General features: G+C 34.6%; 51 protein-coding genes and 1 pseudogene (1 of these 52 running past the window's edge). 27 read left to right on the forward strand and 25 right to left on the reverse strand.

Annotation, left to right across the window (positions count from 1 at the left end; translation table 11 throughout):
• Positions 1-554: 554 nt before the first annotated feature.
• Both OA86_RS00005 and OA86_RS00010 read left to right on the forward strand, forming a co-directional pair.
• Positions 555-902, forward strand: coding sequence for a hypothetical protein (locus tag OA86_RS00005; RefSeq protein ID WP_052257309.1), 348 nt, complete (start codon positions 555-557; stop codon positions 900-902).
• 119 nt (positions 903-1,021) lie between these two features.
• Positions 1,022-1,870 (forward strand): RES domain-containing protein, encoded by an 849-nt coding sequence (locus OA86_RS00010; protein WP_039346985.1) that lies wholly within the window; start codon positions 1,022-1,024, stop codon positions 1,868-1,870.
• Positions 1,871-2,118: 248 nt separating this feature from the next.
• Here the strand turns inward: OA86_RS00010 and OA86_RS00015 are convergent, their stop codons facing one another.
• From OA86_RS00015 to OA86_RS00020, 3 genes are read right to left on the reverse strand one after another with little or no spacing between them, the layout of a single operon-like run.
• Positions 2,119-3,228 carry an IS91 family transposase gene (locus tag OA86_RS00015; protein ID WP_039346995.1) on the reverse strand — a complete coding sequence of 370 codons (1,110 nt, stop codon included), beginning with the start codon at positions 3,226-3,228 and terminating at the stop codon, positions 2,119-2,121.
• Positions 3,212-3,454 (reverse strand): tyrosine-type recombinase/integrase, encoded by a 243-nt coding sequence (locus OA86_RS15910; RefSeq protein ID WP_260241443.1) that lies wholly within the window; start codon positions 3,452-3,454, stop codon positions 3,212-3,214. Before OA86_RS15910 ends, OA86_RS00015 begins: the two co-directional genes overlap by 17 nt.
• Positions 3,451-4,158, reverse strand: a complete 708-nt coding sequence (locus OA86_RS00020; protein WP_260241445.1) for a tyrosine-type recombinase/integrase — start codon at positions 4,156-4,158, stop codon at positions 3,451-3,453. Before OA86_RS00020 ends, OA86_RS15910 begins: the two co-directional genes overlap by 4 nt.
• A gap of 65 nt (positions 4,159-4,223) precedes the next feature.
• Here OA86_RS00020 and OA86_RS00025 point away from each other — a divergent pair, with 65 nt between their 5' ends.
• The 3 genes from OA86_RS00025 (at position 4,224) to OA86_RS00035 (ending at position 6,324) form a co-directional block, all read left to right on the forward strand.
• The gene (locus OA86_RS00025; protein ID WP_126340432.1) at positions 4,224-4,859 is read left to right on the forward strand and encodes a hypothetical protein; all 636 of its coding nucleotides are present in this window, start codon (positions 4,224-4,226) and stop codon (positions 4,857-4,859) included.
• Positions 4,860-5,044: 185 nt separating this feature from the next.
• Positions 5,045-5,605 (forward strand): hypothetical protein, encoded by a 561-nt coding sequence (locus OA86_RS00030; protein ID WP_039347000.1) that lies wholly within the window; start codon positions 5,045-5,047, stop codon positions 5,603-5,605.
• A 176-nt stretch (positions 5,606-5,781) separates the two neighbouring features.
• Complete coding sequence (locus OA86_RS00035; RefSeq protein ID WP_126340431.1) at positions 5,782-6,324, forward strand: hypothetical protein; 543 nt, start codon at positions 5,782-5,784, stop codon at positions 6,322-6,324.
• A 166-nt stretch (positions 6,325-6,490) separates the two neighbouring features.
• Here OA86_RS00035 and OA86_RS00040 read toward each other — a convergent pair whose 3' ends face one another.
• Positions 6,491-8,716, reverse strand: coding sequence for a M20/M25/M40 family metallo-hydrolase (locus OA86_RS00040; RefSeq protein WP_039347007.1), 2,226 nt, complete (start codon positions 8,714-8,716; stop codon positions 6,491-6,493).
• A 71-nt stretch (positions 8,717-8,787) separates the two neighbouring features.
• A complete protein-coding gene (gene tamL / locus OA86_RS00045) occupies positions 8,788-11,355 on the reverse strand; it encodes a translocation and assembly module lipoprotein TamL (RefSeq protein WP_039347010.1) in 2,568 nt (855 codons plus the stop codon).
• On the opposite strand from tamL, the gene OA86_RS00050 reads away from it, so the two are divergent.
• A complete protein-coding gene (locus OA86_RS00050; protein ID WP_039347012.1) occupies positions 11,341-12,069 on the forward strand; it encodes an RNA methyltransferase in 729 nt (242 codons plus the stop codon). The two genes, tamL and OA86_RS00050, sit on opposite strands and share 15 nt — an antisense overlap.
• Before the next feature lie 33 nt (positions 12,070-12,102).
• On the opposite strand, the gene OA86_RS00055 is transcribed toward OA86_RS00050, so the two are convergent.
• The 5 genes from OA86_RS00055 to porQ form a co-directional block, all read right to left on the reverse strand.
• Positions 12,103-12,600, reverse strand: a complete 498-nt coding sequence (locus tag OA86_RS00055; RefSeq protein WP_039347014.1) for a hypothetical protein — start codon at positions 12,598-12,600, stop codon at positions 12,103-12,105.
• Positions 12,601-12,604: 4 nt separating this feature from the next.
• Positions 12,605-12,913: a phage holin family protein gene (locus tag OA86_RS00060; RefSeq protein ID WP_039347016.1), complete on the reverse strand. Its 309-nt coding sequence runs from the start codon at positions 12,911-12,913 to the stop codon at positions 12,605-12,607.
• Positions 12,914-12,995: 82 nt separating this feature from the next.
• On the reverse strand, positions 12,996-13,382 hold the full coding sequence (locus tag OA86_RS00065; RefSeq protein WP_039347018.1) for a YtxH domain-containing protein: 387 nt from the start codon (positions 13,380-13,382) through the stop codon (positions 12,996-12,998).
• A gap of 102 nt (positions 13,383-13,484) precedes the next feature.
• Positions 13,485-14,159, reverse strand: a complete 675-nt coding sequence (cmk, locus tag OA86_RS00070; RefSeq protein WP_039347020.1) for a (d)CMP kinase — start codon at positions 14,157-14,159, stop codon at positions 13,485-13,487.
• A 60-nt stretch (positions 14,160-14,219) separates the two neighbouring features.
• On the reverse strand, positions 14,220-15,218 hold the full coding sequence (gene porQ, locus OA86_RS00075) for a type IX secretion system protein PorQ (RefSeq protein ID WP_039347022.1): 999 nt from the start codon (positions 15,216-15,218) through the stop codon (positions 14,220-14,222).
• A gap of 133 nt (positions 15,219-15,351) precedes the next feature.
• Between porQ and pyrH the strand changes: the two genes are divergently transcribed.
• Both pyrH and frr read left to right on the forward strand, forming a co-directional pair.
• Complete coding sequence (gene pyrH / locus OA86_RS00080) at positions 15,352-16,062, forward strand: UMP kinase (protein WP_039347025.1); 711 nt, start codon at positions 15,352-15,354, stop codon at positions 16,060-16,062.
• 50 nt (positions 16,063-16,112) lie between these two features.
• Positions 16,113-16,667, forward strand: a complete 555-nt coding sequence (gene frr / locus OA86_RS00085; protein ID WP_039347028.1) for a ribosome recycling factor — start codon at positions 16,113-16,115, stop codon at positions 16,665-16,667.
• Positions 16,668-16,814: 147 nt separating this feature from the next.
• Here the strand turns inward: frr and OA86_RS00090 are convergent, their stop codons facing one another.
• Positions 16,815-17,471, reverse strand: a complete 657-nt coding sequence (locus tag OA86_RS00090) for an NAD(P)H-binding protein (protein WP_039347031.1) — start codon at positions 17,469-17,471, stop codon at positions 16,815-16,817.
• Positions 17,472-17,589: 118 nt separating this feature from the next.
• Here OA86_RS00090 and OA86_RS00095 point away from each other — a divergent pair, with 118 nt between their 5' ends.
• On the forward strand, positions 17,590-17,943 hold the full coding sequence (locus OA86_RS00095; protein ID WP_039347034.1) for an MmcQ/YjbR family DNA-binding protein: 354 nt from the start codon (positions 17,590-17,592) through the stop codon (positions 17,941-17,943).
• 253 nt (positions 17,944-18,196) lie between these two features.
• On the opposite strand, the gene OA86_RS00100 is transcribed toward OA86_RS00095, so the two are convergent.
• Positions 18,197-19,117 (reverse strand): bifunctional riboflavin kinase/FAD synthetase, encoded by a 921-nt coding sequence (locus OA86_RS00100; protein ID WP_039348243.1) that lies wholly within the window; start codon positions 19,115-19,117, stop codon positions 18,197-18,199.
• Between the two features lie 102 nt (positions 19,118-19,219).
• Here OA86_RS00100 and atpD point away from each other — a divergent pair, with 102 nt between their 5' ends.
• From atpD to OA86_RS00120, 4 genes are all read left to right on the forward strand, one after another.
• Positions 19,220-20,728, forward strand: coding sequence for a F0F1 ATP synthase subunit beta (gene atpD / locus OA86_RS00105; RefSeq protein ID WP_039347037.1), 1,509 nt, complete (start codon positions 19,220-19,222; stop codon positions 20,726-20,728).
• A gap of 94 nt (positions 20,729-20,822) precedes the next feature.
• Complete coding sequence (locus tag OA86_RS00110) at positions 20,823-21,104, forward strand: FoF1 ATP synthase subunit delta/epsilon (protein WP_039347040.1); 282 nt, start codon at positions 20,823-20,825, stop codon at positions 21,102-21,104.
• 236 nt (positions 21,105-21,340) lie between these two features.
• Entirely contained in the window at positions 21,341-22,150 is an 810-nt protein-coding gene (locus OA86_RS00115) for a glucose 1-dehydrogenase (protein WP_039347043.1), read from the forward strand.
• Between the two features lie 184 nt (positions 22,151-22,334).
• Positions 22,335-24,983 (forward strand): MGH1-like glycoside hydrolase domain-containing protein, encoded by a 2,649-nt coding sequence (locus OA86_RS00120; RefSeq protein WP_039347045.1) that lies wholly within the window; start codon positions 22,335-22,337, stop codon positions 24,981-24,983.
• A gap of 92 nt (positions 24,984-25,075) precedes the next feature.
• On the opposite strand, the gene OA86_RS00125 is transcribed toward OA86_RS00120, so the two are convergent.
• From OA86_RS00125 to OA86_RS00140, 4 genes are all read right to left on the reverse strand, one after another.
• Complete coding sequence (locus tag OA86_RS00125) at positions 25,076-27,271, reverse strand: B12-binding domain-containing radical SAM protein (RefSeq protein WP_039347048.1); 2,196 nt, start codon at positions 27,269-27,271, stop codon at positions 25,076-25,078.
• Between the two features lie 165 nt (positions 27,272-27,436).
• Positions 27,437-27,847 (reverse strand): nucleoside diphosphate kinase regulator, encoded by a 411-nt coding sequence (rnk, locus tag OA86_RS00130; protein ID WP_052257310.1) that lies wholly within the window; start codon positions 27,845-27,847, stop codon positions 27,437-27,439.
• Positions 27,848-27,925: 78 nt separating this feature from the next.
• The gene (locus OA86_RS00135) at positions 27,926-29,200 is read right to left on the reverse strand and encodes an aminotransferase class I/II-fold pyridoxal phosphate-dependent enzyme (RefSeq protein WP_039347051.1); all 1,275 of its coding nucleotides are present in this window, start codon (positions 29,198-29,200) and stop codon (positions 27,926-27,928) included.
• Between the two features lie 111 nt (positions 29,201-29,311).
• Positions 29,312-30,349 (reverse strand): PLP-dependent cysteine synthase family protein, encoded by a 1,038-nt coding sequence (locus OA86_RS00140; RefSeq protein WP_039347054.1) that lies wholly within the window; start codon positions 30,347-30,349, stop codon positions 29,312-29,314.
• 224 nt (positions 30,350-30,573) lie between these two features.
• Here OA86_RS00140 and OA86_RS00145 point away from each other — a divergent pair, with 224 nt between their 5' ends.
• The 7 genes and pseudogenes from OA86_RS00145 (at position 30,574) to OA86_RS16130 (ending at position 40,033) form a co-directional block, all read left to right on the forward strand.
• A complete protein-coding gene (locus tag OA86_RS00145; RefSeq protein ID WP_039347058.1) occupies positions 30,574-34,059 on the forward strand; it encodes a glycosyltransferase family 117 protein in 3,486 nt (1,161 codons plus the stop codon).
• Between the two features lie 36 nt (positions 34,060-34,095).
• Positions 34,096-35,085 carry an adenosine deaminase gene (locus OA86_RS00150; protein ID WP_039347060.1) on the forward strand — a complete coding sequence of 330 codons (990 nt, stop codon included), beginning with the start codon at positions 34,096-34,098 and terminating at the stop codon, positions 35,083-35,085.
• Positions 35,086-35,095: 10 nt separating this feature from the next.
• The gene (locus tag OA86_RS00155; protein WP_052257311.1) at positions 35,096-35,458 is read left to right on the forward strand and encodes a DUF1697 domain-containing protein; all 363 of its coding nucleotides are present in this window, start codon (positions 35,096-35,098) and stop codon (positions 35,456-35,458) included.
• 23 nt (positions 35,459-35,481) lie between these two features.
• Positions 35,482-36,192, forward strand: a complete 711-nt coding sequence (locus OA86_RS00160) for an endonuclease/exonuclease/phosphatase family protein (RefSeq protein WP_039347062.1) — start codon at positions 35,482-35,484, stop codon at positions 36,190-36,192.
• Positions 36,193-36,406: 214 nt separating this feature from the next.
• A complete protein-coding gene (kdsA, locus tag OA86_RS00165) occupies positions 36,407-37,216 on the forward strand; it encodes a 3-deoxy-8-phosphooctulonate synthase (RefSeq protein ID WP_039347065.1) in 810 nt (269 codons plus the stop codon).
• A 34-nt stretch (positions 37,217-37,250) separates the two neighbouring features.
• Positions 37,251-39,680: a TonB-dependent receptor plug domain-containing protein gene (locus OA86_RS00170; protein WP_039347068.1), complete on the forward strand. Its 2,430-nt coding sequence runs from the start codon at positions 37,251-37,253 to the stop codon at positions 39,678-39,680.
• Between the two features lie 32 nt (positions 39,681-39,712).
• Positions 39,713-40,033 (forward strand): annotated as a pseudogene (locus OA86_RS16130) (Imm53 family immunity protein).
• Positions 40,034-40,129: 96 nt separating this feature from the next.
• Here OA86_RS16130 and OA86_RS00175 read toward each other — a convergent pair.
• From OA86_RS00175 to bamG, 6 genes are all read right to left on the reverse strand, one after another.
• The gene (locus OA86_RS00175; protein WP_039347070.1) at positions 40,130-40,423 is read right to left on the reverse strand and encodes a type II toxin-antitoxin system RelE/ParE family toxin; all 294 of its coding nucleotides are present in this window, start codon (positions 40,421-40,423) and stop codon (positions 40,130-40,132) included.
• Positions 40,420-40,677, reverse strand: coding sequence for a hypothetical protein (locus OA86_RS00180; protein WP_039347073.1), 258 nt, complete (start codon positions 40,675-40,677; stop codon positions 40,420-40,422). The genes OA86_RS00175 and OA86_RS00180 overlap by 4 nt, the downstream gene beginning before the upstream one ends.
• Before the next feature lie 120 nt (positions 40,678-40,797).
• Complete coding sequence (locus tag OA86_RS00185; protein ID WP_039347076.1) at positions 40,798-42,315, reverse strand: carbon-nitrogen hydrolase family protein; 1,518 nt, start codon at positions 42,313-42,315, stop codon at positions 40,798-40,800.
• 28 nt (positions 42,316-42,343) lie between these two features.
• Positions 42,344-43,390, reverse strand: a complete 1,047-nt coding sequence (locus OA86_RS00190) for an anhydro-N-acetylmuramic acid kinase (protein ID WP_039347079.1) — start codon at positions 43,388-43,390, stop codon at positions 42,344-42,346.
• A gap of 31 nt (positions 43,391-43,421) precedes the next feature.
• Positions 43,422-44,012 carry an LPS export ABC transporter periplasmic protein LptC gene (lptC, locus tag OA86_RS00195; RefSeq protein ID WP_039347082.1) on the reverse strand — a complete coding sequence of 197 codons (591 nt, stop codon included), beginning with the start codon at positions 44,010-44,012 and terminating at the stop codon, positions 43,422-43,424.
• A gap of 3 nt (positions 44,013-44,015) precedes the next feature.
• Positions 44,016-45,287: a BamG family beta-barrel-assembly machinery protein gene (gene bamG / locus OA86_RS00200; protein WP_039347085.1), complete on the reverse strand. Its 1,272-nt coding sequence runs from the start codon at positions 45,285-45,287 to the stop codon at positions 44,016-44,018.
• Between the two features lie 255 nt (positions 45,288-45,542).
• Between bamG and OA86_RS00205 the strand changes: the two genes are divergently transcribed.
• The 5 genes from OA86_RS00205 to OA86_RS00225 all read left to right on the forward strand — a co-directional run bounded on the left by OA86_RS00205 (position 45,543) and on the right by OA86_RS00225 (position 53,225).
• A complete protein-coding gene (locus tag OA86_RS00205) occupies positions 45,543-46,667 on the forward strand; it encodes a DNA polymerase III subunit (protein ID WP_039347088.1) in 1,125 nt (374 codons plus the stop codon).
• Positions 46,668-46,838: 171 nt separating this feature from the next.
• Entirely contained in the window at positions 46,839-47,450 is a 612-nt protein-coding gene (locus OA86_RS00210) for a TetR/AcrR family transcriptional regulator (RefSeq protein WP_039347091.1), read from the forward strand.
• Positions 47,451-47,528: 78 nt separating this feature from the next.
• Entirely contained in the window at positions 47,529-48,875 is a 1,347-nt protein-coding gene (locus OA86_RS00215) for a TolC family protein (protein ID WP_039347094.1), read from the forward strand.
• Positions 48,876-48,895: 20 nt separating this feature from the next.
• Positions 48,896-49,969: an efflux RND transporter periplasmic adaptor subunit gene (locus OA86_RS00220; protein WP_039347097.1), complete on the forward strand. Its 1,074-nt coding sequence runs from the start codon at positions 48,896-48,898 to the stop codon at positions 49,967-49,969.
• Positions 49,970-50,045: 76 nt separating this feature from the next.
• A complete protein-coding gene (locus tag OA86_RS00225; RefSeq protein WP_039347099.1) occupies positions 50,046-53,225 on the forward strand; it encodes an efflux RND transporter permease subunit in 3,180 nt (1,059 codons plus the stop codon).
• A gap of 80 nt (positions 53,226-53,305) precedes the next feature.
• Here the strand turns inward: OA86_RS00225 and OA86_RS00230 are convergent, their stop codons facing one another.
• The 3 genes from OA86_RS00230 to OA86_RS00240 all read right to left on the reverse strand — a co-directional run bounded on the left by OA86_RS00230 (position 53,306) and on the right by OA86_RS00240 (position 56,695).
• Positions 53,306-54,679, reverse strand: coding sequence for an MATE family efflux transporter (locus OA86_RS00230; RefSeq protein WP_039347102.1), 1,374 nt, complete (start codon positions 54,677-54,679; stop codon positions 53,306-53,308).
• A gap of 67 nt (positions 54,680-54,746) precedes the next feature.
• Positions 54,747-55,931 (reverse strand): sigma-54-dependent transcriptional regulator, encoded by a 1,185-nt coding sequence (locus OA86_RS00235; RefSeq protein WP_039347104.1) that lies wholly within the window; start codon positions 55,929-55,931, stop codon positions 54,747-54,749.
• 77 nt (positions 55,932-56,008) lie between these two features.
• Positions 56,009-56,695 carry a YggS family pyridoxal phosphate-dependent enzyme gene (locus tag OA86_RS00240; RefSeq protein WP_246008066.1) on the reverse strand — a complete coding sequence of 229 codons (687 nt, stop codon included), beginning with the start codon at positions 56,693-56,695 and terminating at the stop codon, positions 56,009-56,011.
• Between the two features lie 173 nt (positions 56,696-56,868).
• Here OA86_RS00240 and OA86_RS00245 point away from each other — a divergent pair, with 173 nt between their 5' ends.
• Both OA86_RS00245 and OA86_RS00250 read left to right on the forward strand, forming a co-directional pair.
• The gene (locus OA86_RS00245; protein ID WP_126340429.1) at positions 56,869-57,288 is read left to right on the forward strand and encodes a hypothetical protein; all 420 of its coding nucleotides are present in this window, start codon (positions 56,869-56,871) and stop codon (positions 57,286-57,288) included.
• A gap of 265 nt (positions 57,289-57,553) precedes the next feature.
• A protein-coding gene (locus OA86_RS00250; RefSeq protein ID WP_126340428.1) for a hypothetical protein crosses the window boundary here: on the forward strand, positions 57,554-57,671 show its start. 278 nt of this gene lie beyond the right edge of the window; 118 of the gene's 396 nt are visible here — the first part of the coding sequence; its start codon is at positions 57,554-57,556; the stop codon falls past the right edge of the window.

Consider the following 57,671-nt stretch of genomic DNA (forward strand, 5'->3'; position numbering starts at 1 on the left):
GGCTATAAACTGTTTGCTTGGTCTCATTCCCAGAGAGATAATCTTCGATAATCAACTTTTTCTCATGATCTGTGAAATACAGCTTGTTGTTACGCCACTGTCCTAAAATGGCTATACTTTCTTGATTCATTTTTACACTTTTTTGTGTAAACCTATTTTAGGACAAGTCATTCCGAACCTCATGGATGGGGATGGAAACCTTTAATCAGGGGTAAAGAAGTGGAATTGATGATTTTTTATAGAATGATATACGCTCTTTGAGCTTTTTGTTACGTCTTCTTTTTTAAAATATTCTGGCAAGCAGAGAGGAGGATTATGCTTAAAGTTTACAACACCTGAAAAGTTCATCTGATGATTTATAAAGAAAAAATAGATATATTAGTGATTAGAAATAAATCTTACGAATATCAGACATATACCTACCAAAGATGTTGTATTTGTCTGATGAAGTAAGACATATAAACAAGTTGGCAGTAATTTTATGAAAATATTACTTAAATTGAAAAATTAAATATAATCTAGTAATAAAAATCATCAAATAAATTCGTTAAACTATGAGAAAACTACTGTACATTATTGCTCTTACATTACCAACGCTTTTTTTCGCTCAAGAATCTGAAAAAGAAAATAAGTGTGATTTACCAGCAAATTACCAAGAACCAAAACCTGATAAAAAAATACAAGGATGGTTAAAACGTGGAGACGCTACAATTGAAGATTTACGAAAACACATTGCAATAGATAATGATATCGAAATATCTGATGTTGTGTTTTTAAGAATTTCAGAACAGAAAGGTAATGGGATTTATTCCGCTTGTGCTAAAGGAAAAGAAATCAAATATAAAAGAATGGGAACGGTTTTCATGAGAAATAGTGAAAATCCTTTCGATGTTGCTAAATAAAAATTTGATTGTATAAAAAAACTACTGCCAACACGGTATTTGCAAAAAAAGCCCCGAAATCACTTTGTGCATAGGGGCTTTCTTCGCAAATACCCAACCGTTAGCTGTAATCATAAAAAATGACCGTAGAAGAAATAAACCAAATAGTTGCTTCCATAGAAAACATATCTGAAGATGATGAAAATGCCTATGAGAAAATAATTTTTCAATTATTAAAAATCAAAAGATTTCCAGTTCTAATCTATGAGTTTCCACAAGGTCATTTCTTTTTTAGAAGTAGAACTCACGGTGAAGAAGAATTTTTTACATCTTTAAATGATATTTCAATAACACCAAGTAATTTCATACATTCTTTTGGAAGATGCAACCGTCCACACCAATCAAAATTTTATGTGTCTGAAAATAGACCAACATCATTTATGGAACTTGTCGAATATTGGTCTGAAAACAAAAAAGTGGGAGACAAAATAAATGTTACTATCGGTCGGTGGCAATTACTTAAGCCTCTCAATTGTATTATAATAACTACTCCCGATGTGGAAAAGAGAGTTTCAGTTTATGATATTGAAAATGGAAAAATTTTAGATGCGTTTATAGAGAATTCAGATGAAAAAATTAGAGAGGCTACAAAACACTTGTATAGATACTTTTTCGAAAAATTCAGGAAACCATCGAAAAATGATTTGAAGAATTATTTAATAACATCTGCCATTACAAACGTCTGTTTAACCATTTCTAATAATCAAGCAGACTGTATTCAATATCCTAGCGTACCATTTGATGGAGAAGGCGATAATTTTGCTATTAATAAAGATTTTATTACAGACGAAAATATAAAACTAGTTGGAGCATTAAATAATGAATTAACTATTGTATCAGAAAATGAAAATGGAACTTTTAACTTTGAAGAAACAAATAATATCTCAACAGAAGATATTGACTACAAAAATCGTAGAATTATATGGTAGCAATGACTACAGCTAATAACTAAGCTTTCGTTTTGTCTGAAAGACAAGAAATGAAAGCCTGTTGAACGGAACCTCTGGTGGCTTTTCCTCCCCAGTTGGTAACCTTATGGAGTTATCGTTTCTAGAATTTAGGATAGTAGAGCAGTTTTTTAGAAGGACTGCTTTTTTTTGGAACTGAGATGAAGTTTTTTGAAGTATTCACAGGCTTTTTTTTACATTCAGAATACAAAATCCCTTACCCACAAAATTTATTTTGCAGACGAGGCATTGAAAACGGCAAGAAAATCCTCAGGCGGTCCTCGTTGTCCGAAAAGTGCGATGGTGATTAAGTTTCCTTCCTTACAACACCGACATTTTTTAAGCAAAGTTTTCGGTTTTACTTCTGTAATCTGGATTTTTAAATCTGATTGTAAATCCTGTAGTTTTCCACGTTTCCAGGAGCTGCTCAAAATTCCGTAATGCCTTATTCTCACAAATCTTCGAGGCAAAATATGAAGACTAAATCTGCGTATAAATTCAGTATTCGATAAAGTCATTTCCTTTTTCTGACCTTCTTTGCGATAATCTTTGTACCCAAAACGAACTTCTTTATCCGTAACTTCTTTGATGCGGTGATTGCTGATCGCGACTTTGTGAGTGTATCTTCCTAAATATTCAATAACAGATTTCGGTCCACCAAAAGGTCTTTTGCCATAAACGACCCATTTTTTGGAGAAGAGTTGATCTATTAAATCCTGGTCTTTAATTCCGGAAGCCCTTAATGAAGCCACAAACTTTGCCCGAAAAACCACACTCATCGCTTTTACACAGAAAAGGTATTTGTTAGATTTTATCTTCGCCCGCCATTTTCCTTGTTTATTAATGCCGCCGCCTGGAACAATGCAGTGTAAATGTGGATGAAGACTCAAATTCTGTCCCCAGGTGTGCAAAATCGCAATCATTCCCAGTTGGATTCCCTTATTTTTACCAAACTTATTTAAAGTCGCCCAAGCTGCTTCAAATAAGGTTTTGTACAACAATGCCGATTGAGAGATCGCCAAAACATTCAGTTCTTCGGGTAAAGTAAAAACCACATGATAATAACTGCAGGGTAATAATTCCTGCTCTCGTTTCTGAATCCATTCTTCTCTTTTATGACCTTGACATTGTGGACAATGCCGATTACGACAGGAGTTGTAACTGATGGAAAGATTTCCGCAACCATCACACGCATCAATATGACCACCCAATGCAGAAGTTCTGCAATACGATAAAGCGCGAAGGGTTTTCTCTTGATGAACCGTAAAGTTCTGAGCCGATAAATTGATTTTGCGAATAACTTCAGCAACGCTTCCGCCTGATTTATTCCGCTTTTCCATCCTGCTTTCTGCTACATAATTCAAAAACGGTATCTAAAGGACTGTGCGGTTTTTGGTCAGATAATTGGCAAACATGAAGATATTCCATGGTCGATTCAATTCTTTCGTGACCCAAAAGTTTTTGAACCATAATGATGGAAACTCCATCTTCCAATAAATGAGTGGCAAAGCTGTGTCGCAAAGTGTGGGTATGAACAATTTTGGTAATTCCTGCTTTTTTGCTCACCGTTTTGATGACCCATTGAACGCCTCTTTGGCTGTATCTGGAATCGAAATCTTATTTTCTGGAGCCAAAATGTCGATCTCTTCAATATTTCTATTTTGATTTCCATTGAATAAATATTGATCTGGATTTTCCACTGAAATAAAGGTTTTCAGTCCTCGAATTAAATGCTCGGATAAAGGAACATAACGGTATTTTTGACCTTTACCCTGAACAACATGCAGCATTTGTCGGTCAAAATCAAGGTGATGAAGTTCGATATTTCTAACTTCCATACATCGAAGTCCACACCCGTAAATCAGACCGATGAGCAGTTTGTGTTTCAGTAATTGGGCAGTTTGAAGCATGCGCCAAACTTCCTGACGACTTAAAATAGTCGGCAGTTTTTTGACTTTTGGAATGGCTGGAAGATGTAGAAAATCGTAGGGTAAACCTTCCGTTTTCAATAAAAACCGAAGTCCAAAAACCGTGTGTTTAAAGTAAGTTTGGGAAGGTGTTTTTGATCGCTGTTGAAGTTCGAAGAGATAATCTTTGACTTGCTCGGGATCCAGTTCGGTGGGTAAAGTTTTAAAATGCAGCGCAATTGCTGCTACATGCCTGGAATAATTATCAAAGGTTCTGGGACTTTTTCCTTGGATTGAAATATTTCTTTCGAAACGTTGTATCAGTTCCGAAAAACCTTTAACTTCGCTTGAAGCGCGATTCAAAATTTTGTTCGTTCTTAAATCCTCCGGAGATTTTTTTTTGTAGCCATTTTAGAGATTTTTTTTTGTTGAATAAAAACAAAGTTAATAAAACAGCCTCAGGAAAAGCTACCGGAGGTTTAGTTCAACACGGTATTTCTATTAGCGGGGCGGAAGTTCCTATCATCAAGATTTTTGCTAATTGTTCATTTTGTTATATTTACAAAGACTATTTATTAAAAGTCCCCGCCAACAGAAATACCCAACCGTTATCGGCAACCTCAAAAGACAATTTTCAAATGAAAAACATAATTAAAATTAAAAAGGTAAAACTTATTTTTTTGAGTTTCTTATTAATCGCTTTACTTGTAATTGGTTTTAAAATTTTTGGAACAAATTCGGATGTGGTTAAAGGAGTAAATTCGGAAAAAATAAAAATCATAAAACTTGGTATGAAATCCGAAAAAGTTATTTTAATTTTGGGGAAACCTTTCAAAAGTGAAAAGGAGATATTAGGCGAAGGTTTTATATACAGCTATACAAATCCGGTTAAATATTCAATAATTTATCCAATGTTATGGATACATTTTGATAAAAAACTAAAAGTTAGAGAGGTTTATGCAAAGAGATATATTTTGTTTGGTGCTGATGATGAATGTATTTATCTTCTAAATTCTAATAATAATTATGTTGAGCAGAAAAAATTCATGTTTTGTTTTAGATAGAGGCAATCTCTAACAAGATATTTCTATTAGCGGGGTGAAAGTTTATATCATAAAGATTTTCGTTAATTTTTCAATTTGTTATATTTACAAAGACTTGTTATTAAAAGTCCCCGCCAACAGAAATACCCAACCGTTCGCGGTAATTTTAAAAAAAATGAGAAGAATTTGATAACCTAGCGCAACTAATGAAGAAAATATTTATAGTTTACATTTCAGTTTGCCTTCTTTCATTGACTAATATAATTCTAAATATAAAGTTTAATGTAACTTTTGAAGGCTTTTGGAGTGACAGAATTTTATTTTGGATATGGCTTGGTTTTACACTTGTAATTATCATTTTATTTTGGAAAAAAAAAATAGCAAAAGTATACTTTGGAATACTCATTTTTGCTATCATATTGAGCATGATACCAATGGGAATTGCTTTTTGGGGAATGTATCTTTCGGTTACAGGAGAAGGGCTTCTATTTGAAAAGGAAATAACACCCAAATATCGTGTCCAAGTTGCAACTTACAGCATAATGACAAAATATTCACCTATACAAATAATAGAAAATCACGGTATATTTGAAAAAGAAATCATTGCAGATAATTCAGACCTAAAAATTAACGACAGTTTAAGTATTTCAAACTGGGATATTAAAAATGTATGGTATATTTCAGAAAATGATAAAGAAATTATTTTAAAAATTACAGATGGAGAGAATACTATAATAAAAAATTTCGAAAAAAAAGGAAAAAAATAACGCTAAGAACAGTTACAAGAGATGGGAAAAAGTTTTGATAAATACCTATTTATCTTTAGGAAAATATTTTTTTTTAGCAGAAAAGACCTTGGTTAAAAAGTTCCCAGCCTAGGAAATTCAACATCAGTTAGCGCTAATACGAAAAAATTCACAATTCAAATAAAAAAAAGACAAAATTGAAAATAGCCAAATTAATCCTCGTAATTTTTATGTTTTCTTTATCAAGTTGTCATTCAACTAAACAATTGATTCGTAAAAACAATTTTAAAATTGCTGTTTTTGATAAGGAAAAATTGAATGGTACTTACAGTAATGGTTTGAAAGATAGCTTGCCAAAAAATTTGTGGACAACATTAAAATCAAGTTATAGCGATATACCAACTACAACAAATAAAGAAAATTATAACGTTAAACTAACTTTATTGGACAATGAGAATATCAACATAAAATTATGGAATGAAACAGATGAATATGTTATTGAAGAATTTAATTTGAAAGGAAAAATTAAAGATAATTTTTTTTCAATCAATAGAAAACAAGCTTTATATCCATTTTTTCCCATATTTTATTTTAATGATGAAACGAAAACAATTATTGGGAATGATTGGAATGGAAATTTAATTTTGGTTAGTGGCAAAATAAACGAAGCGATGATTTTATTTATTTCAGGTGGCAATAGAAGTGTAAATAACGAACAATTCAAAAGGATAAAAAATTAAGGATAACAAGTCAATTCTCAACTTAACCCCCTCGCTGCGCAAAGTCTCCGACTTTGAGCTAAATAATCCTAGTTAGTAAAGAACTCTTTCGGTACAGTTATAAAAATTAACCTTGGCAAGGTTCAGAACCTTGACAAGGTTTTTCAAAAGAAGAAGAATCAATTTTTTAAAACTTCACGTTCATCGTCATTTCTTTGCCATCACGTAAAATCGTAACCGGAAGTTCATCGCCTGAATTTATTTTCGCCAGACAATCCATATAACTGTAAACTTCTTTCACCACACATTTCCCAATCCTTAATAAAATATCTGCAGACTGAATTCCAGCATTTGAAGCGGGGCGGTTTTCGGTAACACCATCGATGTGAAGTCCGTCTTTCGTATCGGCATAACTTGGCATAATTCCGAGAGTTACTTTGTATTTCGGAACGGCTTTGCTCGCAGAAATTTTGGTTTTCGTAAAAGGAATATTTTGTTCCGAAGCTAAACCATTGGCAAGATTGAAAACATAACTTGTAATGTTTTTCAAACCGGTGAAATTAATTTTGTCGGTGTCATCGGTTGGTTTGTGGTAATCGCTGTGCGTGCCGGTAAACAGGAATAAAACAGGAATATTTTTCAGATAAAAACTCGTGTGATCAGAAGGTCCAACTCCAGAACTGTCAACTGCTAAATTAAATCCGGCAGGTTTATATTTCTTAATGATTTCCCCGAAAACAGGAGAGGTTCCGACGCCACCAACGGTTAAATCTTTGTTTTTATTTAATCTTCCAACCATATCCAGATTGATCATTGCAACCACGCTTGGATATTTTGATTTGATGCTTTCAGCAAAAACTTTCGAACCCATCAAACCATCTTCTTCGCCGGAAAAAAGGGCGAAAACATAATTGGCATTTTCTTTTGCTTTATTTTGAGAAAATATTCGCGCCAGTTCTAAAACGGCAGAAACTCCGGAAGCATTATCATCTGCGCCGTTGTGAATTTGACCTTCTGAATTCATGAGCGTAGAATTGTGGTGTTCATTCAAACCCAAATGATCATAATGGGCGCCAATAACAATAGTTTTAGCCGCTTTGTTATCCAAGTAACCAATTACGTTTCTGGTATTGACTTTCACCGAAGATTGGTCTTCGTGTGGATTTAGCTTTACATCATAAGAAAAAGTCTGGGTATAATTTTTTCCATCTAAAGGTTTCAACTTTAAATTTTGAAATTCTTTTGAAATATATTCTGAAGCTTTATCTTCGCCTTCACTTCCCGCAAGTCTTCCTTTCAATTCATCGGACGCTAAATAAGAAACGGTATTCAAAAGATTTTTTTCTGAAACTAGTTCAGCAGGATCGCTCTCCACCCAGTCTGCCATAAAAACATTCGTTTCATGGGGCGTTTCACCGTGTCTGTTACTGGAGAAAACAAATTTCTTCCCATCCGGAGAAAACATTGGGAAAGCGTTGAATTCACTTTCGTAGGTAATTTGATGAAGGTTCTTTCCATCAAGATCAATTGAATAAATTTGGAAATCATATCCTTTAGTTGAATGATGATTGGAGGAAAATACAATTGATTTATCGGAAGGATGAAAATAAGGAGACCAGTTTGCTTTTCCTAAATGCGTGATCTGTTTTAAATCGGATCCGTCGATATTCATGGTGTAAATTTCCATTTCAGTTGGCGCAACCAGATTTTCTGCGAGTAAGTCTTTATAATCTTTTATGCCTTCAGGTGTTTTCGGGCGGGAAGAACGGAAAACTAATTTTTTAGAATCGTGAGAGAAAAAAGCGCCACCATCATAACCCAATCCAAAAGTGAGTTGTTTTAAATTTTTTCCGTCGATATCCATTCGCCACAATTCCAGATCACCACTTCTTGAAGACGTGAAAACAATATATTTTCCATCGGGAGAAACTACAGCTTCTGCATCATATCCTGGAGAATCGGTTAACTTTTTGGTAATCTTGCCGTTTAGATCGGCGATATAAATATCAAACTCTGCGTAAACCGGCCAAAGATATTTTCCATCCGTCCGAGGTTTTGGTTTTGCCGGACATTCTTTATTAGACTCAAAAGTGGAGGCGTAGAGAATATGTTTTCCATCGGGCATAAAAAACGAACAGGTTGTTCTGCCTTCGCCGTTTGAAATACGCTGCAAATCTTTGGTGCCAATATTTTTTTTGGTAAGATCTAAAAGATAAATCTGATCGCAATGCGCACCAATCAAAGGATTTGTAACCTGCATGGTAAGTTTCTTGCTGTCGGGCGAAAAATAAGCTTCTGCATTATCGCCACCAAAAGTTAATTTCTGAATATTTTTCAGGTTGACTTCCTGTGAAAAAAAAAAAGATGAAACGCTGAGAAATGCTATTTTTAAAAGAGATCTTGAGACAATCATTTGAATTTATATTTTAGTTTACTCAAATATAGGTAAATAAAAAATCGCAGAAAAATCTGCGATTTGTACTTTTAAAAGGGATAACCGAAAGCAAAATTAAGTACAGGTTGCAATGGTTTCCAGTTTTTAATGACCCATCGGTCACCTGAAGGTTGGTTGGGATCATAAACTTTATATGCTGCATCTAAACGCAAAGTGATATACGCAACATTTATCCTTAAACCAAGTCCGGTCCCAACTCCCATTTGGGATAAAAATTTCTTGAATTTGAAATCATCACCAAATCCATTGTCTTTTAAACTCCAGATATTTCCGGCATCAACGAAAGCAGCTCCTTCAAACATTTTGGTAAAAGGCAATCTGTATTCAATATTCGTGGTGAGTTTGATATTATCCATAATGTAAGAACGAACTTTTTCATCGAGTTGAGAATCAGCTGGTCCTAAACCGCCGAAAACCCGCCAAGCTCTGATATCATTGGAACCTCCATTAAAATAAGATCTTACAAAAGGCATTGAACTCGAATTACCATACGGAATTCCGACCCCGATAAACTGTCTCAAAGCCAAAGTATGTTTGCCATTGAATAAGCTGAAATATTTTCTGACATCAATATCGAATTTTACAAACTGGGAATAAGGAATGTTAAAAATACTTCTGGTCTTACCGGAAACGACCCCATCAATTTTTTCTTTGCTGTTGAAAAGACTGAAGATATTTCCGGCAGTTTCTACTTTCGCATTTAAATAGAAAGGATTTGGTCGGTCTTTTTTCCCGATTTCATTATAAATAAAATTATAGATCATGGAAGAAATTAGAACATCTTGCGTTTGTCGGTCTTTGTTGATCAAGGATTGTAAAAAAGTATTGTAGAGCGTTAACTGATCTCCTGAAAGTGAATTTTGATAGTTACCATCGCTTACAATCAACGCGGATAAATCATCTGAACTGATCTTGTTGTCGATAAAATCCTGGTATAAAGTAGGAGAGTAGCTCTGAAATAATTCATTTCTGACATCCCGATCGGCTGGAAAAAAATCGTAATATTTATCTTTATTTCTAGTAAGACTCAGCTGACTATTAAACAAAGAAAGCCGGTGCGTCACGACATCATTTACATTGGCAAAATAGTTTAAACTTCCATTAAAGTTGATCCTTCCCAAACCGATATTATCCTGAACCGAAGTTCCTAAAATAATGGAAGAATTGGGTGAATATTTTTTTGGAATCAGTTTCCAGGTTTTAAAAGGCAACAAAAGCCGTGGAAAATTGAGGGAAACCTGGGCGGAAATTTCGTACGCCAAATCTCTTTTACTCGGATCTTTCGTACTGGTAACAGAACCAAAAGTACCGGAAAGACTTGTGGTTAAATTTTCGGCACCTCCAAAAACATTCCGACTTGTAAGATCTACAGAAGGTGAAATCCCGAAATTTAAAATCTGAGAATAATTAATATCGGTAGAAACTTTGAAATCATACTTTGATAAAGGGGCGAGATAATAACTGATGTCTAAAATACTATCATTTTCTTTCCGCAGATTTTCATCATATTTAATGATGCTGAAATTATTCATTGCTGCAATATTCCGTTTCGTAAGATCTAGATTTTTTTGGTCATAAATTTCTCCTTTCTTCAGAATGACGGGTCTCCAAAGCGACCTGATCTTATACTGATCATCGAGTTTGTAAAAATTAATTCCCAAAAGCGAATCTTTCACGGTGTTTGCGGTATCTGCCAGTTTCCCGAGAAGATGAACTTTGATATCACCAATAGTGGTCTGTTTGAAAGGCGAATCCACAGAATCCTTATGAATATCCATCGTGAGGGGAACATTTTTTCTGCTTTGAAGCGTATCTGCAGTAAAATAAATATCTTCGTTGGAACTATTGAATTTGTAGTAGCCACGATTTTTCATAACTTCATTGATCCTTTGAACCTCTTTCTCTAAAACGCTTTGATCTAAAATGTTTTTGCCTTTGATCAAACTTTTATTCAGATCCTCTTCATAAATTCCTTTAATCGCAGGATCTGGAATGTTGTAATAATAATCGCTAATTTTTGTAGCGTCTTTGTGAGTGATCAAATAATTTGACTGTGCTTTTTTTGCGGCAGAATCCAAATCGTTGCTGAATTTTACATCGGTGTCCCAATATCCACGGTAAACTAAAAATTTTCTGATAGAATTGGCGCTCGTTTCCGTCTTTCCCTGATCCAAAATGACAGGAGGTTGACCAATATTGTGCATGAATCGTTCGAAAAATAAACTTTTGCCGGTGTATTCTGGATGTTTATATTTAATAAAAAGAGAATCCCTAAGTTTCTGATCTCTCATATCCGACGGATAAGTCATGTACTCATTCAAAATAGAATCATATTTCGGACTCGTGGAATTATAAAACCAAAGGCCAACCGGGAAAAGATACAGTGCTTTTTTATTTGGTTTTTGACTTACATAATTAGGAATCTCATCGTCGTATACTTTGCCGTCTTGAAATTTAAAAGTATTTTTTGTCAAAAGATATTCACCTTGAGGTACTTTTTTTGTCGTACTACAAGCATATAGAAAGAGTACAGTCATTGCAGATGAAAAAAATAAGTAATACTTTTGAAAATATTTAGAAAAATGCTTACGGCTCATAAAATAAAAATTTTACAGTCTTTAGACCAAAAGAAGTTCAGACAAAAATACAATTTGTTTTTGGTTGAAGGTAACAAAACGGTCAAAGAAATACCATTTTCGGAGTATAAGATCAAAGAAATATTTTCTGTGAATCCCGATTCTTTATCGGTTGAAACATCTTTGATCACTGAAATCTTACCTTCCGAATTAAAAAAAATAAGTTTTTTGCAACATCCAAAAGATTCTGTCGCAGTGTGTGAATTAAAGGAGGAAAGAATTTTGGAAAACGATTCCGTTCAAATAATTTTAGATGGAATTCAGGATCCGGGAAATCTTGGTACAATCATTAGACTCGCAGATTGGTTTGGTATTTCGCAGATCATTTGCAGTGAAGATACCGTTGATTTTTATAATCCCAAAGTTATTCAGGCAAGTATGGGATCATTTCTGCGTGTGAATTTGGTCTATCAAAATTTGGAAAGCTATCTTAGTAATTGCGATTCTGCAATTATTGGGACTGATATGGATGGAGAAAGTTTTTATGATTATAGTTTCCCGAAAAAATTTAATTTAGTTATGGGCAATGAAGGAAACGGAATTCGACCCGAAATCGAAAAATTATTAACCGACAAGATTACTATTCCCAGATTTGGAAAATCACAAGCCACCGAAAGTTTAAATGTTTCTATGGCAACGGGAATTATTTTGGGACAGATCTTTAACAAAAAATAAAAACCGTCTCGTTTGACAGCGAGACGGTTTGGTTTATATCAGTTGTTCCATACTGGAAGTTGTTCTGCTTTTTTGGTAATTTTCTAGTTTTTGACGTATAAATCTCAATATGATCGGCGCTAAATAAATTAAAGCTAAACCGATGGCTTTCTTTTTCCAGTTCGTATTGCGCAGGTTCTTTTTGGCAAAATTCCCGACAAAAGTTACGGCGGCAATTTTCAAGGTGTTTTCGATAACATTTAGTCCGGCACCGCTTTTCGCAAATCCAAGAACGGAATGTCTGCTTAGTAAGGAGTCCTTCACAGTGTTTGAAACTTCTTTAAAAATTTCCTGTGTTTTTAAGGCAACTTTTGTTTCACCATCCGGTTGAATCTCCGACTTCAGATATTTGTCGGTAAAACCATGCGTGAGTGCACTCAAACTTTCTTTTGTGTTTTCAAAAGTAAGCAACTCTTCCATCCCCGAAATATCTTTTTTTAGTAAAGCCTTTTTTCTTCGAAGTTCTTCCAGGCTTTCGTATTTGTTTCCCATAATATTAATCGTCTAAAGATTCAAGAATTTTATTAGCCACTTTGTTCTTAATCGTTTTTCTGTTCATTAAAACAACAATTAAAATCAAAAGAAAACAGCCCGCTACGATGAGCAGTCCATAACCATAGTTATGTAGGTATGTTCCAATGAGGAAACCAATCCCAAAAAGGAGGAGAAGCACAAAAAAGAGTAATGAAAACAAACCCAAAATAATGTAAATTGCTGTTCCCAAAATGGTTACCACTTTCTCGGTGGCTTCTAACTTGAGTAAATCTGCTCTTTTATAGGCATATTCTTTAATAAGATCCAACATGCTTTAATTTTTTATAAAGTTACAAAAAAAAGGAACTTATGATTAAGTTCCTTTTTATTAAGAGAATAAAACGGAAATTAATTTAAGATTTCAATCCGTCTAATTCGTTTTCAACGTCTTTCACTACTTCAGTAGTTTTTGCGATCGCCTGATCTTTGTATTTGTCATAACCGTCTTTCACAGAAGTTACTACTTTGTCAGCAGTTTCCTTGAACTGAGAAGAAATGTTACCATACTGATCTTTCACTTTGTTAGAAACATCTTGATATTGCTCTTTTGCTTTCTCAGAAACTTTTCCGTACTGATCAACTGCCTGATCTTTCAAGTCGCTCGCTTTAGTTTTGATTTTTTTTCTTGTTTCAGTTCCTTCTTCCGGCGCGTAAAGCATTCCTAATACTACACCTGCTGCAGCACCTGCAAGCAAACCAGCTAATACTCCTGCTACATTGTTATTACCTTTTTTTGACATCTTAGTTAATTTTTAATAGTTAATAAATATAATTGATGATTTCAATCTCTTATAAAGTTACAATTAATATACCATTGTTGCCATTCGATTTCTTAAAATATGTTAAATGTCATGAAGGTGTGAGATTATAAGAGCAATTGTTTCTTTCTTAGACAAATGCGTATTGTCAATTAAGATGGCGTCATCTGCCTTTCGAAGTGGTGCAACTTCTCGCTCGCTGTCTGTTTTGTCACGACTGGTCAAATTGTGCATTACTGACATTTCGTCCGTTTCAATTCCTAAAGATTGCAACTCCACGAATCTTCTTCTGGTTCGCTCTTCCACACTTGCGGTAAGAAAAAATTTGTAATCTGCATTTGGCAGCACTACGGTTCCTATGTCGCGACCGTCTAATATAACACCGCCTTTTTTTGCAATTTCCCGTTGCGTTTCTAAAAGAAAATCTCGTACTTCTTTTTGACAGGCAATCAAGCTTACGTTCGCTGCGACTTCATTGCTTCTGATTTGCTGAGAGATGTCTTTTCCATTAAGAAACATCACAAGTTCTTTATCAATAGGTTTAAATTCTAGCTGGATTTCATTCAACCTGCTAAATAATTCCGGTAAATTAATTTCACCGTCTCTATTCAAACAATTTTGAAGGGCGAAATAAGTAATTCCCCTGTAAAGGGCACCAGTGTCCATGTGAACAAGACCAAGTTCTTGCGCGATTATTTTGGAAATCGAACTTTTTCCAGTGGATGAATAGCCGTCGATAGCGATTACGGGTTTTCTCATAGCGCTAATTTCCTGATTTTTTTTGGAGAGGGCAAATTAATTGATGTTCTGTGGAAAGAATTATCTTCTATTTCCACTCACTTCAATTAAATCTAAAGTCAATCCGAACATATTAACGTTCGAAGAATTGTGATACCGAATATGGGCATAATCAAAACGGAAAGAAGAAATTTTAATTCCAAATCCCGCAGAAAGTCCAGCAAAACTTCGTTGATCTAAAACCGCAAGTTCATTACCACGCTTTACATTATAACCAAATCTGATATTAAAATTCTGCTCTGGAAAAAGTTCTGCTCCAAGCGAAAAATGATCCGCAACTTTTCTTCCAAAGTTTACTTCCTGACCATTATTATTAAAATCCTGAGAAATATTTAATTTTTGCAAATCATGTGCAGTGATCGTTAATGCCACTGGAAAATCATCTAAAATTTTGGTATAACCCAAATCGACCCGAAATGCGACATCTTCTCGAACTCCATTAAAAGGTTTGAACTGATACCCAAAATTACGGAATACCAATGCCAAAGTTTCTTTAGATTGTGTGTTATGATAGGTGACTCCTGCAGTTCCGACGACTGCCATTGAGGTGTAATTATCAATTCTTGAGGTAACGAAATTTGTTCCGCCTGCAATCGTCCAGTTTTCATCAAATTGATACGCATAACCAACTCCGACAGAAGCGTCCATCGCACCAAATTCACCATCGATTGTTGCACTTTCGTCTGTTCTCGGCATTCTTCCATAATCCATATATCTCGCATTAAAGGAAACTAGATGCGCTTCACCCAAGTTTTTTACAAAAGTGATGGTTCCATATTTGGAGTCGGCGAGATAAGAGGCAAAATTTAAAGCGATCATTTGATCCTGGTCCAGATTCATTAATCCCGGATTCACACCTGCAAAACTTACGTCGTAATCTCTAACGGAAACTGCGTCACCACCTAAAGCAGCCTGTCTTGCCGACACGGGAATATTTAGAAATGGGTAAACGTTTGTCCCTTCCTGGGCAAACAAAATCACAGATAAAAATAGAAAAGAAAGGAAGGTAGATTTTTTCAAATTGGTGTTTATTAGGGCAAAAATAATTCTTTTATATAATTTTTGAAAATATTTCTCTGTAAATATAAATCTATTAACGAAATTATTTGGGTTTCCTTATATTTGCAGAGCAAAAAAAGTAATAAAGTAAAAAATGAAATACAAAAGAATTCTTCTTAAACTAAGCGGTGAAGCTTTGATGGGAAACCGATCTTACGGAATTGACAATGACCGTTTGAAGGAATATGCTGCCGAAATACGCAAACTGGTAGATATTCATTGCGAAGTTGCCATTGTCATCGGTGGTGGAAATATTTTCCGCGGATTAGCAGGCGCTGCAAAAGGAATGGATAGAGTTCAGGGTGATTATATGGGAATGTTGGCAACCGTGATCAACGGAATGGCTCTACAGGGCGCTTTGGAAGATGCAGGAATTCATACAAGACTTCAGTCTGCAATCGAAATGGATAAAGTGGCAGAACCATTTATCAAAAGAAAAGCAACAAGACATTTAGAAAAAGGAAGAGTGGTAATTTTTGGTGCAGGAACAGGAAATCCTTATTTTACGACCGATACCGCTGCAACTTTAAGAGCCATCGAAATTGGTGCAGATGTAATATTAAAAGGAACCAGAGTGGATGGAATTTATGATTCAGATCCAGAAAAAAATGCAGATGCAGTAAAATATAATTCTTTAACTTTCGAAGAAGTTTTCGAAAAAGGTTTGAAAGTGATGGACATGACCGCATTTACTTTGAGCCACGAAAATAAATTGCCTATTATTGTCTTTGATATGAATAAAGAAGGGAATCTTTTGAAAATCGTACAGGGAGAAAATATTGGAACTTTAGTCAACATATCTTAGTAAAAAAAGCAGATAAAAAGGAAATACCTTAAACTAGAAACAAAAAATTTATGGGAGATTTAGAAATGATCACAGAGATGGTTAAGCAGGAAATGGATGCTGCTATCAAACATTTGGACCATGCTTTTCAGAAAATCAGAGCCGGTCGTGCTTCTACGACGATGGTTCAGGACGTGATGGTAGAATATTACGGCGCGCCAACTCCGTTGAGTCAGGTTGCAAACGTAATGATTCCAGATGCGATGACGATTTCTATTCAACCGTGGGATAAAACTGCGATTGGAGCGATTGAAAAAGCAATTGTCAATTCAAATTTAGGATTTGCTCCGATGAACAACGGAGAAAATATTACGTTGAATGTTCCACCATTAACGGAGGAAAGACGTATTCAGTTAGCGAAAAATGCAAAAGGCGAGTCAGATGCCACTAAAATTACCATCCGAAATGCAAGACAGGAAGGAATGAAAGATCTGAGAAAATTAGATGGTGTTTCTGAAGATCTAGTTAAGGACGAAGAATCTAAAATTCAGGTTTTGACTGATAAATTCGTGAAAATTTGCGATGATCATTTGAAAACGAAAGAAGCAGAAATTATGAAAGTTTAATTTCATATTTAAACTATAAAAAAGCCGTTTCAAAAAAAATTGAAACGGCTTTAATTTTGTGAACTTTTTACCATCATCATTTTAAAATGGTAAAAAATTTTTGTGCCTTTTGTGGTTAAAAGCTACTGATCAGCAAATATTATTTTGTCACAGCTTACCTTTCTCTGCAAAACTGAAAATACTTCCTAATTTTATTTTAGAATAACTGTTTGATTTTATTTTAGAAGAATTGATCATCGCTTTAGCTAAAATTGCTGTTGGTAAAGGTTTTTGATCTTTAAACATTCCCAGTTTATTAGCGAATTTAATTATTTTCCCGCCCAGAACTTCGCCCGTTCTTTCGGTGTCTTTTCGTTCGAGCATTCCGGGTTGAAATATGGTAATTTTATTGAAGTGGAGATCTTTTACGCTTTTCTCCAGATCACCTTTCATTTTGGAATAGAAAATTTTCGATTTCGGATCAGCGCCATAGGAGGAAACTAAAATATAATCTTCGACGTTGTTTTCTTTCGCAGTTTTCGCAAAATTATACTGATACTCATAATCTACTTTTCGCTGCGCTTCTTTACTTCCGGCATTTTTTAAAGTGGTTCCGAGACACGAAAAAGCGACATCACCTTTTACCAGATCTTTCCATTCGTCAGGTTTTTCAAAATCGACGATATGTGTTTTCAATTTCGGATTTTCTATACTTAAAGGTTTTCTCACGAAAACATCAACTTCTTTATAATGTGAATCATTTAGTAATTGATTGACCAGATCTTTTCCCGTTGCGCCAGTTGCGCCGATAACAAGTGCTTTCATAAGTTTTAATGAGCAATGAGTAATTAATAATGAGCAATAACTTTTACTGTATAAAATTACTAAATTTGTCTGAGAGTGAAACGATTACTTATTACCCATTTCTAATTACTCATATATTATGGACGCCAACGAAATTCTCGATTACTGTCTTGCGAAAAATGGAGTAGAAGAAACTTTTCCTTTTAATCCAGATACTTTGGTTTTAAAAGTTGGTGGTAAAATGTTTTTACTAATGCCTTTGGAAAAACAACCTTTGAGCATTGCGGTAAAAACCGATCCGGAATGGAGCGCTGAACTTCGCGAGAAGCATTTTCAAATCGAAGGCGCTTATCACATGAATAAAACGCATTGGAATTCGGTTCTGTGTGAAGGTTTGAAAAAAGATTTAATTTTTAAAATGATCGATCAATCCTATGATTTGATCGTGGCGTCTTTACCTAAAAAAATAAGGGAACAATTTTTAAATTCTTAAAAAGGGAATGTCAAAAATTAGATTTCTTCTTTAAAAAATAATATCATTAAAAATCTGCAGGATCAGCGAGAAAAAAACTTGAATTTTTACCATTAAGAAATTAAGATTTAATGATGATCATTTATTAAGAAAAATCTAAAGATTTTTTCATTTAGACTCATTAATCTTTCCTTTTGAAATATATCCAGTTTTGTGCACTCTATAAAGAATCCTATTCAGTAAAACTTTTGTGTCTTTTGTGGTCTAGAAAACTTTAAAAGTTAAAATTTTCAGTTCGAATTTTATCTTCATCCAACCTCTCAATCAGTTTTTCCAGATTTTCAAACTTGATTTCGTCGTGCAAAAATTCACGAAAGTTGACAGAAATCTCTTCGTCATAAATATCTTCATCAAAATATAAAATATAGACCTCCACAGAAAGTTCATTTCCCAAAACCGTAGGATTCGTACCAATACTCAGCATTCCTTTCAAATTTTGATCTTTTACAAAGACATCGACAATATATGCTCCTTTTTTAGGCAGAAGTTTCATGGAATTAACGGCAATATTCGCAGTCGGATAACCAATAGTTCTGCCGATTTTTTTACCATGCACAACCTTTCCTGAAACTGAATAAACGTACCCCAACATTTCGTTGGCTTCTTTTACATTTCCGGAAACCAAAGCATTTCTTATTTGCGTAGAACTAATGTGTTTTTCCTGAAAATCAACGGCTTCAACTTGTTGTACTTCAAAACCAAATTCCGGCGCCATTTTTTCTAATAATGCAAAGTCACCGCTTTTATCTTTTCCAAAGGTATGGTCGTGACCAATGATCAAATATTTCACATTTAATTTCTTAACTAAAATCTGTTTTACGAATTCTTCACCACTTAGGTTGCGAAAATCGGGATCAAATTCTTTCAGAAATAAATGCTTTACGTTATGTTTTGCAATAAAATAGGTTTTTTCTTCAATGGTATTCAGTAATTTCAAATCATCATCCGGACTAAAAATAGTTCTCGGGTGTGGCCAAAAAGTGAGTAACGCAGATTCAAGATTACTTTTTCGCGAAATGCTATTAAGCTGATTTACAATGAATTGATGACCGATATGAACGCCATCAAACATTCCGATGGAAAGAGCCAAAGGAGTTTTTTGGTGGTAATCTTGAAGATTTTTGATGATTTTCAAAAGAGGAAATTTTGATCGTGCAAATATGATAAAAATCTTCTTTTGAACCAATTGCAGATTAGGGAACTTTCATTATATTTGCAAACACGTAAAAATTTAGCAATGGCAAACCAAATTAAAGGAAAAATTTCTCAAATTATCGGTCCTGTAATCGATGTACATTTTGCAGATGCTGCAGAACTTCCAAGCATTTATGATGCATTGGAAATTACAAAAACCGACGGTAACAAAGTAATTCTCGAAGTAGAACAACATATTGGTGAAGATTCTGTAAGATGTATCGCAATGGATGCAACAGATGGTCTTCAAAGAGGTCAGGAAGTAATTTCTCAAGGAAGACAAATTACAATGCCAATCGGCGACGAAGTTTATGGTCGTTTGTTTAATGTAGTTGGTGACGCGATTGACGGAATTCAACAAGTTTCTAAAGAAAATGGTTTACCAATTCACAGAGAAGCGCCTAAATTTGATCAATTATCTACTTCTGCTGAAGTTCTTTTTACTGGTATTAAAGTAATCGATTTGGTAGAGCCTTATTCTAAAGGTGGTAAAATTGGTTTGTTCGGTGGTGCAGGCGTTGGTAAAACAGTACTGATCCAGGAATTAATTAATAATATTGCAAAAGGACACGGTGGACTTTCAGTTTTTGCCGGTGTTGGTGAAAGAACGAGAGAAGGAAATGACCTTTTGCGAGAGATGCTTGAATCAGGCATTATTAAATATGGTGATGAATTCATGCACTCTATGGAAAATGGAGGATGGGATTTATCAAAAATTGATCTGGAACAAATGAAAGACTCTAAATGTACTTTCGTTTTCGGTCAAATGAATGAGCCACCTGGAGCAAGAGCAAGAGTTGCTTTGTCTGGTTTAACGATCGCTGAATATTTTAGAGATGGTGACGGACAAGGACAGGGAAGAGACGTTTTGTTCTTCGTTGATAACATTTTCCGTTTTACACAGGCAGGTTCAGAAGTATCTGCACTTTTAGGAAGAATGCCATCTGCAGTAGGTTACCAACCTACTTTGGCTTCAGAAATGGGTGCGATGCAAGAACGTATTACTTCAACTAAAAATGGTTCAATTACTTCAGTTCAGGCGATTTACGTTCCTGCGGATGATTTAACGGATCCAGCTCCAGCAACTACTTTTGCTCACTTAGATGCAACTACGGTTTTGGATAGAAAAATTGCTTCATTAGGAATTTATCCTGCGGTTGATCCTTTGGCTTCAACTTCAAGAATTTTGACTCCTGAGATCTTAGGAGCTGAACATTACGACTGTGCGCAAAGGGTAAAAGAAATTCTACAGAAATATAAAGCATTACAGGATATCATCGCGATTCTTGGGATGGAAGAACTTTCTGAAGAAGATAAATCAGCGGTTTACCGTGCTAGAAAAGTACAGCGTTTCCTTTCTCAACCTTTCCACGTTGCAGAACAGTTTACAGGATTGAAAGGAGTATTGGTTGATATTAAAGATACTATCAAAGGATTTAATATGATCATCGATGGTGAATTAGATCACTTACCAGAAGCAGCTTTCAACTTGAAAGGTACAATTGAAGAAGCGATCGAAGCTGGACAAAAAATGTTAGCGGAAAACGCATAAATTTAGATTAAAGACGAATAGACCATAGACTAAAAGACTTTTTAAAAGTGTAATCTATTATCTATCCATCTATCATCTCTTATCTTAAAATAAAATGAATATAAAGATATTAACCCCGGAATTTGTAGTTTTTGAAGGCGAAGTGAGTTCTGTTTTACTTCCCGGAAAAAACGGTGATTTTCATATCATGAAAGATCACGCTGCAATTGTAGCTTCATTAATCGGTGGAAAAGTTAGAATTTTTACCAATCAAATTGATGAGAGCTCTGCAATGCATTTCACCAGAGAAAATGAAAAGGAAAGTGTATTTTCTTTCGTGGTGAAAAGTGGTGTCATCGAATTCAACAATAACAAAGGAATTATTCTCGCAGAATAAACACTTTGAAAATCATCTAAAATCCCGTCTTCGTTTTGAAGGCGGGATTTTTTTTATAGAATTACCATTAAAATATCTTTGCAGTATTGATGATATTGTGTTTTATTTAACATACAAATCTCATTTTAAAACTTTTGATTTCCTTAAATTTGATAGTAATTCTTTTATTCTTGAACGGTTAAATCGTCGGGAGTTCAATAAAACATTAATTTTCAAAACAATCAAATCAATTTAGAATGGAAATTTCTTTAAAAAACCAAGTTGCTATTATTACAGGCTCCTCCAGCGGAATCGGAGCCGGAATTGCAAAATCAATGTCAGAATCTGGTGCAACGGTCGTTATTAATTATCCTTATGAAGGTGCATTAGATCAGGCAAAAGCAGTTTTAAAAGAAATTACCGACGAGGGCGGAAAAGGAATTGTTTATCAATGCGATGTTTCCAAAGAAGACCAAGTCATCAATATGTTTCAGGACGTTGTTTCCCAATTGGGAACCGTAGATATTCTAGTCAATAATGCCGGAATTCAAAAAGATTCTCCGTTCACCGAAATGACGATCGATCAATGGAATGCAGTTATTGGCGTCAACTTAACGGGACAATTTCTTTGTGCAAGAGAAGCGATAAAAGAATTTCTGCGCCGTGGAATTGATTCTTCCAAATCTGTAGCGTGTGGAAAAATCATTAATATTTCTTCCGTTCATGAAATTATTCCGTGGTCAAAACACGCGAATTATGCTTCCAGTAAAGGTGCAATTCGAATGCTAATGCAAACTTTAGCTCAGGAATATGGTGCCGAAAAAATTCGCGTAAATTCAATTTGTCCCGGTGCAATACAAACGCCCATCAATAAAAGCGCGTGGGACACGCCGGAAGCATTGAATTCTTTGTTGACTTTAATTCCATACAACAGAATTGGGCAACCTGAAGATATCGGAAATCTTGCCGTATTTTTAGCAAGCGATTTTTCAGATTATATTACAGGAGCGAGTATTTTTATCGACGGCGGAATGACGACTTTTGAAAGTTTTTCAACTGGAGGATAATTTTTTTTGGGCGCCAATTTCCGCCTTCCACTCCCGCTTTTTTGCTCCTCGTACCTCGTCACAAAAAGAGCTCCGTTCAAGTCGGGGCGCAGTTTCTAGCCAAGAAGATCTATTATATTTTCATAAAAATATTTATAAAATTCACCATTCATAATTCACCATTCACCATTCACAAACAAAAAACATGACTGAAGAAAGTAAAAGACTGAGCGATGTAGCCTGGAAAAAATGGGGACCTTACGTCAGTAATCGAGAATGGGGTTTGGTTCGCGAAGACTATAGTGCAGATGGCGACGCCTGGAATTATACCAATCACGACACCGCAGAAGCAAAAACTTACCGATGGGGTGAAGAAGGAATTTGTGGAATTTGCGACGATACCCAGTTGATGGTTTTTTCTTTAGGTCTTTGGAACAAGAAAGATAAAATGTTGAAAGAGCGATTTTTCGGACTCACCAATGCTCAGGGAAATCATGGCGAAGATGTGAAGGAATATTTCTATTATTTAGACAATACTCCCACGCATTCTTACATGAAGATGCTCTATAAATATCCTCAGAATGCTTTTCCTTACGACGATCTAATTCAGAAAAATACAGAAAGAGGAAAGCTGGATCCTGAATATGAACTTATCGATACAGGGATTTTTGATAATAATGAATATTTCGATGTTTTTATTGTGTATGCGAAAGTTTCTCCAACGGATATTCTCGTCAAAATTTCAGTAACTAATAAATCTGAGAATGAAGCGCCGCTCGTAATTTTACCCACGGTTTGGTTCAGAAATACATGGAGTTGGGGATATCAAAATTATAAACCAAAATTATGTTCAACGGTTGAAAATTGCATCAACATCAATCATAAGGAAGTTGCATTTAAAAATTTTTACGCGAAGGAAAAATCGAGTGCCATTTTTTGCGATAATGAAAGCAATAATCTGCGACTTTACAATTCCCCAAATTCAGAACCCTTTCATAAAGACGGAATTAATAATTTTGTACTAAATGGAAAGCAACAGTGCATTAATCCCGAGAATTTTGGCACCAAAGCATCCTTTTTAATTGATGAAGTGATTGCCGCAAAATCTTCCAAAACGTTCGAATTTAGAATAAGTGATCACGATTTAGAAAAACCTTTTGAAGATTTCGATCATTTTTTTGATCTTCGGAAAAAGGAAGCAGATGATTTTTATGCAGATATTCAGAAGGGAATTACAGTAGACGACGAAAAACTTGTGCAAAGACAAGCGTTTGCCGGAATGTTATGGAATAAGCAATTCTATCATTATAATATTTTTAAGTGGTTAAAAGGCGATCCGTCCGAACCAGTTCCACCGAAGTCCCGGGATAAGATCCGGAATTATGACTGGAAACATCTTGATAATTTTGATATCATTTCTATGCCCGATAAATGGGAATATCCGTGGTACGCAACTTGGGATTCGGCTTTTCACTGTATCAGTTTTTCTTTGATCGATCCCGATTTTGCAAAAGAGCAACTGAAACTATTTACCCTCGACTGGTATATGCATCCGAATGGTCAACTTCCTGCTTACGAATGGGATTTCTCTGATGTAAATCCGCCCGTTCATGCGTGGGCCGTTTTTCGGGTTTTTAAGATTGATGAAAAGATGAAAGGAACGCCAGATCTAAAGTTTTTAGAATCTGTCTTTCAAAAATTACTCATGAATTTTACGTGGTGGGTGAATAAAAAAGATGTCAACGGAAATAATATTTTCGAAGGTGGATTTTTGGGTTTAGATAATATTGGAGTTTTTGACCGCAGTGATACCCTGCCAAATGGCGAAAGTTTGGAACAGGCAGATGGAACCAGCTGGATGGCGATGTATTCTTTGAACATGATGAGAATTGCAATAGAATTGGCGCAATACAACAACATCTACGAAGAAATGGCAACGAAATTTTTTGAGCATTTCCTTTATATTGCCAATGCATTAGACAATATGGGAGATGATGCTTTCTCTCTTTGGGACGATCAGGATGAATTTTTCTATGATGCGATCACGACCAATAGTGGCGAAAATATGTTTCTGCGTTTAAGAACAATTGTGGGACTTATTCCAATGTTTGCGGTGGAAGTAATTGAAGATGAAATTCTACAGAAACTTCCGGTTTTCAAAGCCAGAATGGATTGGGTATTGAAGAACAAAAAGGAACTTGCAGGCTTAGTTTCACATTGGGAAGTAAAAGGACAGGATTCCAAACACTTATTAAGTTTGCTCCGAGGTCACCGTTTGAAAAGGTTACTGGCGAGAATGCTCGACGAAAAAGAATTTCTGAGCGATTACGGTGTTCGTGCACTTTCAAAAATTTATGAGGAAAATCCTTTTAAAATTCAGTTGAATGGAATGGATTATTCGGTGAAATATACTCCTGCAGAAAGTGATAGCGGATTATTCGGTGGTAACAGCAACTGGCGGGGACCAATTTGGTTTCCTATTAATTTTCTGATCATCGAAAGTTTACAGCGATTTTTCTTTTACTACAGTCCAGATTTCTTGGTCGAATATCCGACAGGAAGTGGAAAATATTCTAATCTTGATGAAATTGCAACCTCTTTAGGGAAGCGACTTTCCAAAATTTTTCTTAAAGATGAAAATGGTAATCGCGCTGTCAACGGCCAATATCCAAGATTTCAAACTGATGACGATTTTAAAGATTATATTTTATTTTACGAATATTTTCATGGCGATAATGGAAGAGGCGTGGGAGCTTCACATCAAACAGGATGGACAGGTTTGATTACAAAAATTCTACAACCTAGGTTAGAGCAAAAAGCATCAGCGATTGCAGAGACACAAGCTGTAAAATAAAAATTTTAAATATTTTCTTCTTTTTGTAATTTTTTTGCAGAACAAAATTGGAATATTTACAATTCTATCATTCGGTCGTGATAGAAAGTAAACTACAGACTCAGAATAACGCCGTTTTCTTTTAATTGCTGAATTGGTTTTGAAAACCAAAATAATTCAAAATCTTCAAATATTTCTTCAAATTGAATTTTCAGCTGTTGAAGCGTGATTTTTTTTGGATTTTCTGTGGAATTTTCCTTAAAGATTTTTAGCAACCAATCTGCTTTTTCTCTTTCTAATTCGAGCTTTACGATATTTGTTCGGAGATGAAAGGTAAGTCTTGTAAAGTCAAAAGTTCCGGCTTTTGTTCTTTTTGCAAAATTTTCAGTTTGAGGATTTTTATCCAGGAAAACTAATTTTGAATTCGCTTTAAAAATAAAATTTTCTTCTTCCAAAAGGCAATCATGGATATAATCTGGATGAATCGTCGTTTTTGGAATTTTGAAATCAAACCAATCTTTTAAAGGAAGGTCAAAGTTTATTCCGTGCATAAAATTGACTAATGATTTCTTTAAGCCAAAACTAAATTTGCTGTGATCAATCCCAGTTCTATCTGTAAATTCAATATCGTTATTGGCGAATAAGATTTCTTTTTTAAGTGGTTGAACTCCAAATTCATCAGGATTTTTTCCGATTGGTGAATGCGCCGTCATCGAAAACTGATGCCAGAAACCACTTTGCAAAATTCCCATCTCAAAAAGTTGCCGAACCATTTCCAGAGAATCAACCGTTTCCTGTACGGTTTGCGTGGGAAAACCAAACATCAAATAGGAGTGAACCATAACACCGGCTTCGGTGAAATTTCGAGTTACTTTCGCAACCTGATCTACAGAAACGCCTTTATCAATTAACTTGAGCAAACGATCACTTGCAACTTCCAGTCCGCCGGAAACTGCGACCAAACCTGAGATCTTTAATAAGAAACATAAATCTTTACTGAAGCTTTTTTCAAATCTGATATTCGTCCACCAAGTCACGACTAAATTTCTGCGCAAAATTTCTAAAGCAACTTCCCGCATCAATGCTGGTGGAGCAGCTTCGTCTACGAAATGAAAACCTGTTTCGCCAGTTTGTGCGATTAATTCTTCCATTCGATCTACTAAAATCTTAGCAGAAATGGGTTCATACATTTTCACGTAATCTAAAGAAATATCGCAAAAAGTACATTTCCCCCAATAGCAACCGTGCGCCATTGTCAATTTGTTCCATCTTCCGTCGCTCCATAAACTGTGCATCGGATTGGCAATTTCTATGACCGAAATATATTGGTCTAAAAGCAAATCGCTGTAATCCGGAGTTCCTATAAAAGCTTGCTTATAATCGGGTTTGGAAGTATTATTTTTATAAGTTACTTCCTGATTTTCTAAAATAAAAGTTCTTTTAAATTCTCCTTCTGAAATATTTGAATTCGAGATCGCATTTTCATAAACCAGTTCAATAGGTAATTCGCCATCATCTAAAGTGATATAGTCGAAGAATTCAAAAACTCTTGCATCTTTCAATTCTCTCAATTCGGTATTCGGAAAACCGCCGCCCATCACAATCCGAAGGTTTGGATAATTTGACTTTATAAATTGCGCAGAACGAAATGCAGAATATAAATTTCCAGGAAACGGAACGGAAAAGCAAATCAGTTTTGGCTGAATTAGATCTAATTTTTCCTTTAAAATTTTTAAGGTAAATTCATCTGTAAAAGTTTGAGGAGCATTCAACTTTGAATACAATTCATCAAAGGAATTCGCGCTTTGGCCAATCTTTTCTGCATAACGGCTAAAACCGAAATCAGGATCAATATTTTCAACAATATAATCTGAAATATCTTCTAAATATAAAGTCGCAAGATGTTTGGCTTTGTCCTGTAAACCCATATTTCCGAACGCAAACTCCATATCATCGAGCTGATTAAAACGTGATGCTTCCGGCAAAAAATTCATGGTGCAGATCTGTCTTGCTAAAGTTGGATTTTTATTTTGTAGAAAAAGAATAACCTGATCGATGGTTTTGATATATTCCTCTCTTAAAGCAAAAATTCGCTTTGAATTATCAGAAGTTTCTAGTGAATCAATATTTTTTGAAAAGACTTTTTCAATTCCGCTTTTTGAAAATAATGCCAAAATCACTTCGATTCCAAGGTCAATTTGATAACTTGAAATATTTTTGGTATTCAAAAACCCTTTAATATAAGCCGTTGCCGGATAAGGCGTATTAAGCTGAGTAAAAGGCGGAGTGATGAGAAGGAGATCTTTCAATAGGAATCTTTTTGCAAATTTATTGTAAATAACTTAACCACAAAAGTCACAAACGAATGCTGAAATATTATGATTAAAAGTAAAAAGAGCTTGAAGCAGATTTATATTTATAGTCTTAACAGTAATTATTAATTTAAAGCTTCTGAAACTTTTGTGTTTTAAAAATTATAAATCGAAATCTCCTGCTGCTTCAGGTTGGTAAATAATTTCATCAATGACAATTTTCGTCATTCCGGAAGGGATTAACCAGTCGATCTCATCATGAACACGATAACCGATCAAGGCGGAAGCAACCGAGGAAAAAATGGAGATTTTATTTTCTTTAATATTCGCCAAATGTGGATAAACAATTTGAAACTGAACGCTGTTTTTATTGTTCTGAAAATGAATTTTAACAATAGAGTTCATGGTTACAACATCTTTCGGAATATCTTCAGATGCAACTATCTTCGCGCTGTGCAACTCTGCCAACAATTTATCTGCATCTTCTTTTTTAATCGAATTATTTAGTTTTGCATCGCGAATTACATTATGAATTCTGGTGCTATCTTGTTTGGTTATAATGATCTGTTCCATATTTTGTTTTTAGTTTGGGGTATTAAAAAACCGTCTGAATTTTTCAAACGGTTTATATAAATAAATTTTTGAAAAATACTATCGGTCTTTAAATTGAAGATTTTTTTCCTCCAATAATTTTTTTTCCTGCTCTTTATAAAATCCGGAAACTAATTTTTTCTGAATTTCTTCAAATGCAGCAAGTGTTTCATTGATCTCAGAATCGGTATGCGATGCAGTTGGTATCAATCTTAATAAAATCATTCCTTTTGGAATCACGGGATAAATTACCACTGAAGTAAATATTCCGAAATTCTCTCTCAGATCTCTGGAAAGTAAAGTAGCTTCAACTGTTGAACCTTCCATCATCACTGGTGTTACACAAGTGTTTGAACCACCGATGTTAAAACCTCTTTCGACAAGTCCGTTTTGTAATTTATGAACGTTCTCCCACAATTTTGCTTTAATTTCAGGTCTTGTTCTTAACAGATCCAGTCTTTTTAAACCTCCGATAACCATTGGCATTGTTAAAGATTTTGCGAAAATCTGCGAACGGAGATTGTATTTTAAAATTCGGATAATATCTGCATCTCCTGCAATAAAAGCTCCGAAACCTGCCATTGATTTTGCAAATGTAGAAAAGTAAACGTCGATTTGATCTTGGCAATCTTGTTCTTCACCTACACCAGCTCCAGTTTTTCCTAAAGTCCCGAATCCATGAGCATCATCAACTAACAGTCTGAAACTATATTTAGATTTTAAGTCGCAGATTTCTTTAATTTTTCCTTGTAATCCACGCATTCCGAAAACTCCTTCAGTAACAACTAAAATTCCGCCTCCCTGTTCTTGAGCTACTTTGGTTGCGCGAACAAGATTTTTTTCCAGACTTTCAATATCATTGTGTTTGTAGGTAAAACTTTTACCCATGTGCAAACGCACTCCATCAACGATACAAGCATGTGAATCGGAATCGTAAACAATAACATCATGTCTTCCGACTAATGCATCAATCGTAGAAACCATTCCTTGATAACCAAAATTTAAAAGATATGCAGCTTCCTTATCTACAAATTCTGCTAATTCTCTTTCCAGTTGCTGGTGCTCCTCTGTTTCACCAGACATTGCTCTGGCTCCCATTGGATAAAACATTCCGTATTGCGCTGCTGCTTTTGCATCAGCTTCTAAAACTTCCGGATGGTTGCAAAGGCCTAAATAATCATTGGCACTCCAAAATATAACTTCTCTTCCTTGAAACCTCATTCTAGGACCAATAGGACCTTCTAACTTTGGGAAAACAAAATATCCTTCTGCATAATCTGCGAACTGTCCCAATGGACCTGGATTTCCCCGAAGACGATCAAAAATGTCTGTCATTATTTTATCTTATTATTTTGTAATTTATGAAAAAAAATTGAATTAAATTATACTACAAAAAAAACCTTTCGGTTATTACAAAAAGGTTTTTTAATTTTCTTTTACACTATATTATTTTATTACTTCTGTCTTGAAGACTTCTTCATAATTATGAACACCATTGTTGATGAAACCTTGTTCTTCCATCCATTGATCGCTGTAAACTTTGGTTATGTATCTCGAACCGTGATCTGGAAAAATCGCTACTACGACATCATCTGTCGAAAACTCATGAGAATTGCCGTACTGTAGTAAACCTTGAACAACTGCTCCGGTTGTGTAACCTCCCATGATCGCTTCTTTCAAAGCAATTTCTCGAGTTCTATATGCAGACATTTCGTCATTTACCCGCACAAATTCGTCAATTTTATCAAATAATAAAGCGGACGGAATTAGGTTTTTGCCCATTCCTTCGATTTGATAAGGATGAATATCTGAGCTGTTAATTTTTCCTGTGTCTTTGAAACCTTTTAATATTGATCCTGAAGCGTCAACTCCTATAATTTTAATATCTGGATTTTGCTCTTTCAAAAATTTTGCCGAACCTGATAAAGTTCCTCCTGTTCCTGTACAGGCAATAAGATGCGTAATTTTTCCCTCTGTCTGTTTCCAAATTTCAGGACCAGTTGACTGGTAATGCGCATCAATATTAAGTTCATTGAAATATTGATTAATATATAAAGAATCTGGAATTTCAGATGCTATTCTTTTTGCAACTTCATAATAAGATCTGGGATCATCTGGCGCAACATTAGCAGGACAAATATAAACGGTCGCTCCTAAAGCCTTCAAATAGGCGATTTTTTCTGCTTTTGTTTTGTCGCTAACTGCTAAAATACATTTGTAACCTTTAATAATAGAAACCATTGCGATCGAAAAACCCGTATTACCAGAAGTAGTTTCTACAATCGTAGATCCCGGTTTCAAAAGTCCTTTTTTTTCTGCCGCCTCTATGATGTGAATTGCAATTCTGTCCTTGGTAGAATGCCCAGGATTATAAGATTCTAGTTTGGCATATACCGTCGCAGAAATGTCTTTGGTCACCTTATTTAATTTAACCAAAGGTGTATGACCGATTAAGCCAAGAATGTTATCGTAAACATGAGTCATTGTTTCATTTTTTCTCTAGAAAACCGTGAGCGCAAAAATACGAAAAATTTAATAATTCAACAATTTATATGAAGTTTTATGATATATCGCATATCCTGTAAAAGAGTTTTCAAAATTATTTTGCACCATAGCCGGACAAGAATCACGCCAAGTCATTTAAAATTTGTTAAAATATCTGAATAGTAACCTAAAATCCCTATTTTCGCACTATTGAATTTTTATATATGAAAAACTGGTCTTTTAAACGATTGAATACCCTTTTGGGATGGGTTGTTTTCGTTATTGCATTTCTTACTTATTTATCAACCATGGAACCGAATTTCAGTTTTTGGGATTGTGGTGAATATATATCTTCAGCAGTAAAACTCGAGGTTACGCACGCTCCCGGAGCTGCGCTTTTCCAGTTGGTAGGAGCGGTTGCCGCCATATTTGCTTTTGGTAATGGCGCACATTATTCCATTGTAATTAATTCAATGTCGGCTCTTTTCAGTGGATTGACCATTCTTTTCCTTTTCTGGACCATTACTCATTTGGTCAGAAGACTTTTAAATAAAGACTTTACGGAGATCACTAAACATCAGGAAATTTCAATTCTTTTTGCAGGAGTTGTCGGCGCGTTGTGTTTTACTTTTTCTGATACTTTTTGGTTTTCCGCAGTTGAAGGTGAAGTTTATTCAATGACAAGTATGTTTATCGCAATGTTAGTTTGGCTAATTACCAAGTGGGAAAACGAATATCATGATGCTGATAATGAAAGATGGATTATCTTAATATTTTTTGTAACTGGTTTGTCAGTCGGCGTTCACATGATGTGTATGTTAGCAATTCCGGCGGTTTGTTTAATGTATTACGCTAGAAATTATGAGTTTACGTGGAAAAGTTTTCTTTGGGCAAATCTCTTCACTCTCGTGATTCTAGGAATTGTGTTTAAAGGAATTTTCCCTTTAATAATGACTCTATTTGGAAAAATGGAAATTTTCGCAGTTAATGGAATTGGTCTTCCTTTTCATTACGGAACTATATTCGCCTTCCTTATTTTAGTGGCAGTTTGTTACTTCGCTATTAAATATGCTAAAAGATCAAAGAAGAATATCTATCAGACCATTATATTATCAGTCGTTTATATGATGATCGGTTTCTCCTGTTGGATGGTAATTCCGATTAGAGCAACTGCAAATCCGCCAATGAATTTAAATAATCCTGACAACGCCATCGGAATGTTAGATTATTATAACCGTGTACAATACGGAGACTGGCCGACTTCTTATGGTCAAAATTACACCGCTTATTTGGATGCGAATGGAATCCAGAAAAATGAAGACGGCAGTTACAAAACTGAAAAAACAGGCGATGTTTACGAGAAAGACGAAAAATCTGGCACTTACAGAAGAGTTGGGGATCGTTTTAATTATGTCTTCAGCAAGGATCAAGTAAGTTTTATGCCGCGAATGTTTAACGAGGATAAAGATGTCATGGCCAATTATATTTCGATGTATGGCGCACCAGATTTCTCCTTTAATTATGCCAATGAAGATATTGCAGACAATCCTGAAGCCAAGAAAATATTTCAGGATCTGCGTACGAAATACGAAGAAGGAACCATCAAAGCAGATGATTATTTAAAAGTAAAAAAATACAATTTAATCAATGTTCAAAGACCTTCTTTAGCGCAAAACTTAGATTATTTTATCACCTTCCAAAACGGATATTATTTTATGAGATATCTGATGTGGAATTACGTTGGCCGACAAAATGACCTGGAAGGACACATGGAAAATAACAAAGGAAACTGGATTTCCGGAATTCCATTTATTGATAACGCGATGTGGGGTGACCAAAGTAAAATGCCTGCGAAATTTAAAAATGAAAGCACTGTTGCATTTTTCTTCTTGCCTTTATTATTGGGAATCATCGGATTTTTCTTCCAGTTGAAAAGAGATTTCGGACGATTTTATGCAATCTTGTCCTTATTTATATTGACAAGTGTGGGAATTGTATTTTACACTGGTGTAAAACCTTTTGAAGTTCGCGAAAGAGATTACGCGATGGTCGGATCTTTCTATGCTTTTGCAATCTGGATCGGTTTAGGAGCCGGAGCTTTGCTGTGGTATCTTCAAACAAAAGTAAAATCAAACACGGTTAACATTGGAGCAGGAATTCTTCTTCTTGGAGTTCCATTGATGATGGGTTTCCAGAATTATAATGTTCACGACAGAAGCAACCGCTACACTGCGTATGATTACGCATATTCAACCTTGAAATCCTTACCAAAAAATGATATTCTCTTTGTTTATGGTGATAATGACACCTATCCGATTTGGGGAATGCAGGAAACTTCGGGACTTCGCGATGATGTGAAAGTGGTGAATTTCACTTTGCTTTCTACGCCTTGGAATATCGATCAGGTAAAACGCAGAACTTACAATTCAATGCCTGTTCCTTCCGTTTTAAATCATGATGATTACCGCGATGGAACGAATGATCAGATTTATCTGATGACGAAAGATGACTGGAAAAATGTTTTCGCTAACCTAAAAGATCAGGGAGCGCCGGAAACAACTTTTGCCGGATTCCGAAAATTTCAGACTCAGGATTCAATGACTTTAAAAGAAGCCATGAATTTCATTAAAACAAAATCAGAAGATAAAGACGAAATTTTAAAACTACTTTTTGGAGATGCAAAATTTGAGAAATTTAATTTCTTACCTGTTTCTAAATTTATAATGCCTGTAAATAAAGCTAATGCGGTGAAATCAGGAACGATCGAAGCTAAAGATCTACCGGACGTTGTAGATCAAATCACAATCGAATATAAAAGCAACAGTATGTTTAAAAACAATTTGTTGCTGCTTGATATTTTAGCAAACTTTGACTGGAAAAGACCCATTAATTTCTCTTCCGGGGGAATTTATGATCCTGAAAATATTTTCTATTTAGGAGATTATTTGCAGTACGATGGTTTCAGTTACCGGTTGGTTCCAATTAAGACTACCGAAAGAGAAGATGGAGAAATGGGTAGAGTAGACGCCAATTCCTTATACAAAACCATCAAAAATTACAAATGGGGTAATTTCAAAGACTTGAAAGTTCATTTTGATGAAACTTGTACTCAAAATATAGTGAGCTACAGAGGTTCCGTAAGTCGCGCTGCAGAAGCACTTTCGCTCTCCGGACAAAATGCAAAAGCAATTGAATTACTCGATTTAGTTTCAAAAGAAATACCGGTTGTTAAATATGATGATCCGAGATCTTTAAGTTCCATCGTTTACGGTTACATCATTTCCGGGCAGGAACAAAAAGGGTTGAAATTGGCTGAAGAACTCAAAAAAGGAATTTTTACCGAATATGATTATTACAACAGCCTGTCACCGGGTGAACAAAGATTTGTGGCGAGACAAATGCGTACAAAACCAATGGAATATTCGTTGATTGTAGGTGCAGTTTCTGATGCTTACAAAAAAATTGGTCAGCAGGAAAAAGGATATTCTTATTTGGTTAAATCCATTGAACCAATTGATAAAAGGTTTAATATTTTCGTAAAAGATCTGCAAACGATGGGCAAAGAAAAAGCCATCAAACAATCTGAAAACGTGCAGAAAATTACGCCTTTTTATACTTATTTATTTGATGTGATGAATCCTTACGATTCTACTTATTCCAAAGAAAAAGAAGAACAGATCACGAGTGCTATTATGAAAGCGACTCAATAATTCAAAGAAAAACATTATCCATAAATATTATAAAATATGACCATCTCAGAATATATCAAAAAAGTCCCGAAAGCAGAATTACATCTCCATATTGAAGGAAGTTTCGAACCTGAATTAATGTTCGAAATTGCCCAAAGAAATAAGGTCGAAATTCCTTATGAAAATGTAGAAGCAGTAAAAAAAGCGTATCAATTCGGGAATTTACAAGACTTTCTAGATATTTATTACGCCGGAGCAAATGTTCTCCTTCACGAACAGGATTTTTACGATCTCACGATGGCTTATTTTAAACATTGTGTAGAAGAAAATATCGTGCATGCAGAAATCATGTTCGATCCACAAACTCATACCAAAAGGGGCGTAGAATTTTCGACGGTTATTAATGGTATTCAGCGTGCAAGAGAAGATGCAGAAAAAAATCATGGAATTTCGTCTTTATTGATCATGAGTTATTTGCGTCATTTATCGGAAGAAGATGCGTTTGAAACTTTGCAACAGTCGCTCCCGTACAAACATTTGATCAAAATGGTTGGGTTAGATTCTTCGGAAAAAGGAAATCCACCTTCAAAATTTCAGAAAGTTTTTGAAGCCTCGGTTAAAGAAGGTTATATTCCTGTTGCTCATGCCGGCGAAGAAGGAGGTGCAGAATATATTTGGGAAGCTTTAGATTTACTAAAAGTTGCGAGAATTGATCACGGAAATAATTGTTTGACAGATCCAAAATTGGTTGAAAGATTGGTTTCAGAAAAAATGGCTTTAACGGTTTGTCCGCTTTCAAATACAGCACTGAGAAACGTAGATCACATCGATAATCATCCTTTAAAAAAGATGCTGGATTTAGGTTTAAAAGTAACCGTAAATTCAGATGATCCCGCTTATTTTGGCGGTTATTTGACTCAAAATTATCTGAGTTGTATAGAAGCTTTATATCTATCAATGGATGAAGTAAAACAATTGGTTCGCAATTCGTTCGAATATTCTTTTTTACCGGAAGAAATAAAACAAAAATTCATCGCTCAAATTTAAATTTCTAATCTTGAAATATTGTGCTTTATTGCGCGGTGTCAATGTAAATGGAACTTCCATGAAAATGGTTGAAGTTTGTAAAGTGTTTGCTGATGCACTACTGTGCCATGTTTCTTCAGTTTTAGCAACCGGAAATATACTTTTTTCTTCTGATAAATCTTCTTCTGAATTAAAGAAAATTTTAGAAAAAGCACTTTCAAGGCATTTTAATTATGAAGCTTTTCTATTTATTAAAACTAAAGAGGACGTTCTGGAAATTTTCAATAAAAATCCTTTCACAAAATCAGATGACTTACATATCTACGCTTTTGTTGGAAGTGAAGGAATTACCGAAATTCTTTTAGATGAATTCAAATTTTATTTTCTTAAATAATTCAGCCAAAAATTAATAGCAAATTGAAAATAGTAACTTGGAATTGTAATGGAGCATTTAGAAAAAAGTTTGAAAACATTTCAGACTTAAATGCCGATTTATATATTATTCAAGAGTGCGAAAATCCATCCGAATCTAAAGATGTAAAATATCAGAAATGGGCAGAAAATTATATTTGGATCGGCGAAAATAAAAACAAAGGACTTGCCGTTTTCGCGAAACCAGAAATAAAGTTAGAAAAATTAGATTGGACGAACCAATTCAACGATCATTCAGTAAAGCATTTTTTGCCTTGTAAAATCAATGGAGACTTTAACTTATTAGCGGTTTGGACTCACAAAAATAATTCGCCCAATTTTGGATATATCGGTCAGTTATGGAAATATTTGCAAATAAATAAAAATAAATTAAAAGAATCTTTAATTATAGGTGACTTTAACAGCAATACAATTTGGGATGAATGGGACAGATGGTGGAACCATTCTGATGTTGTAAATGAATTAAAAGAACTTGGTATTGATAGTTTTTATCACCGCTTTAAAAAGGAAATTCAAGGTAAAGAAAAAAAACCAACTTTATATTTTCAAAGAAATATAACGAAGCCTTATCATATTGATTATATTTTTGGAGCTCAAAAATTTTGCGATAGATTAAAAAGCATTGAAATAGGGCAATATGATCAATGGATTAAATTAAGTGACCACATGCCAATGGTCTGTGAAATCGAATATTGAATTTGAATTATCAATCAATTAATTCCTATTATTGAAATTTTATCTTTCGCAATTTCTTTTTTATAAATTAAATAATAATAAATCAATAGGAACGGGCTTTAGCCCGTTTTCTTTCTTAAAGCTTCCAAGTGGCTTTAGCCAAAACTTATAAAAAATTCCATCAAAAAAATCACTATTTTTGTAATTCAATCGTTTAATATTAAATAACTCATACATGATTCAATACTTAGAAAACATACACCACAAAAATTCAAAAAATTTCTTTCTTATTGCAGGTCCTTGCATTATCGAAGGCGAAGAAATGGCTTTGAGAATTGCCGAGAAAATTGTGGAAATGACCAATAAATATGAAATCCCATACATCTTCAAAGGAAGTTTCAAAAAAGCAAATCGCAGTAGAGTAGATTCTTTCACTACCATTGGAGAAGAAAAATCTTTAGAAATTTTAAAAAAAGTAGGCGAGACTTTCGATATTCCCACAACTACGGATATTCACGAAAATGAACACGCAGCTTTAGCAGCACGATATGTTGATGTTTTACAAATTCCTGCATTTTTAGTTCGTCAAACCGATTTACTCATCGCTGCTGCGAAAACCGGAAAATGTGTAAGTTTGAAAAAAGGACAGTTTCTTTCTCCTGAATCCATGCAGTTTGCCGTGCAAAAAGTACACGATTCGGGCAATCCAAAAACTGCGATTATCGAACGTGGAAATTCTTTCGGTTATACCGATTTGATCGTAGATTTTAGAGGAATTCCAACCATGAGAAATTATGCTCCTGTCATTTTAGATGTGACTCATTCTTTGCAACAACCAAATCAAAGTTCCGGCGTAACCGGCGGAAGACCAGAATTGATTGAAACCATCGCAAAAGCTGGAATTGCAGTTGGTGCAGATGGATTATTTATCGAAACACATCCCGATCCAAGTGTCGCACTTTCTGATGGTGCAAATATGCTCAGACTTGACAAACTGGAAGAGCTGCTTCAAAAATTAACACGGGTGAGAGAAGCGATTCTCTAATTTTTTGTTATCTTTAAAAACTAAATTCTCAGCCTTGAAAAAAATACTTTTACTCTTGGCGTTAATGCCAATTTTCGCATTTTCGCAAATCAATCTAAAAGTTTTAGATAACGATGGAAATCCTGTTTCTCAGGCAAATGTTTCTTATAACAATCAAAATTTTACTACTGATGACAAAGGTTTTGTAAAGATTCCAATTGCAGAATCAGAACAAATGTTATCGGTAGAAAAAGAAAATTTCAGAGGTTTTACCAAAAATATTAAAGTAAATCCTAAAGTTCAAAACGTAAATGTTTTGTTTGCAAATGTAGAGCGGGAAAGTCAAATTGAGGAAGTTGTTTTTCAGAAAAAAGGAAAGCCAAAAGTAACCGATCTTACATCCATAGAAATTTCTGCGAAAGAAGCGCAACAGGTTGCTTCACTTTCTGGCGGTGTTGAAGGACTTTTGAAAACTTTGCCTTCTGTGAATTCAAATGCTGAATTGTCTTCTCAATATATGGTAAGAGGAGGAAACTACGATGAAAATTTGATCTACATCAATGATATTGAGATTTATAGACCATTTTTAATTCGGAATTCTTTGCAGGAAGGTTTGAGTATTATCAATCCTGATATGGTTCAGGCGATCAATTTTTCTGCGGGTGGATTTGAAGCAAAATACGGTGATAAAATGTCTTCTGCTTTAAATATATATTACAGACAACCGACAAAATTTGAACTTTCTGGTGAAGTTAGTTTAATCGGAGCAAGACTTTCCACAGGTTTCGCTTCAAAAAATAAAAAATTATCAGCATTGTTTTCTGGAAGATATAGAAATACCAATTTGGTCTTGAATACATTGAATGAAGACACCGATTTTAATCCGCAATACATGGATTTTCAGACCTACATTAATTATAAGTTTAATAATAAGTGGGATGTTTCTTTCATCGGTTATGTGAGTAAAAATGATTACGAAATGATTCCGAAAGTTAAAGAAGTAGATTTCGGATCGTTGCAAGCTCCTTTAAAACTGAGTGTTTTTTATGATGGTAAAGAAGATGATCAGTATAAAAATATGATGGGAACGGCGACCATTAATTTTAAACCAAGTGCTAAATGGAAGTTTAGTTTAGATAGTTTTGCTTACCAAAACCGCGAAAAAGAATATTACACCATCGCTTCTGCATACATGTTGCAAACTTTTGATCCAATTACCGGAGCGCCGGTTACTTCGTACGACGTCGGCGGACAAATTGATCACGCAAGAAATGATCTGATGGTAAAAACATACGGCGCACAACTTAAAACTAAATTTTCTCCAGATGTCAACACTGATTTTGAAGTAGGTTTAAAATTTGAAAAAGAAAATTTACAGGATTTTACCAACGAGTGGCAACTGATCGATTCGTTGGGTTACAGCACCCCGAGAGATTTTGTAAATCCTGGGACATTAGATGCTTCTCAACTTCGTTTGAGATTTAATATTGCAGGTGCAAATCATATTCAACCAACAAGAATGTCAGGTTACGCACAATATTCTAAAAAATTCTTCTGGGGCGATAATCGTGTTTTTGTAAATGCCGGAGTTCGCGCTTCTCACTGGGATTTCAACAATGAAACGATCATTTCTCCAAGAGCACAATTTGCTGTAAAACCGAACTGGGAAATGGATATGTTATTCAAAGTTTCGGGTGGAATTTATTACCAGGCGCCATTCTACAAAGAGATCAAGGATCTGGATGGTAACTTTAATCCAAACATCAAATCGCAAAGATCGATGCAGATTATCCTGGCGAATGATTACGAATTTAAGATGGTGAATCGTCCATTTAAATTGACGACCGAACTTTACTATAAAAAAATGGATCATTTGATTCCTTATTATTTAGATAATGTAAGAATCCGTTATTCCGGAGAAAATAATTCTGAAGGTTATGCTTACGGAATCGATACCAGATTATTTGGTGAATTTGTTCCGGGAGTTGATTCCTGGATTTCTGCCAGTTATGCACGCGTAAAAGAAAATATTGATGGAAGAGGATATATTTCGAGACCAACCGATCCAAGATTTAGATTTTCGATGTTCTACCAGGATTACATGCCGAAATTCCCGTCAATGCGTGTAAATTTAACTTTAGTTTTCGCCAACGGATTACCTTCTGGAACACCGATTTCCTTAGATGGCAATGGAAAACCAGATTTTGAAGCACCTTATAAATACCAGAGAACTTTGCCTTCTTACAAACGAGTTGACATTGGTTTGTCTAAAGTTTTCATTGATCAGAAAGACAATAAAGCAAGCGGTGCGGTTTGGAGTAAATTTAAAGAATTAACTTTAGGAGTTCAGATTTTCAACGCTTTCAATATCAGCAATACCGTTGCGAACCAATGGGTAAATGATGTTTCTACGGGTTATAATTATCCGGTTCCTGTGAGATTGACTGGAAGATTTTTTAATGTGAAGTTGGAGTTTAAACTTTAGAAGAGCCAAGTTTAAAATATATTTTCTGAATGATGATAATCTGGCTACAAAAATGGTTTGAAAATCAATGTGATGGTGATTGGGAGCATGAAAATTCTTTAAAAATATAAACAATAGATAATCCTGGCTGGAATATTGAATTTAATTTAAAAACATCTTTCGATTCTCAAAAATGGCAATTATTTGAAATATCAGAAACGAATTGGGTAGGATATAAAATTGAAAATAATATTTTTTCTGCTTCTGGAGATTCAAGAAAATTAAATTTATTGATATTAATATTTAAAGAACTTATTGAAAAAGGGAATTTTGAAAACAAATTTATAATTGATAAAATGAAAAATATTGGATAAAATTTTTAATTTTCTTAATTGAATCAACTAAAAAACCACAGCAATTGCTATGGTTTTAATTTTGCAGTAAATACTATTTTTTCGAAATATAAATCTTTAAATCTTACCGATTTTCTTTTCTCCACTTTGAGCATGAAGAACAGCAAGAATAATGATTTTATAGTCTTCAACAATGTAATAAATATGATAAGCAAATTGCCTTAACAGGATCGTTCTAACACTAAGATATTGTATTTGAAAACCATTCGGAGTATTTTGTATTTTAATTTTTGCTTCCTCGATTCTGTCAAGAAAATCTTCTGCCAGTTTTGGATTAATTGAAAATAAATAATCTACAGCTTCTAAAATATCATGATAAACTCTCGGTCTATTTTTAATCACATAATTCACAAGTTGTATTTTTTTCTGATGTCTTTCAGCAACTCATCAAAATTGAAGTTGGTATTCGGGTTTTTTCGATAATCTTCTAATCGTTCAGCTACAATTGCTTTATGCGCTTCAGGAATTTGAATTTCTTTATTTTCATTGAAATCTTCACTTTCAGCAATTTTAAATTTTAATTTCAAAGCTTTACCAAAAGCAATTAGTGCATCAGTTTCTTCAATAGAAGTAGGTTCGAAAATGATAATATCTTGTGTTGCCATTTTAGTAAAAATTTAAAGTAAATGTACAAATTAATTTTCCACAGAGATGTTCGTTATGGAAAGTCTCCGAGTTTAAACGTAAAATAAAAACCCGAAACTTTAAAGTCTCGGGATTTATTTCTATTCAGTTTCGCTGTTGTAATTGATCGTATCATACAAATCTTTTCTTCGATCGCTCATAGTTCGAACCGCGCCATAGTGATGCAATTCTTTCAATAAATTCAAATCGACATCTACAATTAAAGTAGTTTCTGTATTCGGCGTCGCTTCACCTTTTACCGCATTCGAAGGAAAAGCAAAATCAGACGGTGTGAAAACCGCGGCTTGTCCATATTGAATATCCATATTATTTACACCAGGTAAATTTCCTACACAACCTGCGATCGCTACGTAACATTCATTTTCTATCGCTCTTGCTGCCGCACAATGACGAACTCTAATGTAAGCATTTTGAGTATCAGTTAAATAAGGAACAAACAAAATCTTCATTCCCTGATCAGCCAAAATTCTTGGTAATTCCGGGAATTCAACATCATAACAAATCACCAATCCAACTTTTCCGCAATCGGTATCGATGACTTTGATTTCGTTTCCACCTTTCATTCCGTAGAATTTCTTTTCGTTGGGCGTAATGTGAATTTTACGGTGTTCGTCGATTTTTCCGTCTCTGTGAAGCAAATAACTAATGTTGTACAAATCGTCATTTTCGATAAAAGGCATACTTCCACCGATAATATTAATGTTGTAACCGATCGCTAACTGGGATAATCTGTTTTTAATTTCCTCTGTCATTTCCGCAAGTTTGAACATACTTTCTCTTTCACTTAAATGATTGAAAGGAGCGAGTAGAGGCGTATTGAAGAATTCCGGGAACATAATGAAATCAGATTTATAATCTGCCATCACATTGATGAAAAATTCTACCTGCTCGAAGAAAGCATCAATATCTTTGAAATGTCGCATTTGCCATTGAACCAAACCTAAACGGATGACAGAATCCTGCATCGTATTGGGTTTTTTGCTGTAATAAATATTATTCCACTGCAATAAAACGGCGTTTTCTTCTGAATGAGAATCTTCGGGTAAATAGTTTTGTAAAACTCGAACAGGAAGGAAATTATTAGCCAGTTGAAAACTCAAAACCGGATCATAAACTTCTTTTTTTCGAACCTGCTGAATATACTGACGCGGTGTAAGTTCATGACTGTGTAAATGATAATTAGGAATTCTGCCACCGACAATAATCGATTTTAAATTGAGTTTTTCACACAATTCTTTTCTGGCATCATATAATCTTCTAGCCAAACGCAACTCCCGAAATTCTGGATCCACGAAAATCTCAATTCCGTACAAAACATTTCCCGTGTCGGAATGCGTGTTGAAGGTGTAATTACCCGTAATTTCTTTGTAGGTATGATCATCACCGTATAATTCGTACTGCACGATCAATGAAAGACAGACAGCCGCAATTTTATCATCAACGGTAATACATATTTGTCCTTCCGGAAAAATTTTGATCAGTTTCAGAATGCTTTTCTTGGACCAGATACTTTCCGACATCGCAGGATAGGCTTTCTGCATCGTATCTCTTAGTTCATCGTAATCATCAAGAGTGAGTTTTCTAATATCTATTTGCATAAATTTATTTTTAAAGTTAAAAGGAAGTTTAAATTAAAAGTCCGGAGCAATGATCTGCCGAACTTCCGGTCGCAGAGGACAATATATTAATTTCATTATTCATACGCAAAACTCCCATGAATGCGAAGATCAAAGCTTCTTTAAAATCGATCAGTTCTTTTTCCGGAATAATAATTTCTGCGGATGTTTTATTTTTGATCCGTTCAATTAAGTAGGAATTATACGTTCCACCACCTGTAAATAAAACTTTTTGAATTTCATATTGATTAAATATTTCAGCAATCTGAAAAGCAGCGTGTTCTGTAAAAGTCGCTAACACATTTTCGGCAATCTCTCCTTCTAATAAAGGTGAAATGTTTTCATTGATCCATTCAATTCCTAAAGATTTTGGTGCCGAAGATTCGTAGAAAGGAAGAGAATTTAATAAAGATAAAATTTCAAAATTAACTGTTCCATTTCTTGCCAAATCTCCGTTTTCATCAAAATATTTTCCTAATTTTTTTGCAAACTGGTTCATAATAATATTGACGGGACAAATATCAAAAGCGACTCGTTTTCCTTCTTTTCTAAAGGAAATATTTGAAAATCCACCAATATTGAGACATGCATCAAACTCAGAAAAAAGGAGTTCATCACCGATCGGAACTAATGGAGCACCGCTTCCTCCCATCAAAACATCTTGGCTGCGAAAATCGTAAACGACAGGAATTTGAGTCAAAATTTTTATTGCTCTTCCGTCGCCGATCTGTAAGGTAAATTTGTTTTGCGGCTGATGAAAAACGGTGTGACCGTGAGAAGCGATTATATCTACATTTTTTAAAGAAAATTGTCCAATAAATTCCTGAACTCTTTTTCCCAGGTAAAAACCATATTCGGAATTCAAGGCTAAAAGCTCTTCAGAATTTAAATTAATAGAATTTCGGAGTTTTCCTTCCCAGTGTTGAGAATAAGAGATGGTTTCTGCTTTTAAGATTTCATATTTCCAGGTATTATTTTCCTTTTGAAATTTGGCGTAACAAATGTCAAGTCCATCCAGACTGCTTCCCGACATTAAACCGATTGCATAAAACTCCATAAAGAAAAATTTTTCACGAATTTACGAAAAATCACCTTCCTTTTTCAGGGATTTTTTTAGCGTTGATATCGCCTGAATTATTAAAGAAAGTATATTCAGAGAAATCATCTTTGGCCTTCATTCCGTTTGCACCAACTAGTGTTGAGCCGTCTTTATCGGTTACGTAAACCGTATCTGAAGTATAAATTAATCTTTTATTTTGATCCCAATAAACCGATTGCATTGCAAATATTTGATTTTCATTGGTGATGATTTTCACATTTCCTTTAGCCTCGTAAAATTTCTTTTTCTCATTAAATTTGGCATATTTCGCAGTGATCTTCCCTGGAACATTGGGTTTCTTTTTATCGTAAAAAAGAATATTAATTCCTTTTCTCGCAACGATGTAGGGAGAATCGATATACTCATATTTTTCAATGAGGGCAGCTTTTGCACGCAGTTTTATCATGCCAGAATCCCGCTGTACGATATTGGCATTATTGATGATTTGCGAAGGAAAATTGACGTTTTTGTTTTTACTGATTTTGGTAAGATCTTCATCACAGGAAATTAAAACAAAAAATATAGCACACCCTAGAAAGGCGGCTATATTTTTATAGAATATTTTTCTGTAAAGACTCATTTCTTAATCATAAAGACGTTTGTTAAACCATTTATCAGCAAAATTAAGTCCGATTTTTAGGTTTACAAAATTCTGTCGAATCATATTATTATCAAGTGTTCCTCTCTGTCCTAATTCAATTCCCAGATCAATACCGCTCATTCTGCTTGCACTTTTATTTTCAAAAGGAAGTGTTAATCCACCAGTGAGCGCAAATTTGTTGACATTGGTTCCCATATAAGATAAATTACCTTTTTCATAATAAGCACCATATCGGTAAGTTACACGAGAAAAATAATTTCTAAAATTGTTGTAATTCGGCAAATACCAACCTCCAGCAGAGATCTTGTAAGAAGCTTGATTGGCAAAAGGATCTGTTATAAAATCGATTTGTGCCTTGTTATAATCAACCTGTGTTCCCAAAAACCATTTCGCATCTCTACCATAACCAGCTCCTAAAGAGAAACCTAATGGAATAAGATCTTTATTTTCACTGAATTTTGAATCGATAATGCTTACATTATTTTTGGTTTGACCCGGCGTGTAAAAATAAGTACTGTTGGTGTACTGAGTTTCTAATTTACCTGTATTTCCAAAGGTTAAAGTTCCACCTAATGTAAGTTTTCTATCTGCTGCGATTTTTTTCTGGTAAGCAGTTCCAACCGTGAAATTAAAAGATTTGGTCTTATTTTTCGTTTCGTAACCGTTGATCAATTCTGCGGTGGAATAAGTAAGTTCATTGATGTCATAGACATTACCAAAATAGAAATTAGTTCTTAAACCTACTCCAAATTCTGGAGAGATTTGATAAGAAACCGCTGCTTGAACCGTACTTATCATTCCTTCACCAGTAAAAAGATTCGCTTTAATAGTACCATCAGCAAGTGTTTCTTTGGTAATGATTGAATATTTTTTGGAACTGTAAGGTTGATAACCTAATCCAAATTTAACTTTTGGCGAAAGTGGAAAAGCAATTGAAATATTCGATAAATAAGAAGAGTGTTTGGTAACACTCATATTATCGTAATTCGATTTAAAAAAATTGTTTTCGTTGGTTCCTTCCACTTTCAGGGTGGTTAGTTCTAAATTTTTATTAGCAGCAGGATTGCTGAAGTTAAAATTATTATTGAAGTCCCAAATATATGCTGTAGAAATACCGCCCATCGCATTCACATCAGTTGTATTGTCATACTTAATATCCCCAATTCCGAAGGCAGCATAAGGAGAATTACCAATCGATTGCGCGTTAAAAAATAATCCGGCAGCAAGCAACGGTAATACAAAAATTCTTTTCATTCTCTATTTTTAAAAATAATGCGCAAATATCTTAAATATTACTGAATTGAGGAAATTTAGTTTGGTTAAAGTTTGTTAAGGGAATGACTTTGTTTACGATGGTCTTTCACTTTTTTAAATTAAAAAAAAAGCAAAAAATGTGGTTAAGCAATTTAATTTTTATTAAACTTAAGATTTAAATCAATCTATAAAAAAATAGGCAGTAAACCTTATTTTCGACATGAGGAAATAGTTGAATTTTTTTATCTTTGAAAAATGAACTGGGAACAAATTGTAGGTCAGGAAAAATTAAAAAGCCTTCTGAAAGAAAGTATTTCTGATAATAGAGTAAGTCATGCTCAACTTTTTATCGGAAAAGAAGGATACGGAACTTTACCTCTCGCAATGGCATTTGCAAAAGAAGTTTTTAGAAAAGAAAATGAACATTCGTCCTCGAAAGTTGAACATTTAAATCATTTGGATCTGCATTTCAGTTTTCCTGTTTTTAAAGAGAAAAAAGGTGGACTTTCTGACAATTTTCTGGAAGATTTTAGAACAATGATTCTTGAAAATCCTTATTCAAACGGCGAAGACTGGAATAAAGTTTTAAATTCTGATAATAAACAATTGACCATCTACGCTGATGAAATAGATGAACTGAACAAGAAGTTTTCGCTTAAAAGTTTTGAAGGTGGCAGTAAAGTTCTCATAGTTTGGCAAGTTGATAAAATGAATATTTCGGCTTCTAATAAATTTCTTAAATTTCTGGAGGAACCACCAAAAGATACTTTAATCATTCTTACGGCCGAAAATGCCGACTTTATTTTACCTACCATTCTTTCCCGAACTCAACTTGTAGAAATCCCAAGAATTCATGATGAAGAGATTGAATTTTCGCTTCTACAGAATTATAAAATTAGCGAAGAAAAAATAAAAGAAATCGTTTTTCAGGCTCAAGGAAACTGGAACAGTGCGCAGAAACTTTTGCTTGCCGAAAATTCTGATTCTGAATTTGAAGATCTTTTTGTAACATGGGTTCGCGAAGCATTTCAAGTAAAAAAGAAACCTGAGTTTTTAAAAAATATTGTTTTTTGGGGCAGAAATGTTGCAGGTTGGAATCGGGAAAAACAAAAAAGCTTTCTTGATTATTGTGCAGAAATGTTCCGTTTGGCATTACTTCAAAATTATGGCAACGAAAACTTAGTCTATAAAAAGATCGATTCCGGAGGTTTTAAATGGGAGCGATTCGCGAATTTTATTCACGGAGCAAATATCGAGGCGATTTTAACAGAAATTTCTGAGGCAGATTATCATCTGGAAAGAAACGCCAATGCGAAAATTGTCTGGACCGATCTTGGAATTAAGCTATCACGGTACATTCATAAATCACCTTCCAATTAAAATTATAGAAGAAGCAAGTCATTTGATTTGCTTCCTTTTTTTTAATGATAGCAATTCAAAAACTAATTCTCTTTCGAAGTTATTTATCGCATCTATTTGAATTATTTATCTCAAAAAAACTAGGAAACTTTTTTTGTTTATAAGTTTTCATTATTTACCTTTGCATTTATTATGAGTGCAGATAAAGAATTTTTATTGAAAGTTGCAGAGCTGTTTGCCGAGAATGGTGCTAAAACTTTGACAATGGATGACATCGCGAAAGAGTTTGCAATGTCAAAAAAAACATTGTATCAACTCTATAAAAATAAAGAAGATCTGTTAACAGAAGTTCTTGACTATAAGATGGATCTTATTGTAGAAACGCTTCTTTTAAATGATTCGAAGACTGACAACGCCATCGAAAGAATGTTTCTTCGGGAGAAAGATTTCGAAAACTTTTCCCGCACGAACAAAACCACATTTATTCGTCAGCTGATCAAATATTACCCTTCGATTTACAATCAACATATTTTGAGCATTGATGAAAAAATCTCAAAAATTGTTACGCACAACATTAAACTCGGAAGACAACAAGGATATTACCGTACTGATTTTGATGAAAGACTTTACATTAAATTTCTTCTTCAACTCATGTTTTCTTACGAGGATTCGCCTTTGTTTGAAAACGAAGTGAACGACAGACAATCTTTCTGTTTAAAAGTCATGGTTTTCTACATGCATTCCATAGCGACGAAAAAAGGAAAAGATTTCTTGAAAGATTTTGATTTTAAACAGGAAGTATAAAAATTTAGAAAAATACTTCCCCCAAAAAAAGTAAAACTCATTGTTAAACGTCTCTAATAAATAACAACTCAATATATAATGACCAATTTTAGAAAAATGGCTCTCGTCGCAATCTTAGCAATTTCATTCTCCGGAATGAAGGCGCAGGAAACCGTTACGCTAAAACAAGCCATAGAATACGCGCTTCAAAATAAAGCGGATGCGTTGAAAGCAAAACTTGACGTAAAAAATGCCGATTACCAGATCATGGAAGCAAAATCAAATGCTTTACCACAAATTTCGGGCGTTGCAAATCTTACGTATAATCCTTTATTGCAAAAATCTGCTTTAGATGTTGGTGCATTTAGTGGTGGTCCAAGTAACATACAATTGATCTCATTTGGACAAAAATGGAATGCAGGAGCAGGTTTACAGTTGTCGCAGGCAATTTTTAATCAAAAAGTATTTATTGGATTAAAAGCCGCGAAATCAACAAAAGAATTTTATCAGCTTAATGAGCAGTTGACTGAAGAGCAAATCATCGAACGTGTTTCAAATGCTTATTTCCAGGTTTTTACTATTCAGCAAAAGAAAGAAACTTTAGAAAGCAGTTTTACAAGCACAGAAAAAGCACGAAATATTATCAAAAGTTTGTTCGATAATGGATTGGCTAAAAAAGTAGATCTTGACCGAACGAATGTAAATCTCACCAATATCTCAACGGTTTTAAAACAACAGCAAAACGGAATCAACCAGGCAGAAAATGCTCTGAAATTTTATATGGGAATGCCGATCGAAACGAAGATCGAGCTTGTAAAATCTGATATGGAAATTACGCCTCATTTATTAGAAGACACGGTTGGAACTGATGACCGCTCGGAAGTTAAATTACTTTCTAAACAAAAAGAATTGTTACAATATAATAAACAAGCGGTCGAAGCGGCTTATTATCCAACGGTTAATTTGAATGCAAATTACAGCTATCAAGGATTGGGGAACAAATTTCCTTTAACTAATGGGGAGAAGAACGGTGTCTATTGGTCAGGTTACTCGGCGATAACTTTGGGCGTGAATATTCCTATTTTTAATGGTTTCGCGACAAAAGCCCGTGTTGCAATGGCTCAGATCGAACTCGATAAATTAGATGTTGATCTGAAGGATACAAAACTAGGTTTAGACTTATCCTATCAAAATGCGAAATCACAAATTGAAAACAGTCTGTCCGCATTGGAAAGCCAGAAAGCAAACGTAAGTCTTGCAGAAACGGTATCATCGAATACCAAAAGCAATTACCAATACGGTTTGGCAACTTTAACCGAATTGTTAGAAGCTGAAAATGCTTTGGTTGAAGCCAAAAATAATTACACCAACGCCATTTTGGATTATAAAATTGCAGAAATACAATATTACAAATCCAAAGGAGAACTCAGAAATTACATTAAATAATAAGCAGAAATACTATTCAGATGAAAGCAAAACCAATAATTTACAGTGTATTAGCAGTTATACTTATAGCTGCCGGAATATATACTCTCAGTAATAATAAAAAGAAAAACCAAGCAGAAACTGCCATCGTTTCTCAAAAAAACGAATTTATTTCTGTTAATGTAACGCAAGCAAAATACGAACATATAACAAACGATTATTCTTCAAACGGAACTTTTGCACCGTACCAGGAATTATCTTTCCCTTCAGAAATTAGTGGAAGAATTGTAAGAGTTTTGGTAGATGAAGGAAGTTACGTAAGAGTAGGACAAACCGTTGCCACCATTAAAAAAGATCAGTTAGAAGTTGACAATTCAAATGCAAATGCAACCTATCAAAATGCGGTAGTTGATAATCAACGCTACGAAAATGCCTTCAAAACGGGAGGAGTTACGAAACAACAGGTTGACAATTCAAGACTTCAGGTAAAAAATGCAAGAGCGCAATTACAACAAGCCAATTTGAGAATTGGTGACACCAATGTTCGAGCGAGCATCAATGGAATCATTAATAAAAGATTAATTGAACCAGGATCTGTAGTTTCACCCGGAACGGTAATGTTTGAGATCGTAAATGTTTCCAGATTAAAATTGAAAGTGAACGTGAATGAATCACAAGTTGCGAGCATGAAAGTAGGCGACGAAATTAATGTTAAAGCAAGCGTTTATCCTGATACTCCTTTCAAAGGAAAAATTAGTTTTATTGCTCCATTAGCAGATGCATCACTCAATTTTCCGGTTGAAATCGAGATTAGTAACAGTAACGAAAACAAATTAAGAGCGGGAATGTATGGAACTGCAGTATTTAACGCTAAAGACTCTGGAACTGCTCATGCAATGTTGGTTTTACCGAAAGAAGCCTTCGTAGGCGGAGTAAGCAGCAACGAAGTTTTTGTTGTAAATAAAGACAACACCGTGAAATTAACTAAAGTAGTTGTGGGTAGAATTTTCGGTTCTCAAATTGAAATTCTCGGCGGACTTAAAGATGGACAAACTGTTGTTACAACAGGACAAATCAATCTGATTGACGGTGCCAAAATTAAAATTGTAAAATAGAAAAGATACAAGATGTTTGAGGAAAAGCGTAGAAATCTTCAAATCAAATATCGGAATCTAAAATCTAAATAATTATATGAAATTAGCAGAAATATCCATTAAACGTCCTACGTTGATCATCGTATTATTTACGATTCTTACCTTGGGCGGTCTCTTCAGTTATAGCCAGATGGGCTACGAATTGATTCCAAAATTTGAGATCAATGTCGTTACAATTTCCACGGTTTATCCGGGTGCATCGCCAAGTGAAGTAGAAAGTTCGGTGACCAAAAAAATTGAAGATGCGATTTCTTCTTTAGAAAACGTAAAAAAAGTAGAATCTAAATCTTACGAAGGTCTTTCTCTGGTAATGGTAACCCTGAATTCAGGAACCGATACCAATTACGCATTAAATGATGCGCAGAGAAAAATTAATGCGATCGTAGCCAATTTACCGGAAGATGCAAAACCGCCTTCTTTATTAAAGTTCTCTTTGAGTGATTTACCAATTATCACCGCAGGAGCAACTTCATCGCTTCCTCAAAAAGAATTTTATGACCTTCTAGATAAAAAGATTGAGCCAGTTTTATCCCGTGTAAAAGGGGTTGCTCAAGTTAACTTGATTGGTGGTGAAGAAAGAGAGATTCGCGTGAACATGGATCAAGCCAAGATTGAAGGGTACGGTTTATCTGTTCCAGAAATTCAACAGGCGATCTTAAGTTCCAACTTAGATTTCCCGACAGGAAACATTAAGACCAGAAATAATACGACGATTATACGTCTTTCCGGGAAATATAAAGATACCGGTGAATTAAATAATTTGGTCATTAAAACTAAAAGCGGCTCCCAAATCAGATTAAGTGACGTCGCTTTTGTAGAAGATTCCCAAAAAGACGTACAAAAGATTGCAAGAGTTAACCAAAAACCTGCTATAATTATACAAATCGTAAAACAATCTGATGCGAATGCAGTGGAAGTGAGCGAACTTAGTAGAGTTGCGATTGCAAAAATTCAGGATGACTACAAACTTCAAAACGTAAAAATTGATATCGTTAATGATTCTACCAATTTTACGCTGAATGCAGCCAATAATGTAACCCATGATTTGTTAATCGCGGTTAGTTTGGTAGCAATTGTAATGTTGCTTTTCCTTCACAGTATCAGAAATGCATTTATCGTAATGGTTTCAATTCCTGCTTCATTAATTGCAACTTTTATTGGAATGTATCTTTTAGGATATACTTTGAATTTAATGAGTTTGCTAGGATTGTCGCTCGTTGTTGGTATTTTGGTCGATGATGCCATTGTGGTACTCGAAAATATTTACCGACACATGGAAATGGGTAAAAGTAAGGTTAGAGCCGCTTATGACGGTACTGCAGAAATTGGATTTACTGTAATGGCAATTACTTTGGTGATTGTCGTTGTATTTCTACCGATTGCTTTAAGTACAGGATTAGTGTCAAATATTATTTCACAATTCTGTGTTACAGTAGTTATTGCGACATTATTGTCTTTACTTTCATCATTTACGATCGTTCCCTGGTTATCATCAAGATTCGGAAAACTGGAACATCTTACTGGTAAAAACTGGTTTGAAAAATTCATTTTAGCTTTTGAAAAACGTTTGGATGCTTTCACTCACTGGGTTTCTGGTTTGTTAGAATGGTGTTTGAGAAGTTGGAAAACCAAATTAATTACTTTAGGATTAGTCATTATTCTATTCTTCAGTTCATTTGCTTTGGTTGGACTGGGCTTTATTGGTGGTGAATTTTTCGCTAAAATTGATAAAGGAGAATTCTTAGTACAGATCGAATTACCAAAAGATGCTTCGATAGAACAGTCAAATTTCATGACGCAAAAAGCAGAGAAATATTTGAGTGAGAAAAAAGAAGTAGAAAAAATTATTACAACCGTTGGTCAAACGAGTGATGGTCAAGGTGGAGCTCAAGCTACAGCTTACAAATCTGAGATCGATGTTATTTTAGTAGGAAAAGATCAAAGAGCAGATAACTCGTTTGTTTACGCTGCGAAATTGAAGAAAGAATTAGAAAGTGTTTTGGTCGGTGCAAAGGTAAAAACCGTACCTGTTGGATTATTGGGTGCTGAACAGGCGCCATTAGCTTTGGTAATTACAGGACCTGATTTAAAAAGCGCAATGACTTTTGCCAAGCAAGCTGAAGCTCAGTTGAGATCGATCGATGGTGCTTCTGAAGTTAAATTAACTACTGAAGGCGGGAATCCTGAGATCAATGTTCAGGTTGACCGCGATAAAATGTCGGCTTTAGGCTTAAATTTACAAACGGTTGGTCTTACGATGCAAACCGCATTTAGTGGAAATACCGATGGTAAATTCCGAGCAGGAGATTATGAGTACGACATTAATATTCAGTACAATCAAAAAGGCCGTTCAACCATTAATGATGTGAATAATCTGATTTTTGTTAATGATCAGCAGGAACAAATTAAATTAAGTCAGTTCGCAACTGTAACGGAAAGTTCTGGACCGAGTTTCTTAGAGAGAAGAGATAAATCTCCTTCTGTTACCATTCAGGCGCAAACCATTGGTAAAACAACCGGAACTGTTGCAGCAGAATGGCAAAAGAAATTCGAAACCCTGAAAAAACCTACCGGAGTCAATTATCTTTGGAGTGGTGATCAGGAAAATCAGACAGAAGGTTTCGGAACTTTGGGAGTGGCTTTATTAGCAGCTATTATCTTAGTTTACTTAGTTATGGTAGCGCTTTACAACAGTTTCATTTATCCGTTTGTGGTATTGTTTTCTATTCCATTGGCATTGATCGGAGTTTTAGTTGCGCTTGCTTTAACAAATAACTCATTAAATATCTTTACCATTTTGGGGATGATCATGCTGATTGGTTTGGTGGCGAAAAATGCGATTATGATTGTAGATTTCACCAACATGAGAAAAGCAGCAGGCGAAAGTACGCATAAAGCACTTCTGCAGGCAAACCACGCAAGGTTAAGACCAATTTTGATGACGACGATTGCGATGGTGATCGGTATGCTTCCAATCGCTTTGGCAGGTGGCGCTGCAGCAGAAATGAATAATGGTTTGGCTTGGGTAATTATTGGAGGTTTGATATCTTCTTTATTCCTGACACTGGTTATTGTTCCTGTCGTTTATTCAATTTTTGATGGCTTAATTTATAGATTCTCCAAAGGTGAAAAAGTAGATTATGAAGCCGAAATGAAAGCAGATTACAAACATGAAGAGTTAAGTGAAGATGGTTTCACAGCCAAGCATACCATGTAATATTAATAATAATGTAATAAAGAGAAGCCGTTTCATTAATTTGAAACGGCTTCTTAATTTTAGAATTGAAAGATTAAATTTTAAATTCCTGTCTTTTCAAAAGCATCAATTTTTCTTTGAGAAAGATTTAGGAAACGGAAGACGAGTAGAACCGCCGAAATCGTTAAACCTAAACCAAGCGCGATCCACATTCCGAAAGCGCCCATTTTCATAGGAACACAAAGGAAATATCCTAGTGGAATAGTGATTAGCCAATAAGCAATAAAAGTGATAATCGACGGAATTTTCACATCCTGAATTCCTCTTAAAGATCCTAATGCAACAACCTGAACACCATCTGAAAGTTGAAATAAAGCCGCAATGATCATCAGTTTCGCCGCCAACTGAATTACTTCAACATCTTCTTTTCTGGTGAAAAAGGTTGGTAAAATATGTCTTCCCAAAATAAAAAATACTCCACAGGCAAACATAAAAATGAATACTAGTTTCATATTATTAATTCCGACCTCCTTTAATTCGGTGTAATTTTGTTCACCTAATTTACGTCCGATCATCACGGTTGAAGCCACACTAAAACCAATACAAAGATTAAAAGTAAACGATGCCATAGAAAGCGCAATCTGATGAGATGCGATATCTTTTGCAGAAACCAAACCACAAATAAAAGCTGCACCTGCAAAAGCCGTCACTTCAAAAAACATTTGCAACGCTGTAGGAAAACCAATTTTCAGCATCTTACGAAACATTTCTCTGGAAAACCCTACGATTTTAAGAGAGAAATCTTTAATATATCTTCGAGTTTTCGGTTCTTTTAAAAGCACATAATAAAGGAAAACCATCATAAAAACTCTTGCAATTAAACTTGCCAAAGCAGATCCCTCAACACCCATTGGGGAAATTCCGAACATTCCCGTGATGAAAACATAATTCAAAACAATATTAATGATATTTGCGAAGATGGTTGCTTTGGTAACACCAATCGTATAAGACAATCCTTCTGAAACTTCCCGCAATGTTTGAAAAACCATAAATGGTAAAATACTCAGAGTCATAATTCCTAAAAAGCCGATCGTATCGGGGATAATTTCTTTCGGCTGATCCATGTGATAAAGCAGGGGAAGAGCTAGCAACAGGATAATCATTAAGATAAGTCCAATTCCAAAATTGATAACGAAACCATGACGAAAAACGGAGTTGATAACACTGTGTTTTTCCTGTGAATGTGCCTCGGAAACCAACGGTGGAATCGCAAATGAAAATCCCAGCGCAAATACAAAGATTGAAAAAAAAACGGCATTTCCTAAAGAAACTGAAGCTAAAGCTTGAGCACCCAATAATTTCCCTACAATAATATTATCAAAAAGATTCACGGAAACCTGCCCAACCTGAGTGAGCATTACGGGCAGAGCAAGGGTTAAACTCGCTTTTGTATATTTAGAATTAAGAAATTTCATAGAGAATAAAAAAAGTTTGCGGCAAAAATACTGCAAACTTTTTCAAAATTTATTGAAGTGCGTTAATTTATTTTCTTACAAAACTGGCAACATCCTCCGCAGAAACCGGATTGGATCCCAAAATAATTAATCGTTCAACCACGTTTCTCAACTCGCGAATATTTCCAGTCCATTTGAAATTTTCTAAGCTTGTAATCGCTTTTTCATCGAAATCCTTTTGTATGGTTCCGTGTTCTTCAGAAATAATTTTAGAAAAATGCTGTACTAACATTTTAATATCTTCTTTTCTTTCATCTAAAGGTGGAACGTAAATTTCGATTACAGAAAGTCTGTGATACAGATCTTCCCGGAATTTCCCAGATTCGATTTCATGCTTCATGTTTTTATTGGTCGCGGCCAAAATACGTACATCTACTTTTATTTCTTTATCGCTTCCGACGGGGGAAACTTTACTTTCTTGTAATGCACGGAGAACTTTTGCTTGTGCAACCAAAGTCATATCACCGATTTCGTCTAAAAAAATAGTTCCATTATTCGCCAATTCAAATTTTCCTTGTTTGTCCTTAATCGCGCCGGTAAAACTACCTTTCACGTGTCCAAATAATTCAGATTCAATAAGTTCTGAAGGAATTGCGGCACAATTTACCTCGATCATCGGTCCTTTGCTGCGATCACTTTGCGCATGAATTGCGTGAGCGACTAATTCTTTTCCAGCTCCATTGGGTCCCGTAATTAAAACTCTTGCGTCAGAAGCTGCCACTTTTTCGATCATATCCTGAATTTTTTTTAAAGCAGGAGAATCACCGATCATCTGATATTTTTTGTTTACTTTTTTCTTTAAAGTCGTATTTTCTACTTTCAAGTTTTGGTTAGATTTCTGTAAAATTCTTTTATCTAATGCATTTTTCACACTGGTGATCAATCTGTTGATATCAATCGGTTTCGAGATAAAATCATAAGCACCCACTTTCAGACAATCTACCGCAGTATCGATATCTGCGTGACCTGAAATCATTACAAACGTGGTATCTGGTTTAAGTTGAAGCGCTTGCTTAAGTAATTCGGTCCCAGAAAGTTTCGGCATTTTAATATCAGAAACAACCAAAGCGAAATCTTCTTTTTCAATTTGTTTTAAACCTTCTAGACCATCTTCGGCAATTACGAATTCATAATTTGGAAGCTCATCATGCAGGATACTTTGCAGTACACCGGAAATGGCTCTTTCATCTTCAACTATTAAGATTTTTTGCATTTATTGAAATTTATTGATTTTGTAAAAATTTTGTTTAAAATTTGCAGATTAGGTAGCAATAATCATACCCCAAAATACTACAAATTGTAGTTTCGGTGACCAAAAATGGCCGACCCAACGCGAACAGAATTTGCGCCACATTCGATGGCGACAGGAAAGTCGTCACTCATTCCCATAGATAAAGTTTCTAATTTTCTTTGAAGTGACATTTTATCAAAAATCTGCTTTAATAATGTAAATTCCTTCTTCACTTGATTTTTATCGTCTGTGAAAGTTGCCATTCCCATTAAACCTTTGATCTCAATATTTGGAAATTTTCCATTCAAATACTCTTGGAAAATCTCTTTAGCTTCGTGAATTTCAAGACCGAATTTTGTTTTTTCCTCTGCGATTTTTACCTGAAGTAAAACTTTAATTTTCCGCTTGTATTTTTCCGCTTGTTTATCAATTTCTTCTAACAGTTTTTCAGAATCTACACTTTGAATAGTGTTGATAAATGGCGCAATATATTTTACCTTATTTGTCTGCAGATGACCGATTAAATGCCACTGAATATCTTTGGGTAGAAGCAGTTGTTTCTCTACCAATTCCTGCACTTTATTTTCGCCAAAGACTTTTTGGCCTTGATCATAAATCTGCTGAATCATTTCAACAGGATGCGTTTTTGAAACTGCGACAAGCTCAACATGTGATGGTAATTTTGATAATATATTTTTATAATTATCTGTTATTTCCGAAAGATCGCTGAGATTGTTGTTCATCATGTTATGCTAAAAGTACGTTAAAATAGTAATCTTGAAAATTACCAAATTTAATAATGGATTACAAATTTTTAGAAAAAAAAGAGAATTTTTTTTTAGCCCTTTCTTTTTGGGTGTTTACACGCTATTTTCTGAAATTTATAAATGATATATTTGCTTTTCACAAACAAATAAATATGAGCAACTTAGAAAAACACCTAATCAGCGCAGAGCAAACTAAAGTTTTGGCAGAAGAGTACATTAAAAGTAATTACGCTGAAATCAATAAAAAAAGGCCCGAGTCAAAACCTGATTCGAAAATGTACAGTATAGATTTAGACGTTTTGCAAGAATATTTACAACTCATAAGTGATGAAATGGAAAAAAGAGGTGTTAAAAATAAAGGGGTTAAAGTTTCGCTCGGAAAATATTCTGAATACTCAAAAGATCCGAAATTGAAACCAGAATATCTTGGCTATCAAATGATCTTTTTTTCTCCCACTGATTTAGGTCGTGGTCAAAGTGAGAACCGAAATGCAATTGATGAAATGGATGCAGCATCAAATATGGATGAAATCCCAGATTTGAATTATATGAATATAACGCCGCCTTATTAAGTTAGCGATGGTTTGGAACAGAGAAATAGCAGGTTCTTTTGTAGCATTTCTAATGTTAATCTGTTTACTATTTTTAATATTAAAGAGAAGAAAGTTAGAGAAAGGCAGTAATTATTTTATTTTTGGATTAGGGATTTTAACATTTATTGAGATTTACTGCACTTTGCAAAAGTTTATAAATATTACTTACAATTCTTCAATTTTATACGTTATCGGAATAAATTTAATCGTATTCCTGCTGTTTTTTTTGTATTTTCAAAGTATTTTGATTTCAGAAAAGCTAAAACGAGTCAATTTACTATTAATTGTTTTATTCCTCTTAAATTATATTGGTTCTGCAATATTTGTTGAAAACTTCTTTACAAGATTTCCTTTTTTCAGCT

The sequence above is a fragment of the Kaistella jeonii genome (assembly GCF_000812865.1).
Classification (GTDB): Bacteria; Bacteroidota; Bacteroidia; order Flavobacteriales; family Weeksellaceae; genus Kaistella; species Kaistella jeonii.

Excerpts from the sequence above, each read along its gene's own strand:
- OA86_RS00005 (WP_052257309.1), top strand. The coding sequence starts at position 555 with ATGAGAAAACTACTGTACATTATTGCTCTTACATTACCAACGCTTTTT.
- OA86_RS00010 (WP_039346985.1), top strand. The coding sequence starts at position 1,022 with ATGACCGTAGAAGAAATAAACCAAATAGTTGCTTCCATAGAAAACATA.
- OA86_RS00015 (WP_039346995.1), bottom strand. The coding sequence starts at position 3,228 with ATGGAAAAGCGGAATAAATCAGGCGGAAGCGTTGCTGAAGTTATTCGC.
- OA86_RS00030 (WP_039347000.1), top strand. The coding sequence starts at position 5,045 with ATGAAGAAAATATTTATAGTTTACATTTCAGTTTGCCTTCTTTCATTG.
- OA86_RS00040 (WP_039347007.1), bottom strand. The coding sequence starts at position 8,716 with ATGATTGTCTCAAGATCTCTTTTAAAAATAGCATTTCTCAGCGTTTCA.
- OA86_RS00050 (WP_039347012.1), top strand. The coding sequence starts at position 11,341 with ATGCTTACGGCTCATAAAATAAAAATTTTACAGTCTTTAGACCAAAAG.
- tamL (WP_039347010.1), bottom strand. The coding sequence starts at position 11,355 with ATGAGCCGTAAGCATTTTTCTAAATATTTTCAAAAGTATTACTTATTT.
- OA86_RS00055 (WP_039347014.1), bottom strand. The coding sequence starts at position 12,600 with ATGGGAAACAAATACGAAAGCCTGGAAGAACTTCGAAGAAAAAAGGCT.
- OA86_RS00060 (WP_039347016.1), bottom strand. The coding sequence starts at position 12,913 with ATGTTGGATCTTATTAAAGAATATGCCTATAAAAGAGCAGATTTACTC.
- OA86_RS00065 (WP_039347018.1), bottom strand. The coding sequence starts at position 13,382 with ATGTCAAAAAAAGGTAATAACAATGTAGCAGGAGTATTAGCTGGTTTG.
- cmk (WP_039347020.1), bottom strand. The coding sequence starts at position 14,159 with ATGAGAAAACCCGTAATCGCTATCGACGGCTATTCATCCACTGGAAAA.
- pyrH (WP_039347025.1), top strand. The coding sequence starts at position 15,352 with ATGAAATACAAAAGAATTCTTCTTAAACTAAGCGGTGAAGCTTTGATG.
- frr (WP_039347028.1), top strand. The coding sequence starts at position 16,113 with ATGGGAGATTTAGAAATGATCACAGAGATGGTTAAGCAGGAAATGGAT.
- OA86_RS00090 (WP_039347031.1), bottom strand. The coding sequence starts at position 17,471 with ATGAAAGCACTTGTTATCGGCGCAACTGGCGCAACGGGAAAAGATCTG.
- OA86_RS00095 (WP_039347034.1), top strand. The coding sequence starts at position 17,590 with ATGGACGCCAACGAAATTCTCGATTACTGTCTTGCGAAAAATGGAGTA.
- atpD (WP_039347037.1), top strand. The coding sequence starts at position 19,220 with ATGGCAAACCAAATTAAAGGAAAAATTTCTCAAATTATCGGTCCTGTA.
- OA86_RS00110 (WP_039347040.1), top strand. The coding sequence starts at position 20,823 with ATGAATATAAAGATATTAACCCCGGAATTTGTAGTTTTTGAAGGCGAA.
- OA86_RS00115 (WP_039347043.1), top strand. The coding sequence starts at position 21,341 with ATGGAAATTTCTTTAAAAAACCAAGTTGCTATTATTACAGGCTCCTCC.
- OA86_RS00120 (WP_039347045.1), top strand. The coding sequence starts at position 22,335 with ATGACTGAAGAAAGTAAAAGACTGAGCGATGTAGCCTGGAAAAAATGG.
- rnk (WP_052257310.1), bottom strand. The coding sequence starts at position 27,847 with ATGGAACAGATCATTATAACCAAACAAGATAGCACCAGAATTCATAAT.
- OA86_RS00135 (WP_039347051.1), bottom strand. The coding sequence starts at position 29,200 with ATGACAGACATTTTTGATCGTCTTCGGGGAAATCCAGGTCCATTGGGA.
- OA86_RS00140 (WP_039347054.1), bottom strand. The coding sequence starts at position 30,349 with ATGACTCATGTTTACGATAACATTCTTGGCTTAATCGGTCATACACCT.
- OA86_RS00145 (WP_039347058.1), top strand. The coding sequence starts at position 30,574 with ATGAAAAACTGGTCTTTTAAACGATTGAATACCCTTTTGGGATGGGTT.
- OA86_RS00150 (WP_039347060.1), top strand. The coding sequence starts at position 34,096 with ATGACCATCTCAGAATATATCAAAAAAGTCCCGAAAGCAGAATTACAT.
- kdsA (WP_039347065.1), top strand. The coding sequence starts at position 36,407 with ATGATTCAATACTTAGAAAACATACACCACAAAAATTCAAAAAATTTC.
- OA86_RS00180 (WP_039347073.1), bottom strand. The coding sequence starts at position 40,677 with ATGGCAACACAAGATATTATCATTTTCGAACCTACTTCTATTGAAGAA.
- OA86_RS00185 (WP_039347076.1), bottom strand. The coding sequence starts at position 42,315 with ATGCAAATAGATATTAGAAAACTCACTCTTGATGATTACGATGAACTA.
- OA86_RS00190 (WP_039347079.1), bottom strand. The coding sequence starts at position 43,390 with ATGGAGTTTTATGCAATCGGTTTAATGTCGGGAAGCAGTCTGGATGGA.
- lptC (WP_039347082.1), bottom strand. The coding sequence starts at position 44,012 with ATGAGTCTTTACAGAAAAATATTCTATAAAAATATAGCCGCCTTTCTA.
- bamG (WP_039347085.1), bottom strand. The coding sequence starts at position 45,287 with ATGAAAAGAATTTTTGTATTACCGTTGCTTGCTGCCGGATTATTTTTT.
- OA86_RS00205 (WP_039347088.1), top strand. The coding sequence starts at position 45,543 with ATGAACTGGGAACAAATTGTAGGTCAGGAAAAATTAAAAAGCCTTCTG.
- OA86_RS00210 (WP_039347091.1), top strand. The coding sequence starts at position 46,839 with ATGAGTGCAGATAAAGAATTTTTATTGAAAGTTGCAGAGCTGTTTGCC.
- OA86_RS00215 (WP_039347094.1), top strand. The coding sequence starts at position 47,529 with ATGACCAATTTTAGAAAAATGGCTCTCGTCGCAATCTTAGCAATTTCA.
- OA86_RS00220 (WP_039347097.1), top strand. The coding sequence starts at position 48,896 with ATGAAAGCAAAACCAATAATTTACAGTGTATTAGCAGTTATACTTATA.
- OA86_RS00225 (WP_039347099.1), top strand. The coding sequence starts at position 50,046 with ATGAAATTAGCAGAAATATCCATTAAACGTCCTACGTTGATCATCGTA.
- OA86_RS00230 (WP_039347102.1), bottom strand. The coding sequence starts at position 54,679 with ATGAAATTTCTTAATTCTAAATATACAAAAGCGAGTTTAACCCTTGCT.
- OA86_RS00235 (WP_039347104.1), bottom strand. The coding sequence starts at position 55,931 with ATGCAAAAAATCTTAATAGTTGAAGATGAAAGAGCCATTTCCGGTGTA.
- OA86_RS00240 (WP_246008066.1), bottom strand. The coding sequence starts at position 56,695 with ATGATGAACAACAATCTCAGCGATCTTTCGGAAATAACAGATAATTAT.
- OA86_RS00245 (WP_126340429.1), top strand. The coding sequence starts at position 56,869 with ATGAGCAACTTAGAAAAACACCTAATCAGCGCAGAGCAAACTAAAGTT.